The organism is Methyloglobulus morosus KoM1 (assembly GCF_000496735.2).
In the GTDB taxonomy this organism is placed as follows: Bacteria; Pseudomonadota; Gammaproteobacteria; order Methylococcales; family Methylomonadaceae; genus Methyloglobulus; species Methyloglobulus morosus.
In genome coordinates, this window is record NZ_AYLO01000034.1 from 1 (window position 1) to 57,671 (window position 57,671).

Consider the following 57,671-nt stretch of genomic DNA (forward strand, 5'->3'; position numbering starts at 1 on the left):
CGCCGTGTCGCCACCCGATACGAACGGCTGGCGGTCAACTATATGACTATGCTGAGCTTGGCCAGCGTGTTGATTTGGCTTAAATGAGAACAGCCCCTAGTAAAAACGCAATAAATCTATAGGTAGGATAACTTTATTTTATTGGATTAAGTGGTGACGATGAAAATTTTAAATACTTGCAGATTAAGGATATTAGCCGATTTATTTATCCATAATCCTGAAAAAGGAATCAAGAAAGGTGATTTTTCAACGAAAGGCCAGCTAACTTCAGTTGCCCCTTATCGTAGGGATTTTAGCGATGGGGGACATGACTTTTACGATTTTCAACTTAAGGAAATCGAATGCTGCGAGGGAGAAAACCTGAGAGCTTTGCTGTATGAGATGAGTACAGACCCTAATCCTAGTGCTTAGGCTAAAAGTTATACTTGATCTGGCAGTTGATAGGTTCAAAAAGGCCCGCAGCCCCGACAAGGGAAAATGGCTTTCCATCATCAAGGCTAGTAAAAAATCTTGAACAAGCTCCAAAAGCATTAAATTCCGTGGTTAACCACCTCGGTCCGGTAGCACAATTCTATCCCTCACCAAGCAATCGTCATTACCGTTTGCGCGTTTTGAGTCGGATTGTAAACGTAACCTGGCGCAGAAATTCTGTTGATGGTATATGTGCCTGATGCGCCTTTACGTAAATGTGTTGCCTTAGATGTTTGTAAGGCTATACCGTTTTTGGCGGTTTTACTGCTTAAACTACCGGCAAAAGCCCCTGACCAAGTGCCTGTAACAATGGCGTTGGGTATTGCAACACCTAGAGAGTTGACTACTTTGATTGACACTCGCGCATTGACACGGCTGGTCTTCTTAAGTTTCATCGTTGCTGTCGCAATATGCACCGTAGGTTGAGGTGCTGTCACCGTTATTGGTATCGTTTTAGTGCTCGTCAGTAGATATTGGTTTGTGACTGTCAACGATGCCGTAAAGCTGCCAACCGTTGCGTAAGTATGTACGGGGTCTGCGCTAGTTGAGGATGTGCCGTCACCGAATGACCACTGATATCCGATTATGCTGCCGTTGCCCACTGAGGCGCTGCCTAAAAAATTGACGGTCAGCGCGGCTGGGCCTGTCACGGTTGAAGCGCCCAAAACCGCTGTCGGCGAAACTGCATTGTTGGCTGCTGGATATGCCCCTGTGATTTGGTATTGTCCCAGGCTGCCATAGGTTGAATAACCGTAGTCGGAACCAGATGGCGCATGACCCGACCCGCTCACTGCCAGGAAATAGGTCCCAGCGGATAAAGTCATATTGATATTTGCCGACAGTGCAGTCTCGGGCGCGATGGTGGTCACAACCGCTCCATCGGGCTTGTACAGGGCCAATTGGATGTCGAGATTTGGGCCTTTCGTAGCGGGGCTAACGGTTAAATTAACTACACCGTCCGCAGTGTTTAACATATACATATCAACATCGGTTGAAGTTTCAATCACCCCAAATGTTTGAACGATTCCGGTGGGGTTTGTATTGGTAGATTCTAAAGAACTTGCATTTGCAATGGTATTGCCCACCGTATCCGTTCTTGGCAGAATGCCTTTCGATGCAAACACAGCGATATCGTCTTGCTGGTTATTGGCCCCTGGGTACGTTCCGTTGCTCCATTGAGTGACATTTTTGTAATAACCCACCCCCATTATCGGTGCCCAGCCTGTCGTTCCAGTGCCATGTCCCGCATAGTAGCCGTTAACCGTCGTGCCTACCGTTTGCCCGTCATGAAATAAACCTAGGGTATGTCCCGCTTCGTGCGATGCCGCTTCGGCAATATATTTCTCGTTGTTCGCCAATGATTGCTGGAAAACCCAAGCTGGTTGATAAAACGTATTGTTGATCATGGAGACCACGCCAACATAGGCAATACCGCCGCAATTGCAGCTCACCGTACCCGTTTTTGTGATGACGACACGGGTGCCGTAAGTGCTGTCGGCCACACTGGTACGAAGTAATGCATCCGTTGAAGGCGGTTCTGTAGTGACATCAATGTCAAATGGGATATAGTCTTCAGACACCCTGTTCCAAATGCTGATGATATTGCTAAGTTCGTTGTCATCAAAAACCGCTGTGTTGCCACCTAAATCAAACGGAGGTGCTTCAATAGACGACGTCGACCATGCCGTGCCTGTGGCAGTGTGGCCATCGAAATCAAGGTAGATAGTCTTGCTTGCGCCAGGTTTGCTGTGTAGCTTAAAGGCATTGGCTAATGAAGCTGGCGATGCAATAGGCACGGGAGGTTCATTTATTGCCGATCCCGTCAGTGTCGCTTCGGTGCCGTCGGGTGCGAAGCTCGTTTGTTGCGCTACAGAATCGTCAACATAAAAAATACGGCTGTTGTTGTCGATACGAATAGTATTGTCATTTAGCAATAATTCTTCCAACTTGTCAGGCGTAAAACCGTAGTTGGCGGCGATTTCAGGTAAATCCTCACCCAGGAAATCAATTGCATCTTGGCCTTGATGGCTTTCTGGCAATTCAACCGAAGAAGTCGTTGAAGATACGGTAGCGGCATAAGTGCCATTAACTGTTTGTTGCGGGTCTACGCCATTTCCATTGGCACCTGTATCAACTATTTGTTTGATTTTGCCTTGTTGGTCAACCTCGACCACATAGTTTCGGCCTCGCATAACCGAAGTGAGCAAATCTTGATTTTGATCGAGGTCTTTGCCAAGTAATTGCGATGGATCGCCTGCAAAAGCAAATGGAGAGCAAATAAGGTCAGTGGCAATCAGTATTGCCATAAAACCAGATCGAATATTGTTTCGTGCTTTCATTTCGGTCACCTTGATAAGGTAAACTTCAGTAAGCACACCAACCGAACCAACTTACTGAAGGGCGACCACTTTTCGGGGGTCTATTGTAAAAGTAAGTGCGCCAATCGGACACACTACGGCTTAAAAGTTTTAATATAGAGAAACTATAGCTAACCCGCAAAACAATTTCTGTGAGACATATCGCAGTTTTATCAATGTGGAAAGAGATACTTTTTTATTTGTCGCTAAACAAAGGATGCCAGTTCAACACCCTTCACAAGGCATTCTGCCGCTATCCGTTAATGTTATTTGTATCGACGGTTATTGCCCATGAACTGGCCTTTATCAATCAGCCATGCAATCGGCAACCGTTTTATTTGTGAGCGGAATTACAATTAAGTGGCTGAAAAATAAATGTAAAGCGCGGAATCTATCCGGGGCCGCTTTTTAATCCGATATTCCATGTATTGCACTGGGATGTCGTATCAGCATAGACCATCCTCCACGATTTTTATTGAGCCAACCGCGCACCTCAATCGTCCGCCCCCGGTAGCTGTTGATTTCTGGGAATAATGACAGCCACTGTTTTTCAATCCGTGCTTGGAACACATCAGAAAAATCAAGATAAACAAATTTTCGGCTGCTTCTGATATTCGACACTTTCCCTTTTAACCGTGTCCAGCCTGAATGTCCGTCATTGCCCAGTTGGTCGACGGGGATGACGGTATATTGGGCTTGCTGCCAAATGCCTCGTTTAGCTTGCTGTGCGCGGTTTCCTGCCGCCACTAACTCATCAACATAGAGCAAGTTCGGGGGATAAATATTGACTGCTGCCAGGCCGAGTTCCACCAATTGCACATTGATGTTTTCCTTGTTTTCAGTGATTAAGTAGGCGAGGGTGCGTTTATATTTATCAGTTTGCTCAACATCCGTCATTAAGCGCACTTTCTGGTCTTTTAGCTTATTCGTCAACCATTGTTTGGCTATTTCGCCCCCAGCTTCGGCATCCTGGTTTCGGTGCTTTACTTCCGGTGTATTGATGTCCAACAAGCGGATCTTGCGGCCATCTGACAGTTTTACCGTATCGCCGTCATAAACCTGTTCTACCTTGTAATAGGAGTATCCCGGGTTTAAGTCGATTTTCTTGCTGTTGTCGTGTACCCGATCCGAAAAATGTTTATTGCCGTCCTTATCTTGCCACTCATAGACATCGGCACAGGCTGAAATATTGAAAATTAACAGCAGTATTTTTATCAGTCGAAGATCTTGTCTTGATTTCATCACCTGCATATATAATCCTTTGCATATCCTATTTTAAGACCAACACATGATTACTGTTATACAACGGGTAGCATCCGCTAATGTTAGGGTAAACGGCCGCATTATAGGAGAAATTGGTGTTGGCATTATGGCATTGGTTGCGATTGAGCGAGAAGACAATAAAAGATCGGCGCAACGCCTTTTGGAACGCATCCTCAATTACCGCATTTTCGCAGACGAGAACGGTCGTATGAATTTAAGCTTGCGGGATATTCAAGGAGGTTTGTTGTTGGTGCCGCAATTTACCTTGGCAGCGGAAACTGACAAGGGTAATCGTCCAGGCTTTGCATCCGCAGCCGCGCCAGAAAAAGGATTGCAGTTATTTGGCTATCTACAAACGCTAGCCGGGTCTACCTATCCTGACGTTCAATTTGGCGAATTTGGCGCTGACATGAAAGTCTCGCTGGTCAATGATGGGCCGGTTACTTTTACGCTGAAGACACAGGGGCAATAGGTATCCTTAAAAACCAAGCGCTTTTTAAAAGTCAGGTTGCCACTGTGGAATTAGGTTGATGAATTTTGAAAAGCCAGCTTGAGGGGTGATTAATTTTCAATCGAGTATTTTCAGTTTAACCAAATGCACACGTCGAGTGTCCGCTCGTATCACTTCAAAACACATTTTATCCACTTCAAAAATTTCGCCTTTTTTGGGCATGTGTTCCAACTGGCTGACGATAAAACCACCCACGGTATCATATTCATCCGTCGTTAATTCCGTCGAAAAATACTCGTCAAACTCCTCAATCGGAGTCAAAGCTTTAACCATAAACTCCTTGTCATTACGGCGTAGGATATAGGCTTCATCTTCATGTTCGTCATGTTCGTCTTCTATGTCGCCAACGATCTGTTCCAGGACATCTTCAATGGACACCAAACCAGCGGTTTGTCCGTATTCATCGACGACGATCGTCATGTGATTGCCATTAGTGCGCAATTCTTTCAGTAGGACATTTAAGCGTTTGCTTTCAGGCACAACGTAAGCGGGCCGCATGATGTCCTTGACCAACAACTTGGTGTTTTTAGCCAAATGCGCCAATAAATCTTTAGCCAGTAAAATTCCGATTACCTTGCTGCGGTCCCCATCAATGACGGGATAACGGGAGTGATTAAACTCTGTCACCAATGGCAAAATAGTGTCCAGTTCGGCATCATTCGGTACGACAACCATTTGCACGCGCGGAATCATAATGTCCCTGACCTGCATTTGGTTGACTTGTAAAACGCCTTCGATCATGGAGAGGGTATCGGTATCCAATAAACGGTTTGTTTTTGCTTCCCTTAATATTTCCAGCAAATCTTCCAGATCTCGCGGTTCATCGGAAAAGAATTGGCTGATTTTTTCTACCCAACTGCTCCGATTGGAGCCGCTACTGGGAGGTTTGTCGTCGCTCATGGCTGGGTTACCTCTAAGTAAGGATTGCTGATATTTAATGCCTGTAAAATTTTTATTTCTATATCCTCCATAATGTCTGCATCCTCTTCTTTGACGTGGTCGTAGCCCAACAGATGCAGCACACCGTGGATGACAATATGTGCCCAGTGATGGTTTAGTTGCTTTTGTTGTTCCATCGCCTCCCTTTCGATAACGGGGGCACATATCACTAAGTCGCCTAATAGGTTCAACCCCAAACCTTCTGGGATATCTGCCGGGAAACTCAGGATATTGGTCGGGCCTTGTTTGTGCCGATATTGTTTATTCAATTCGGCACTTTCATGGATGCCTACGATACGTACCACGATTTCCGCATCCTTCCCATAACCCTGCAATGCCGCATCAATCCATTGCTGTATGTGCGTTTTGTCTGGTTGGCCTGGCGAAGAAAAAACAATTTGCAACTCGACTAGGTTCATTGCTCGGTTTTGGCCTTAAGTTCGTAGGCTTCGTATGCTTTGACGATGCGCTGCACTAAAGGGTGCCGCACGACATCCCGCGCATTAAAAAAGGTAAAGCTGATGCCTTCAACCTCTTTTAATACGTCCAGCACATGCCGTAAGCCGGACATTTTTTCGCTCGGCAAATCTATTTGGGTAACATCGCCCGTGACAACGGCGGTTGAACCAAATCCAACACGGGTCAAGAACATTTTGATCTGTTCTATGGTAGTATTTTGCGCTTCATCCAAGATAATAAACGCATCATTCAAGGTCCTGCCGCGCATGAAAGCCAATGGGGCAACTTCTATAATGCCCTTGTCGATCATTTTCTCAACTCGTTCCAAGCCTAACATATCATATAAGGCATCGTACAAGGGGCGAAGATAAGGGTCGACTTTTTGAGCCATATCGCCAGGCAAGAAGCCCAGCTTTTCCCCGGCCTCAACCGCCGGGCGCACCAGGATGATTTTCCTGACTTTTTCAGATTGAAGCGCCTCAACCGCACAGGCTACCGCCAAAAAAGTTTTGCCCGTACCGGCAGGGCCCACGCCAAAATTGATGTCATGCGAGACGATTTTCTTAAGGTAATCCTGTTGATTTGTTCCTCTGCCCCTGATTAAGCCGTATTTTGTTTTTATAGTAATAGGCTGTTGCACGACCTCTTTTGACCCGTCCAACAAATCATCAATGGTGGCGTCTTGCATGGCCAAATGGATAAGCTCGGAGGTCAGTTCTTCCTTTTCGGTGCTTTCAAATAATTTCTGCATGACAACACAGGCAGCTTTAACGGAGTTTTCCAGGCCGGTCACCTTGAATAAGTTGCCACGATTGGCGATTTCGACCTGAAGGCGATGTTCTATCTGCCGTAAGTGTGCATCGAAGTGTCCGCAAAAGTTAGATAGTCTGGCATTATCTGCCGGGATCAGGGAAATTTCTTCGGATATCATGAATTACGCATAAGCGATTTGCTGGTTAATGGGAGCCTCTACCAGTCGACCCCGTAAAGAATTAGGCAAGGCCTCGGCAATCAGCACATCCACGAATTGCCCCACCAATCGAGGGTGACCGATAAAGTTCACGACTCGGTTATTTTCGGTCCTACCCTGCATTTGCAAAGGGTTCTTTTTGGAAGGCCCTTCGACTAATACCGTTTGCACAGTACCGATCATGCTTTGCGATATGGCTGCCGCCATTTCGTTAATGCGGTTTTGGAAGCGTTCTAGCCGTTGCTTTTTAACGTCAAGCGATATGTCATCCGGCAAATCGGCAGCAGGCGTGCCGGGGCGGGCGCTATAAATAAAACTGAATGACAGGTCAAAGCCAACTTCATTGATAAAAGCCATCGTTTCTTCAAATTCCTGGTCTGTTTCACCTGGAAAGCCGATGATGAAATCCGAAGAAAGGCAAATATTCGGCCTAACTACCCTTAATTTACGGATGGTTTCAATATAATCGGCACGGGTATGGCCGCGCTTCATCATCTTCAAAATGTGATCGCTACCGCTTTGCACGGGTAAATGCAGATGATTGACCAATTGGGGAATTTCCGCAAACGCTTCAATCAAATTGTCGGTGAATTCGACGGGATGTGAGGTGGTGAACCGAATCCGGTCTATGCCCTTTACAGCAGCCACATAATGAAGGAGCAAGGCAAAATCGGCGATCTCGCCGTCTTCCATTTCCCCGCGATAAGCATTAACATTTTGACCTAACAGATTGATTTCCCTGACACCTTGTTTTGCCAACGCCGAAACTTCTGCAATTACGTCATTTAAGGGGCGACTAATTTCCTCTCCACGGGTATAAGGCACGACACAAAAAGTACAATATTTGCTGCATCCTTCCATCACCGACACAAAAGCTTTCGGGCCTTCCGCCCTGGGTGCAGGCAAGTTATCGAATTTTTCGATTTCAGGGAAGGAAATATCGACGACAGGCTTGTGCTTACCCCGAACTTGATCCAATAATTGCGGCAAGCGGTGCAAGGTTTGCGGGCCGAAAACCATGTCCACATAAGGTGCGCGTTTTTGAATGTCGGCACCTTCCTGGCTGGCAACACAACCACCCACGCCAATGATAACATTAGGGCGAACCGCTTTAATTTTGCGCCACTGTCCCAGTGCGGAAAACACTTTTTCCTGAGCTTTTTCCCTGATTGAACAGGTGTTTAACAGCAGTACGTCGGCTTGCTCTGGGTTATCGATCAATTCAAAACCATGCGAAGCATGAAGGACATCGCGCATTTTGTCAGAGTCGTACTCATTCATCTGACAGCCATTCGTCTGGATATACAGTTTTTGCGTCATATTTTGTTTGGCTTGATCCTCTTGTGTAGCTTTACGTTATTCATAGTGGGGCGACTTGGCTTTATTATAACCCGAATATGTGACAGGCAATAAACAGACTGCAATACAAGCAAAGGAAATACTGAACTGGTGGGTTGCGTTCGTGGTTCGACCGTTTAAATCCGGCTGTCACTACAAACGGAATCAATCTGTTGGGTTCCGTCCCGGGATTCGAATGGAGCTTGCCCCGGAACTTAGTTGGTTAAACCTCAAACCGTTTAATTCTCCGAATAGCTAGGCATTTTTTTCGAAATTGCGAGTAAACGCAACCATAAAACCGAAAGTATGCCCTTAAGATCGTCTAAAACGGTGTACGCGACCGGAATAACTAATAGACTGAGGAGTGTCGAAGTGACCAAACCGCCGATAACGGCAACCGCCATAGGGCTGCGGAACGAAGTATCCGCCGAGCTCATGCCGATGGCAATCGGCAACATGCCTGCACCCATGGCGATTGTTGTCATAATGATTGGGCGAGCGCGTTTATGGCAAGAATCAAGTAGGGCATCGATTCGGTTCATGCCGTGATCGCGTCGGGCAACAATAGCGTACTCTACCAACAGGATGGAGTTTTTGGTGGCAATGCCCATCAACATAATAAGCCCGATCAAGGAAGGCATGGAAAAGCTTTTTTGCGCCAATAAGAGGGCAACAAAGCCGCCGCCGAAAGATAAGGGCAGCGCCATAAGTATGGTTATAGGTTGCAAAAAATCTTTAAATAGCAAGACCAGGACCACAAAGATACAGAGAACACCAATCAGCATGGCCAAGCCGAAACTTCCAAAAAGCTCGGCCATCATTTCGGCATCGCCGATATTAATTTGTTTTACACCGGGAGGTAGTGATTGAATACTGGCCAATTTTTGTACGGCCGCGGTGACATCCCCCAGCGGCAGGTTGGCTAGTTCGATTTCAAAATTGATGTTTCTTGAGCGGTCATAGCGGTCAATGACGGCCGGTCCGCTGGACAAATCAAGGTTTGCGACTTGACTAACCATGACCGGACCTATACCCGCCTTAGTTGAAGGCACGGCCAGTCGTTCGAGTAAGCTCAGGTCGTTCCGTCCGTTTTCCGTTAGTTTGACCATGATGGGTACTTGCCGTTGCGCCAAATTAAACTTCGGCAAGGACTCGTAATAATCACCGACGGTGGCGATACGTAAAGTCTCGGCGATGGCGGCGGATGTGACACCCAGGTCGGCAGCACGGGCAAAATCAGGACGAACGGCAATTTCCGGCCTGACTAATGAGGCGCTGGAGGCGATATTGCCAAGGCCTTGAATTGTCCTTAAGTCCTTTTCCACGGCACGGGCCGCCGCGTTCAGTGCTTGAGGGTCGTCGCCACTCAACACTAACACATATTTTTCACCGGAACCGCCAAGGCCAACTTTGGTGCGGACGCCTGGCAAGGTCTCCAGTGCCGTCCTAATGTTTTGCTCGATAACTTGCTTACGCACGGGCCTTTCATTGCGATCGGCCAATAAAACGGTTAGCGTTGCCTTGCGTACTTCGCTGCTGCCTTGCGAGCCGGCCATAGGATCGCTGCCAACTGAGCCGCTGCCGATTGTCGTATATACACTTTGCACATAAGGAACGTCAGCAATCAACTTTCTGGCCGCTTCAGCGGAGGCGCGAGTTTGTCCTAATGTGGCGCCCGGCGCCAGTTCGACAAAAACTTGGGTTTGGGGATTGTCGTCCGGCGGTATGAAGCCCTGCGGTAATAAGGGAATCAAGAACAAGGAGCCGATGAAAAACGCCAAGGCACCGCCGATTGTGATGAGGCGATGTCGAAGGCACCATTTCGCCAACTTCAGGTAGTCGCGCATGATGCGTCCGTCAGGAGGTTCCGGGGCGTTGTTGGGTTTCAGTAGGTAGGCGGACATCATTGGCGTTAGCATTCTTGCAACCACAAGCGAAGCAAGGATGGCCAACGAGGCCGTCCAGCCGAATTGTTTAAAAAAACGTCCGGCGATCCCGCTCATAAACGCGGTCGGCAGAAATACGGCCACCAGGGAAAATGTGGTGGCCACAACCGCCAGTCCAATTTCATCAGCCGCTTCCATAGCCGCCTGAAAAGGCGATTTACCCATGCGTTGGTGGCGGACAATGTTTTCAACTTCGACGATCGCATCGTCAACCAGGATTCCTATGACTAACGATAAGGCCAACAAGGTGACAACATTGAGGGAGAATCCGAAGTAGTGCATACCTAAAAAGGCCGGTATGGCGGACAGCGGCAAGGCGACGGCCGAGATAAAGGTGGCACGCCAGTCGCGCAAGAACAGCCATACCACCAAGACGGCCAACAAAGCGCCTTCGTAAAGTAACGCCATAGAACCGTCAAATTCTTCTTGGACAGGGATCACAAAATTGAAGGCTTCGGTGAATTCGATGTCAGGATTTGTAGACTGCAAGTCCTTCAATGCTTTTTCTACGCCATTACCGACTCCCACTTCGCTGGCGCCGCGGCTACGCGTGACTTCAAAACCGACGACGGGCTTGCCATTAAGCATCGCCAAGGAACGCCGTTCTGCGACGGCATCGTGAATGGTGGCGACTTGATTAAGCCGAATATGGCGACCGTCGCTCAATGACAATTCAATCCGTTCCAGTTCTTCTGCCGAAGCCACGTTAGCGAGGGTACGGACAGGTTGCTCGCCATTACCCAAATCGGTTCGTCCGCCCGAACTTTCACGCTGCATTTGATGTAATTGCCTTGAAATGTCGGCGGTTGTGGCACCCATGGATTGGAGTTTGATGGGGTCAAGTGCGATACTTATTTCTCGGCTGACCCCGCCGACGCGCTTTACCTCACCAACACCGGGAACGGCGAGCAATCGTTTTGCGATGGTGTCTTCCACAAACCAGGATAGGGCTTCATCGTCACGCTGGGTTGAAGCGACTGCATAGGCAAGTATCGGGGCGCTTGCCATATCGATTTTAGAGACAACCGGGTCACGCAAGTCGGCGGGCATATCGGCACGGACTTTAGATACGGCTGAACGCACGTCGTCCAAGGCTTCCTGTACCGACTTTTCGAGGCGGAACTGGGCGGTGATGCTGGCGTTCCCGTCTTGCACTTTGGTTGTGATATGTTTCAAGCCCTGTAGGGTGGATATCGAGTTTTCAATTTTCCTTGCCACGTCCGTTTCCATCTGCGCGGGCGATGCCCCCGGCAAGCTTGCCGAAACGGTCACGGTCGGAAAATCCAGGTCAGGAAAATTCTGAATCTGCATGGCCTTAAAGCTGTAGATGCCGCCAAACGACAACATGACAAACAGCATCAAAGCCGGAATCGGATTGTGTATACACCATGTGGAAATATTCATTCCTGCACCACGCGGACGCTGTCGCCATCAGCCAAAAAAGCAGCTCCGCTGGCGACGACCTTATCCTCAGGGTTAAGGCCTGAAAGGACTTCATAATTGTCGCCTGAGCGTCGACCTAATTGCACTTTGGCTTGGGTAACCTTAGCTTGGTCTCTCGATTGTTCGGTTAAACGAAAAACGTAACTAAAGCCTTCCCGCAGGGATAATGCACCTTGCGGTATCGTCCAAGCTGGCTTGTTACCTAGATGGAACTCGCCTTGGGCAAACATTCCGGCCCGCAAACCAGAGGCCGCTGCATTTGGCAAGTCAACATAAATTAAACCGTTGCGGCTTTGCGCATCCAGAGTGGGTGCCAAAAACCGCACTTTACCGTTAACATGCCCTACGTTGGGTACGGCAATCGATACGTCAGTATCGGGTTTGATTTGCGCCATTTCAGCGGCAGTAACTTCCGCACGCCATTCCAAGCGGTTTTGCCGAATTAACCGGAACAACTCCTGTCCTGGTGTGGCAACCGCGCCCAAGGTGGCGGTGCGCGACGAAATAACCCCGTCATCGATTGCGATGACATGGGTGTGACTTAAACGCAAAAGCTGGCTGTCCAGTTGTGCCTTGGCTGATCCGACCTTGGCTTTTGCCGTTTTTTCCGCAGTCAAGTATTGCATGACTTGTTGCTTGCTGAGGGCGCCCGATGAGGCAACTTCATTGGCTCGGTCAGCGTTCAAGCGAGCTTCCGCTAAATTTGCTTCGGCTTCCGCTAAGTTTGCCTTGCTTTGGGCCACTTCCGCCAATACGCTTTCTTTAGCGAATGCGGCCAATACTTGGCCTTTTCTGACCTTTTCACCCACTTGGACGTGAACCTCATCTAGACGCAGGTCGCTTACCTGGGCGCCTATAATCGCTTCCTGCCAAGCAGCCACCGAGCCGTTTACCGTTAATGCAAGCGGCATATCAAGATGGGTTGGTTGGATAACGCCTACACTCAGCGCTGGCCGGGTGACCGACTTGGCATTTCCAACCGGTTCCTGCGCTTCCTTGCTTGACATTAGATTTGTACCTAAACCAATAAGCACGATTGCGGCAATCCAAATGCTTAATGACTTTCCATGGGTCATGATTTTTCTCCAGATAAAAGGCTGGGGTACTGAGAAGTTGTATTTAAATTATTTTTGTCGCTTTTGACTGGAAGTTCTTCCATTATGGTCGCCGATTCTTGGGTTTGACGATCTTCCCAACTTCCGCCGACGGCACGGTAAAGGGCGATCCAGGCGCTGATTCTTTCCTGTTCAAGTTCTTTTACCGCTAATGCGGCTGTTACCGCGGTGCGCCGGGCAGTTTCGGCATCAATCAAGTTTCCCATGCCGACTTCGTAGAGTTTTTGTGCGGACAAAAAACTGGTTTGATAATCAGCAGCGGCTGACCGGGCTAAGGGTAAGCGTTGATCTGCGCTCGTTAAGCGCACCAAAGCTTCTTCAACTTCTTTTACTGCCGTCCTAACTGCCGCTCGATATTGGACGACAGACGATTCATATTTGGCTTTGGCCGTTTCCACATTGGCGGCACGCTTGCCCGCATCAAACAGCGGTAAGCTTAGCGTCGGCCCATACGACCATGTTTCCGCTAGCGTCAAAGCCGCACCGTTTATATTTTGGAATATGGGGGTAATATTCCCAGAAAGGCTTAATTTGGGAAACCGGTTGGCTTGTTCCACGCCGATTTTAGCGCTAGCTTCCGCCATGTTACGTTCGGCGGCGGCGATATCGGGACGCTGCCTTATCACATCGGCAGGGACGGAGTTTACCTGGAAAGACGGCGGATTGGGCAATTGCGCCAATCGTTCCTGTGTATTGCCCAGTAATGTTTGGATTTGCGATTCGTCCAGTCCCGTTAGTGCCACTAAACTTTTGACCGAACGCTCGCATTGCGCTTGCTGTTTCAACAGGATATTGTTGCCGTCAGCGGCACTGGCATTGGCAAGGGCGACATCTGCCGGACTGCGAAAGCCAGCGTTACCGGCGATTGTCATAAGTTTTGCCGAAGCTTGCCTAGAGTCGGCATCAGTTTTTTTTAATTGGACTTGCGCTTCGCAATAGCGATAGGCAAGGTATTCGTTAGCAAGTTCAGCAGCCACCGCCACGCGGGCATCATGCCAGGATGCCACACGGGATTCCAGTTGGCTTGCGGAGGCTTCCCGTTGCCTTGCTAAGCCCCCAAAAAGGTCAATTTCCCAACTGGATTGCACACTGAGTTGATGTTGGTTTCGTAAGAAAGGCGTACCACCAAAAGAAAAAGACGAACGGGAGCTGCTTAGGCTGGAATCCAAGCTCGGTAGAAATACAGACTCTGAGCTAATCAGGTTGCCCCTGGCTTCTGCTATCTGAGCTTTTGCTTTGGCGAGGGAAGCGCTTTCTTTTTGCGCGGCGGCGAGCAATCGGTTAAGCACAGGGTCGCCGAAGCGTTCCCACCATTTGCCCAAGTCGGACAACTTGCCTTGATGTGCAATGGGCAGTCCATCGGTAGCCGGTTGCTTTGCCTGCCAGTGGCGTGCTGTCGATGGTTCTGGGTTTTGGTAGTCAGGGCCGACCGTCATTAGCAAACCGCCGTCTAGGCCGCAGCCTGCCGAGAGCAAGAGTATGAAACTCAAACCCAGGTTTTGCAGGTTGATTTTCTTCATTACTTTTCCCTTGTAATTCTACGTTTAGTTTCACCTTCAATCATCGCCACAGAGTACCCAGCCAAACGATCGGCCAAGGTGTCAATAGCTTTAGGCGTATTCAATAGCTGAGGACAAATAGCAGAAACGACTTCGTGGCCAACATAATAATGCACTGCCATGCCAATAATGGCGAAAGTAAGCCTGTGGACATCGATATCGGCACGCTTAAGCCTTAAATGTTGTTTCAATAAAGACACCATGGCTTCGTGTTGCGGCTTGATTTCAGCATCGATCTCTTCTCGCCACGCGCCGGTCGGTTCGATCATTTCCCGAAAATGCAGTTTCATGACTAACCGAAATTCCTCACCGCGTTTTAACGGGTCAAGAAACTCCACAAAAAATAATTTAAGCGCTTCCGGTAAAGTTAGCATCGTGAAAGCTTCAGCATTGATTCGACAAGGTGCGTCACACATAGGTTCTGTAAATGCCGCCCGATAGAGCCCCGCCTTATCGCCAAAGTAGTAGCGGATAGACGATATATTCACTTCCGCCAGCTCGCATATTTCCCGGGKGGAAGCGCCTTCATATCCTTTTTCGGCAAAAACACGCAATGCCGCCGTTACTAATCGGCTACGGGCACTGTTTGCTTCAGTTCCAATGCTTTTTGTTTGGGTCATATCGATAATCTCCATTAGCTGCCAAGAGAGGCAATCAATCGTTTGATTGGTTCATTATACATTTAATCAAACGATTGAATATAAAATTACTGTCCATGGCCCATAAACCTTAAGGGCCCTGTTAGAAGATGGTCAAAGTGTGGGCGTCCATTGTGTTGGCTTAATGGGCGTATGGCCGAATCCTTGCGACAACAAGATCAAAGAATGCTCTGATTTTGTTCGACGGATAGTAGACTTTATGACGGTCATAAAAAAAATGAAAAATATTTAACCATCATTGTCGAATTGGCTAAATGCCATTCGACTATTTAAGTGTAAGTAAATAAATATCGTCCATATTTTTATAGGTTTCACCGCTATTCCAACAACATTGAGGAGAAATACATGATGACACTACTTATCGCATTGGCCGTTCTTGTTGCCGCTGTTTTGGTTTTCGTGGCAGCTAAGCCCAACGAATTCCAAATCCAGCGCAACATAATTATCAAAGCCCCGTCTGATAAGATATTTCCTCTCATCAATGACTTGCACCTTATGCAAACCTGGTCGGCCTGGGAAAAGGTCGATCCAGATATGCAACGCAGTTATAGCGGCGAAGCCAGCGGTAAAGGTGCAAAATACGCCTGGGAAGGTAACAAGGAAATCGGTCAGGGAACTATGGAGATTATCGAATCCACACCCAATACTAAAATCGGATTGCACATGCACTTCATTAAGCCCTTTGAAGGGCGTAGTTCAATCGACTTTACGTTGGCGGCAAACAGCGACGAAACCGTTGTTGCCCAAACCATGCGCGGCACCAGCACCTTCCTTCCAAAACTGATGTGCACTTTATTCTTCAATCAGGACAAAATGATCGGCGGCAAGTTTGAGGAAGGGCTGGCAAACCTGAAGGCGATTGCAGAAAAATAGACACAGGGAGTTTTATTGATTCCCACGCATCCCGAAAACTTGAAAAGGAAAAAACATGCAAAAAATAACCCCATTTTTATGGTTTGATAACCAAGCCGAAGAAGCGATGAATTTTTATGTCTCTATTTTTAAGAATTCTAGAGTATTGGGTGTCAATCGTTATGGTGAGGGCGCGCCCATGCCGAAAGGGACGGTAATGACCGCCAGTTTCGAGCTTGACGGACAAGCTTTCACAGCACTCAATGGTGGCCCGATATTCAAGTTTTCGCCCGCCATCTCGTTCGTTGTGCATTGCGAAACGCAAGCCGAAGTCGATCACTATTGGGACAAGCTATCTGCGGGCGGCAAGGAAGGCCAATGCGCCTGGTTGGAAGACAAATTCGGCGTGTCCTGGCAGGTTGTCCCCAATGCCCTGATCGAATTATTGGGCAACCCAGACCCTGCAAAAGCTGGACAGGTGATGCAGGCTATGCTGCAAATGAAGAAAATCGACATTGCTGCCTTGCAACGCGCTTATGAGGCAGAAAACTAAGGGGAAAGCCATGAAATACATGTTGTTAATTTACCAAGACGAAATCGCTTTGACTGAAACGGAGCGGGAAGAGTGCTATAAGGAATCTATCCAGCTCGCGCATGACCTCAAGGCAAACGGCCAATATTTGGCAGCCAGCCCATTGCAACCTACCGCTTTGGCGACCCGTGTTCGAGTAAGGGAAGGCAAGCAGTTAATCACCGACGGCCCGTTCGCCGAAACTCGCGAACAACTGGGCGGATATTATTTGGTTGATGTAAACGACCTTGACGAAGCTATTCGCATCGCAGTCAGAATCCCAATGGCACGAAAAGGTACTGTTGAGATTCGTCCCGTGATAGAGATACAGGGTTTACCGACAGCGTAGTTCGGCAACTCCCATTTTCGTTAGAAATGCCGACGTTTTTGATCAAGGTAGAGCCGCTGCAAAATTGCCATCTGTTTGCACACAAAATGCGCCAGAAATTGCACACATGTGGCGATTTCTTTTGCGTACCCACTGCGTTTAAATGCACACCAGTTATGTCCGGCAGGAAACGATCTCGAACCTTCAGAATAGTGGGTTGCTTGTTTAACTTAATTACACAATTGGCCAAAGCAGACCATCAGACCGGGTGAGTCTTAACGTTCCTTTAACCTCGTTGGGCATAAGTACTTCAAATTTGAGTCGCATCAGGAACATCGTACACATTACTTGTGATTTCACTCATCAAACGATGATCCAACAGCACTTGCAAAATTGTCTTTGCCGTATGGTCGCATGCAATAATTTTATTGGTATGTGGATCGAAGTTTATTCCCCAATTCCGGTTGGCGCTAACTTGACTTAAAGTAGTTAGAAAATTTGGCCTAGAGTAGATTCCTTTTTGTTCTACAATTGCCATGCGCCTAAGCTGAATTGAATTACTTCCAACATAACCGATTAGCGGTTGAAGGTCAGTGAATAGAGAGCAAAATGCAGGATCAGCCTGTAGGTCTGCGAAATTTTGAATATAGGCGGCCCTGTGTTCTAGTGCAGACTCAAATCCCCGTTTATTTGCAATGAACAATAATGCTCCCTTGCAGTAGAAATCAAAGTTTTTTTCTATGGAAAAAGCATTGTCATTTGTTGCTGCAAGTTCTCCATCTCGAAATACTATGTTTATGAATTTCTTTGGATAAGATGTCTTCCAGGTGGAGGTCGAGCGTTTAACTGCATAGATAGTTTCATTGTTAACTGTGAACTTTACTAAATAGCCCTCTGCACCTTTTAAGTTTTTGATTCCTCGAACTTCACATTCTGGTTCAGGACGATCAACTTGGACTTTTAAGTAATCAAAATCCGTTTCATCGGTAGGTGCAGCTAAACAACTATTTTCATTTGTTTCTGCAAGATATGTATACGCAGAAAACTCAATTATTCTATTAAGCTCATTTATGACAAGGTTTTTTAATAATTCAATTAACTGCTGATCTGTCCGAACAAAATGAGCTGTGTACTTTCTGGCTGACGAACTTTTTTTAAACACCCAAAGATGAACATTGGCATTTTGAAAATCAAATGAACGAAATGAGTCGAATTCTGCCTGCATTCTAGTCTCGCGCAACATAGAAATCTTGAATTGTCTGAACGTCTAGCGAACCTCGAGTAATCGAACCTTGTTTTAATATTTGAATATGCCTTGTAACCCCATTTATCAGCACCGTTGCTTCATATAACTTCCAGCCAAACATCAAGAGGAGTGGATTCATGATTATTTGACCGGATTTATAGGTAATGGCGAACATCCACAATAGGAAAACACCAAATCCAAAGAGTTTTTCGGTTTCGTCATAGCTAATTCCCATAAACGAAACAACGTAGGGAAATGTATAGTTAATTATGTCATTAGGTATCGCTTTAAATTCTTGGACATCGACAACAAACGGAAAAGATATTTTTCTAAAAAGAAAGCTTGAAACAACAACAGACAAGGTACAAGTACAAACAAAAATTAACGATGGCTTTGGATTCTTAAATGGAATGAACGAGCAATTAGCAATATCTAAATTTATAAAGTTACAGAATGGTAAAGACCACCACGTACTTGGAATATCCTGAACAGCCAGGATTATTGCAAGTGGTAGGTATGATCCAATAAATACCAAGAAAGCGGATACTGTTCGAAATTGCATTTTATTAGCCTTGAAAACTTAGTATCCGTATGTTTAAGAATATTTCAACCCAACGTTGAAGCTGTGCGGAGCAAACGAGGCGTAACGAAGTTTGCGTCCGAACGAGCGACTTGTTATGAGTTTTCGTTGCTATCATCGTAGCTAATTGATAGCACATCTACTGTTCTTTCCAGCTCTGACAACAAGCCATTCACTCTATGAACATTGATACGAGTTCCCATGTTACACATACAAACCGACTCTATTAGATCATCGACTTGATAAATTGTTGATTTATCATGCATGTCTATCAACTCAGAATCCGTCCATGCCGCATACCTATTTGAGCGACTCAAATCATCATAGTTAAAGGCTTCATCGTGAGTAATACATGAAGAAACAAAATCTAGAAAAGGTGCTGGTTGCTTTTTAAATTCGTTATCGCAGTAAAACATTTCCCAGATTGCAAAACAAGACTTATACCTTTTTTGTCGTTGCAATTGACTTGAGAAATGAGACTGGCTTGTCGATTTTTGGATGCTATCCCAAGCATTAACTTTTGTGGATAATCTTGGTAGTTTTGCTTCAAACAAACACATTTTTGCTTCAGAATGATTCGATAGAATGATGCATGCATCAGCTCCTGTTTTTCTTTCTATGCTTCCATTTACTTTATACGATATTGCAGTAAGACCACTTATGGCTTTTGCATTTATTTGTCGCCTAAACTCTGCCGTAAAATTTGAAGTGTAGTCATTCTCATCGGCAATCAACCCTATTGAGAGTTCAGATCTTATAGATCTATCAGCCCAATAAGCACTTTTTTTGATTAAATCGATGATTGTGTGGCAGAAAAGATTCATACATTCACATACTCATAACGTTTAGCTCAGGCGCGGAGCGTTAGCGGAGTCGCCTGGAGCGTTGTGTTGTGCCTATTATTAAAGAGTCTTTTTCGACACCAAGCGACATGCATACTTTTTCTCGCCCCAGCTAAACGCGAACGTATCAGATATTTCATGCCACGATCCGCCTGGATGTCCAGACCCATGATTTGCTCCCATGCACGAGCACTCGCAATGAAAGCCCTCTGCATTCCAACATGCTGGCGCACACTTTTGTTGCTCCTTATACAACTGAACAACGAAGACCTTCCCATATTTTTGCAATGCGAGATTGATGTCGTAATCAAACCAAGCTTGCGGGGTTTCCCAGCATTTGAATTTTTCATTCCACTCTGGCTTGCGACGCTGGTCTCCTCGAAGCCAGTCGCGATTATTGGGTGCGTATGGAAGACGGACTAAGACCGGGAACGAACGAGCCTGCTTATAAACGACAGGGATTCGCTTTTGGCTCCAGATGTCCAGTAATCTTTGATCTTGAACCTCGTCCATACCTGCTCGACTCAGAAGGCTAAACGTGAAGTATGCACCTATTTAGGTGTTTAACAAAAATCAAAATAGGTGTATATCACTTTGCTTCCTGTCTATATTTCAAAGGATTATCATAGCCTAAAACTTGTTTTTTTACAGTTTTACCAGACTTAAACCACACCTGTTGAACGCCTGTCGATACTACTGGATCAGGCGCGAGATTGCGAGTGTCCGCTGTTGGCGAGGATTCGGTTGTATTTGTCCTAAGTTATCAGTACCGTGACAGTCAGCAAAGACACCCAAGAAGACTCTCCACATCGTTTAAGGTCTAATGCAATTAGCTGTGCAAATCAAATGCAATTGAGTGTACGTCGCGAAATTAAGCCGTGATCTTCCCTATAGCAGAAAAGCGATTCAGGATGGCATCGACAAAAGTTAATCCAAGAGGTCTTGACCCGCACGCTTATCGTTTTTCTTCGCTAGGGAGCAAGGAAGGGCTTCTGTCAGTATTTATTTCTGTACAATAAGGCGTAACGATGAGTTGAGTTGCAGTATTTATCCGGCTAAAGATTTCCATGTCTACCGTCCTAAGCGCTTTTCACCCCGTGGTAGCTGACTGGTTCCTAAGCCACTTTAAGTCACCCACAGAAGCCCAAAACAAGGCGTGGCCCGTCATCCAGGCAGGACAATCAGCACTGATCGCCGCACCCACCGGTTCGGGTAAGACATTGGCGGCATTTTTGGCCGTTATCGACCAATTGGTCAAGCAGGGCTTATCGTCTTCCCTGCCTAATCAAACCCAAGTGCTTTACGTCTCACCGCTAAAAGCACTATCCAACGACATCAATAAAAACCTGGAACAACCGTTATTGGGTATCGGTATGGCGCTGCTCGAAGCTTCGCTGCCCGGTATTGCCATTCGGGCACAGACGCGCACCGGCGATACCAGTCAAATTGAACGGGCAGCGATGAAACGGTTCCCTCCGCATATCCTGGTTACCACGCCGGAATCATTGTTCATCCTACTGACGTCGGAATCTGGGCGTGAAATGCTAAAAACGGTCCGTACCGTGATCGTGGATGAAATCCATGCTCTGGCGGGTAACAAACGCGGTGCCCACTTGATGTTGTCGCTGGAACGGCTTGCGCAATTAACCGGACAGTCGCCGGTACGCATTGGCTTGTCGGCCACGCAAAAGCCGCTGACCACCATCGCGCAGTATTTGATCGGCGACCGTGATATGCCGTGTACGATAATTGACATCGGTCATATCCGAAAGCGCGATTTATTGGTGGAAGTCACCAGTTCGCCATTGGAAGCCATAATGGCCAACGAAGTCTGGACAGAAATTTACGACCGACTGGAAACGCTGGTCAATGAACACCGTACCACCCTGATTTTCGTCAATACCCGGCGGTTGGCGGAACGTGCCGCCGCCGCTTTGGCTGATCGATTGGGCGAGGCAGCGGTCACGGCGCATCACGGCAGTCTCGCCAAAGAGCATCGGTTGTCGGCGGAACACCGGCTCAAACAAGGGCAGCTTAAGGCATTGGTGGCAACGGCATCGTTAGAACTCGGCATTGACATTGGTGATGTCGATTTGGTTTGCCAATTGGGTTCGCCCCATTCAATTGCGGCTTTTTTGCAGCGGGTCGGCCGTTCCGGCCATAGCTTGGAAGCTATTCCCAAAGGTCGGTTATTCCCGTTGTCGCGTAACGATTTACTGGAATGCGCCGCCTTGTTGAATGCGATTGCCAAAGACCAGCTTGACAGCATCAAAATCCCTGATTACCCCTTGGATGTGCTGTCGCAACAAATCGTCGCGGAAGTGGCCTGCCGGGAATGGAATGAACGCGAGCTTTTCCAAGCCTTGACGTTAGCATGGCCTTATCGCACATTGACGGTAGGGCAATATACAGCGGTCGTCAAAATGCTGAGCGACGGCTATCACACGCGGCGTGGGCGGCGCAGCGCCTATTTGCACCGCGATGCCGTCCAGGGTGTCCTGCGTCCTCGTAAAGGCGCACGGTTGACCGCTATCATGAATGGCGGAGCCATCCCAGACCAGTTCGACTACAATGTCATCTTGCAACCAGAAGGCTTGTTCATTGGTACGTTAAATGAAGATTTTGCCTTTGAGAGCATGCCGGGCGATATTTTTCAGTTGGGCAATACCTCTTACCGAATGCTCAAAATTGAACAAGGCAAAGTGTATGTCGAAGATGCCCACGGACAACCCCCCAATATTCCGTTCTGGCTTGGCGAAGCGCCGGGGCGTAGCGACGAATTATCGGCTGCGGTTTCGGAATTGACGGCAACCATCGATCGCCTATTAGAACGTGGGGAGGATGCCGCCCGACAATACATTTACCAGCAATTAGCGTTACCTCTTGCAGCAGCAGAACAGTTATTTAGCTATTTGGCTGCCGCTAAAGCGGCACTGACGGTGCTGCCGACATTTAACAACATTATTTTCGAGCGGTTTTTTGATGAAACTGCCGATATGCATTTCGTTATCCATTCGGTTTATGGGTCACGAATTAACAAAGCCTGGGGATTGGCGCTACGTAAGCGGTTTTGCCGACGCTTTAATTTCGAGCTACAGGCCGCCGCTGATGAGAATAATATCGTCCTATCGTTAGGCCCTACGCATAGCTTTCCACTGAACGAGCCATCCGGTTACCTTAAGGCCGAAACCGTCCAAACTGTCTTGACGCAAGCGCTGCTGGATGCGCCGATGTTTCCGACGCGCTGGCGTTGGGTGGCGAATACCGCCTTGGCTGTACCGCGAAACAGGGCAGGCAAAAAAATTCCGGCAATATTTCAACGGAACGACGCCGAAGACCTGGTCGCTGTCATATTCCCGGATCAGTTGGCTTGTATTGAAAATATCGCGGGTGACCGTGAAATACCCGATCATCCGTTAGTCAACCAAACGCTCTGGGACTGCCTGCATGAACTAATGGATATTGACGGTTTAAAGCAGGTGCTGACGGGCATTGAGAACGGTAGCATCCAGATCATTACTCGTGATTTGACCGGCCCGTCGCCAATGGCCCAGGAAATTATCAATGCCAAGGCTTATGCTTTTCTCGATGATGCGCCAGCAGAGGAACGGCGTACCTTGGCGATACAGCAACGTCGCCTCAACAGTCCGCAGGATGCCGCAGAGATCGGGCGATTAAACCCAGAAGCCATTGATCGCGTCCGGCTCGAAGCTTGGCCGGAATTCAATAATGCAGATGAATTGCACGATGCCTTAGTGGTTCTCGGCTTTATGACGGAACAGGAAGGCCAACATGGCCCGTTACCCAAGCCGCCAAATACCCTAGCCCAAAATGCGACAAGCCTGCTTGGCATCCTGCAATCTACGCATCGGGCAACCGTCCTGACATTAGCCAACGGACAGCGTCTTTGGGTGTCCGCCGAGCGGTTACACGAATGCCTTATACTTTTTCCCGATATAAGTTTGTCGCCGGATATCGCCGCAGTAACCGTCGATAGGGCTTTATCCCTAGAAGACAGCTTGCGGGGGCTGGTCCACAGCCGCATGGAATACCTTGGCCCTATCACCGTTGTGGAACTTGCCCAGCCGTTAGGGATGGCCATTTCAAAAATCGAGCAAACCTTACTGGCTTTGGAACAACAAGGCATTGTGTTGCAAGGACAATTCACACCCGGCACACAGGCGACTGAATGGTGTGAGCGGGGTTTATTGGCACGGATACATCGCTATACCCAAAAACAATTACGCAGTGAAATAGAACCCGTTGCACCGGCAGACTTTATGCGGTTTTTGTTCAAGTGGCATGGCTTGCACGATCCGGTAAGCGGAGAATCCGGATTGTCAAAGGTATTGCAGCAGCTAGAAGGCTGCCATATAGCGGCAGCCAGTTGGGAGCCGGAAATACTGGCCAAACGGGTTAAACCTTATTTCGCCTCAGAACTCGACCAATTATGCACGGCAGGGCGGTTTGTCTGGTTACGATTGAAATCGACTGGCGAAAATTCGCCCAAATCGGCTAGGAAATCCACCCCCATTGCGCTGATTGCTCGCACGAATATCGATTTCTGGCGGCAGATGATACCGTTACCTGTTGCGGAGACAATGCACTTAACAGGCAACGCCCAGAAAGTGTTTGGCGTGTTAAAGGAATGGGGGGCCAGCTTCTTTCAGGAAATTGTCCGTGAGACGGGCCTGCTAAAAACGCAACTTGAAGAAGCGTTGGGAGAGTTGGCGGCGGCGGGTTTGATTACTTCCGACAGTTTTCATGGCCTACGGACCTTAGTGATGCCGCAAACTATCCTGCATCGGCGCAGCAAACGCTATCCCAGCCATGACCCGATGGCCAGTGCAGGCAGATGGTCTTTATTGCGTCCACCCCGATTGAAGCCTACCGACAGTTATGAACACGTCGAGCATATCGCCCGAAACTTACTGCTGCGTTATGGTGTGGTGTTTCGCAAAGTTCTGGAGCGGGAAGAAAGCATCCCAAGTTGGCGGGAACTGATCTATATTTATCGGCGGCTTGAAGCCCGTGGCGAACTGCGCGGCGGTCGTTTTGTGGAAGGTTTTTCTGGCGAACAGTTCGCCTTGCCCGAAGCCGTCAATGCACTCAATGCGATCCGAAAGCAAGAAAAAACCGCCGAATTGACCGTGCTTAGCACTGCCGATCCGCTAAATCTAAGCGGGCTTATCACGCCCGGCGAACGGATAGCATCCTTATCTGGCAATCGGTTGGTTTATCGGGACGGCGTGCCCGTTGCGCATGGTTCACACCGGAAAATTAATTTTTTACAAACTTTCGACGCAGAGAACCAACGGCTTTTGCAAGCCGCGTTGTTGGGCAAGTAGGCTGTTGATAGGTCAAAGGGTGGGCAACGCTTTTTTGCCCACCGTTTACGTCACGGATTTGTCCCGCGTGGGCAAAAAAGCGTTGCCCAACCTTGTGACTGATGGTCTTGCTTATTGATTTTGCTCAGAAAGCGGTTCATTTAACCAGGCTGACGATGTTTTAGGAACTCGTGCTGTAGTTTTTGTGTCCACTAACGGAAATGGGCAGGAGCACATCGGTTGCCACTATAATGTTGATGCCTAGTCTATTGCGTACACTGATCATAATTGGAGCTAAACATGATACACCAAGCACGTTACTACTTTCGTCATGTCAAAGAGGATATACCTGCCGGGATAGTCGTGTTCCTGGTCGCATTGCCACTTTGTTTGGGAATTGCGCTAGCATCGGGCGTACCTTTGTTTTCTGGCCTGATTGCGGGTTTGGTGGGTGGTTTGGTGGTGGCTTGGCTAAGCGGTTCACAACTGAGTGTGAGCGGCCCCGCTGCCGGCCTTACCGTTATTGTTTTCAATGCGTTGCAAACTTTGGGTGATTTTCAGGCTTTTTTGCTCGCCTGTGTCCTGGCGGGCATGATGCAACTGGCGTTGGGTTTTTTGAAGGCAGGGATTATAGGTTCCTTTTTCCCTTCCGCCGTCATTAAGGGTATGTTGGCGGCTATCGGCTTGATCCTCATTATAAAACAGGTACCCCATGCGGTCGGTTATGATGCCAGTTTCGAGGGTGACGAAAGTTATATGAAGGAAACGGCGGAATCGAGCTTTTTTGAACTGTTTGATTCCTTACAGGCTATCTCGCCTGGGGCGGTAGTAATCAGTGCAGTCGGTTTGTTGATCTTGATCGTGTGGGAATTGCCTTGGTTCAAACGGCAAGCGCTGTTGAACCTGATCCCCGGCCCTTTGGTTACAGTCGTGTGGGGCGTTTGCTTCAACCAGTTTGCCGTCCAGTTCGCGCCAGACTGGCAAGTCAAGCCGGAACATCTTGTTAACCTTCCCGTATCGGAACATCCCGGCGATTTTTTGAATCACCTGGTGTTCCCAGATTTCAGTTATTTAAATAATCCGCAAGTGTATGTTGTGGCTGTCACGATAGCCATAATCGCCAGCTTGGAAACCTTGTTAAGCCTGGAAGCCACCGATAAGCTTGATCCCTTAAAACGCTTGACACCAACCAACCGTGAGCTTAAGGCGCAAGGCATGGGCAATATCATCAGCGGGCTGTTGGGTGGGTTGCCTATGACGGCGGTTATTGTGCGTAGCTCGGCCAACATTAATGCGGGCGGCAAAACTAGCTTGTCTTGTTTTGTCCATGGTGTTTGTTTGCTAATCAGCATCTTGTTTTTTGCACGCTATCTTAACGCCATCCCTTTGGCTTGTTTGGCGGCAATCCTGTTATATACGGGCTATAAGCTGGCAAAACCTTCCATGTTCATGGAGTTTTACCGTAAAGGGATGAGCCAGTTGTTGCCATTCGTCATCACTGTCGGCGCCATTTTGGCAACGGATTTGCTGAAAGGCATGGCAATTGGCATGGCAATCGGCTTGTTTTTCGTGATTCGCGCGAATTATAACGCGGCAATTTCTATGACGAGGACAAATAATCATTACCAAATAACGCTGAATAAGGACGTTTCCTTTCTGAATAAGGCGCTGCTTAGGAAATTTATTTTACTCGTTGAAGAGAATGAGAATAGCAAAGTTACCATAGATGCCCATAAGGCGCAGTTTATTGACCACGACATCCTGGAAACGATTGATGATTTTATGGCATCGGCGCAAGACAGCAATATAACTGTAGAGGTGATCGATGTGTACGGTAAGGAAAAAATAAGGAAAACCCAAGAATTGACCCTATTTGATGGATTTTCTCCCATTCCTCAACCCCATGAAAAAAACTATCACGGCGGAGTTGACGGCCTGTAGATGGGGTTGTGGCTTAGCGGCAATGCTGCCTACGGGCTTATCGTATAGTTCCGATAAGCCCCCTCTTACCCTAACTGAGCGCGTAGTTTTGATTGGTAAACCCAGACAATCCAGTATTGCTGGGTTTCATTTCTCAACCCAGCCCACCCTGGGTGATATTTCATGCACTGCCTTATTTAACCCTTAACTAAGCCAAGCTCACTGGTGACAAAGGTTATCGCATCTGCCAATTCCTGCTCCGCATAAGGGGTTGCCGTAAACTTGCCCCACACTGGGGAAGGCCAGGCTTTGTCGGAACGATAACGAACCACATGATGAATATGGAGTTGCTGCACGAGGTTGCCAATCGCGGCAATGTTGATTTTGTCTGCTTTGTAAAGCACATTTAGCCGTTCGGCGAGCCCACTGGATTCTTCGATCAATACGCTGCGTTGCTGTTTGCTGAGTTGGTAAATCTCGGTAATGCCTTCTATTTCTGGCACCAGGATGAACCAGGGGAATTGGCTGTCGTTCATGAGCAGCACGCGGGATAGCCCTAATTTCCCAAGGGGGATGCAATCTTTTTCCAGTTGCGGATGCAGGTGAAATGTCATTAATTTTTCACTTGAAAAAGCTTAAAAAGGCACTTAAAATTTGCCGCCTTTGATTAAATTTATAGCCAATCATACTATAACCAGAAGCAGAGAAAAGTTCCATGTCCGCGTCGTCCGTTTCCATTCACGATTCTTTATGTGATCAAAAACAGGCGGTCTCGTTTCGCCTGTTGTTAGGCCTTTATGGCATTATCCCCGTGTGTTTGATCTTGCAATGCCTCGACCATTGGCTTTGGCAGGATTATCTGCGGAACAACCTTCCCAGCAGCCCTTATCATTTTGTGTTGTTCCAAATTTTGTTTGGTACGCCCCACATTATCGCCAGCAATATCTTGTTGGTAAGCAACAAGGATTATCTGGTGCATTACCGTAAGCATATTGCCTTGATGACAGTTGCCATTGTGATCGGCTATGTTTTGGGCAATATGTTGTTGCCGTATCGGCTGCTGTATGTTTTTGTGGCAGCCTGGACGGTTTACCATGTGCTTAAGCAGCAGTATGGCATAGCGCGGGGTGTTTGCCAATTGCCTGAGTCGGCGTTTAAGCTGCTGTTAGCGCTCAGTGTGGCGGCGGGTGTTGCAATTTATCTCAGTATTTTTTTGAGGAGCAGCCTGACGGCAGAGCAAGTATATTGGATTAAACACATTGCTGCCCTGGGGTGTTTGCTGCTGGTGTCTGCCGCATTTGTTTGTCAGCATTTTGTTGTTACGTCGTTTGGGCTATGGTTTTATTGGTCTAATGTGTTTTTGGTGTTGGCCAGTTTTTATTTATTTCTCCAGCAGCATTATTTCATGGCGATCCTGGTGCCGCGCTTTGTGCATGATGCGACCGCGTATGTTTTTTATGTGACGCATGATTACAATAAGCATCAACATAACCCGCAGAATATTATTTACCGATATGCAGGCCGGTGCGGCATCCACCTATTTTTGGTGTTGCCTTGCCTGTCGTTTTCGCTGGCTTTTTTGTTGCAGGCTTACGGCGATTACCTTGCGAATTTAATAACTCAGTATTTATTGGGTACGGAGTTTTATAAGGTGGTTACGCTAGGTTTTCTGGGTTATTTAGCGTTAATGCACTACTACATGGAAGGCTTGACTTGGCAGAAGGATTCGCCGTATCGCAAATTTATTGCTTTTAGTAAGTAAGGGCGGGTTATGCCGTGTCCAAGGGTATCAAAACGGATATGGTTTGGAGTGCAAATCAAGGTTTGTGCTCCAAATTTATCGGCACTACGGTTCCACACTCAAGCCCGAACTTTTAGGAAAGTAAAGTGTTTAGCACGGCGTAATCCGCCAAATCGACTAATCGGTTAAGCTTCCCGTAAATGCCGGTCTAACTCATCCAATCTTTCGGGTGTGCCAATATCCATCCAAAATCCTGAGTAATGTTGCCCTGTCGCTTTCTTTGCGGCAATGGCTTCAAGCAGTAAAGGTAATAATTTACGTTTACCTGGCAGGGTATTGATGAAAAGGTCGGGATGATATACTCCAATCCCACTAAAAGTATATCGTTGAGCATCGTTATCTGTGAGTTGACCTGAACTACGCAAACCAAAATCCCCTTTTGCATGATGAGTGGGATTATCAACCATGACTAAATGGATTAAGTCCAGGCTGGCTTTTTTCAATTCCGCAAACGGAAAATCCGTCGCAATATCGCCGTTGACGACGAGAAACGGGTCGTTGCCTAATAAGGGCAGGGCGTTGATGATGCCGCCAGCGGTTTCCAATGGTTCGTCGCCTTCTGGGGAATACGCAATATTCGCACCGAAGGCTTTTCCGTCATCCAGTTTATCTTCTATTTGCTGGCCAAAACGGGCATGGTTGATCACTATTTCGGTAAATCCTGCCGACACGAGTTGGCTGATGGTATGTAAAATCAACGGCTTGCCAGCGACGGGGAGCAAGGGTTTGGGGGTGCTGTCGGTTAAAGGCCGCATCCGTTCGCCGCGACCAGCGGCCAGTATCATGGCTTTCATAATGCTTCGGGGAAGTTTGGCAAAACGTGTTGCTGTAAAAAGTTATGGAAGCCGTCCAGTTCTGGGTAGGCCTGGGCTTGAGCCATGACATAATTCAAGGTTCGGGGTATGTCTTTAAGATAGCCGGATTTGCCGTCCCGCAGATTGAGCCTGGAAAAAATACCGATGGCCTTCAAATGGCGTTGCATCCCCATTAAATCAAACCAGCGCGTAAATTGGGGCAGCTCACAGGCAATAACCCCCGCTTGTTTGAGCATTTGATAATATTGTGACGCCCAGAGGGCAACTTGATTTTGCGGCCAAGCGATATAGCAATCACGAAGCAAAGACACTAAATCGTAGGTGACAGGGCCAATGACCGCATCCTGAAAATCAATGATACCCATTGAGTTGTCACCCAAAACCATAAGATTACGGCAATGGTAATCACGGTGAACGCAGGTGACGGGCTGCTCAAGGGCGGACTCGACCAAAATGCAGCGTACGTTATCCCAGATTGTTGTAGGCATTTTTAAGCCTAATGCTTGTTCGATAAACCAGTCTTCAAAAATGCCGAGTTCCCTTTGTAACAAGGCTTCGTCGTAGCGGGGCAGGGCGGCTTTATCATGGCCAGTATTGACTTGAAGCTTCAGTAAGCTGGCCAATGCATTGCCATAGAGTCCATTTGCATTGTCTGCGTTGACTTTATCGAGAAAAGACTGTGAGCCAAAATCCTCCAACACCAGGAAACCGTCATCTAGGTTTTGATGGTAAATAACCGGAATCTGCACATCGGAAAGCTTAAATAATTCTGCTACTTTTATGAATTGTTTGATATTTTCCCTGTCCGGCGGCGCATCCATCACGACCAATTGTTGGTCGGGCAAAGTGATCCTGAAATAACGTCGAAAACTGGCGTCGCTGGAGGCGGGTTCGCAGCGTTCAACAGGCAACCTCAAGTCATTTTTCAGCCAATCCAGCATCGATATTTTACGTAAGTCGTTACTTGTCATGTCTTGAAGCGGTCAGATTAGTTATAACGCTGGTTCAAATTGAGGTAGAATTCGCGCTGGCATTCTATTCGATTTTTGATTCGTTAAGCTACTAATCCTTCCACTGCCCATGCTCGCCCGATTGTATCTGGTTTATTTATTATTATTCTTTGCATCGATAAGTTTCGCCAATGAAGCAAATTGGAATTGCCAACAGGACAAAAACACCAAAGAATGGGTTTGTGTCGGTTCGGCTGGCAGTGCAGCAAAATCAATGCCTAATACACAGGGTAAGCCCGACACTGTCGAACAAGGAAACTTAGCTAAACCTGCCCCAAACGTACCGATACCGGTCGCGCCGCCTAAAAATGCCGAACCCAGGGCGGTTGAAGCTTTGAAAAACGATCAATTGACCCAGCCAAAATTGGACGATAAGCCTGTGGATTCTGTATTAAAAGAAGAGGCTGCAGAGAACCCCGATGCGCAGCGTGCCAATCCCATTGCGATACGCCCTTTGAATCCTCCAGACGTTTCAGAAGCACCACCACCCGTGTTACCGGCCAGCCAAAAGCCTAACTCAGTTACCACTAAAGAGGTGGCGGTATTGGACGAGGGCGGAAATCCGCGTGCACACGGTTGGAACTGCGACACCAAAGGCAAAGATGGCAATTGGAATTGTCAGTTGGTGGGAGCGGACCCCAGGGGTGAAGCCCGTGTGGTTGAAACCGAAGATCGAGGGTTCCATTTGCTCGATCCTGCTTTTAACAATAAACAGGAACACATTTTCAACACCTTGCGCGATCGTTTTAAACACAATCCTTGGGGTAATTGCACCATCCAGTTGGGCAGCAAAAAGTATTATATTTCCGATAAAAAACTGCGGGCAAAGGCAAATGTCGACATGAATTCCAATGCCGCTGAAATTTACGACAATGAAATTGGTAATTATCAAGGCAGGGTCGAGATGCAGCGTGCGGATCAACGGGCTTCATCCAATTCGGCAAATTATGATTCGGTTTCAGAAGCGTTGGATTTGCACGGTAATGTTTTTTATAGCGAAGACGATGTGTCGCTGTTTACCGAAACGGCGACACTCAAGCTGGCCAGTGACGAAGCGCGGATGCGGGACACCCTGTTTATATCGCCAGAGACACCCATACGGGGTAAGGCGAGTGCGGTTTACCGTGACAGCAAAACCTTGTCACGTTATAAAGATGCCGCTTACACCTCCTGCGAACCGGGCAATCAGGACTGGGTCGTCCATGCAGGAGATTTGAAGTTGAACAAAGAAACCAATACTGGGTCAGCTAAAAATGCCTGGATTGAATTTAAAGGATTGCCGATTTTTTATTCACCCTATCTCACTTTCCCAATGGATAGTAGAAGAAAAAGTGGATTTCTAGCGCCGAGTTTTGGTAATACCCAAAAAGCTGGCTTTCATTTTTCAGCCCCATTTTACTGGAATATAGCCCCCGACTATGATGCGGTGATACGGCCACGGTATTATTCTACAAGGGGCGGGTTGCTGGCGGGCGATTTCCGTTACTTGGCTAAAAAATCAAGTGGCCGAATCAGTGCCGAATATATGCCAGATGACGCGATTTCTCAGAAGCCCAGGTACTTGGCAACCATTAAAAACAATGCCCAGTTTACCCCCAATATCAGATCTAACCTTGATTTGAACATCGTCTCAGATAAAGAGTATTATTCCCAGTTGGGGAATGCGCTGAGTTTTCCGGTTTTCAGTAACATTAGAAGTTTTGCGGATGCCTCGTATGTCGATAAAGGCATTTCTCTTACAGGCATTGTGGAAAACTACCAAACCATTGACCCTATCTTGGGGGGAAGGTTAACGCCCTACCGTCGACTGCCACAGCTTAATTTGAACCTTGATCATTCATTTAAATCATTGATGACAGATGTAGGCATACAAAATGAGTATGTGTATTTCCAGCATGATGACAGTGAGTTGCCCGACGCGTTCCGGTTTAATGTCAAGCCTTACGTCAGCTTTCCGTTAAAGACCGCCAGCGTCTATTTGACGCCAAAATTTTCCGTGCAATATACCCAGTATGTATTAAATAAAGAGCATTCTGAATTCAAAGATTCAAACATCAGCAGAACCTTACCCATTGCATCGGTAGACGGTGGTTTATTCCTCGAAAAAGATGTCGATCTGTTCGGGAATTCGATGCTGCATACCTTGGAGCCCAGGTTGTTCTACTTGTATATCCCAAAAGTCAATCAAGACAATATCCCTATTTTCGATACCTCCTTATACGATTTTAACTACGACAGCCTATTCAGGGAAAACCGCTACAGCGGTACCGACAGAATACAGGACGCCAACCAAATTACCGCCGCCTTAACGACGCGCTTGATCGATTCAAAAACCGGATTGGAAAAGTTGAAATTAAATCTTGGTCAAATCTTCTATTTTCAAAATCGTGAGGTTACAGGCAAAATTGTCCGTGCTGGAACGGACTTTTTGTTTAATCCGGTGCAAACCAGTAGCACTTCGCCTTTGGTGGCAGAACTGAGTAGCCAAATAAACAAGCATGTTGGCGTTCAATTGGGTACACAGTGGGATCCGCATAGCAATGAGTTTGTCCGGGGTAACGCCGCAATTCACTTCGAGAACAATCCAGGTGAACTTATCAACCTTGGCTTTACCTATCGGAAAAACACCTTGCTTAGAGATTCGCTGGATCTCGCATTGGCGGATAATACGTTCACTAAAGAAGAAAGGGATCGTTTCAAAATCTACAGGGATAGCTTTTTAACCATTCGTAGTAACGATATTATTACGAGTGATATATCCATGCGCTGGCCCATTTATGATAATTGGTTTGGAGTTGCACGCTGGCAATATTCGTGGCTGTTTAATCAATCCCAAGATGCTTTTGTCGGCCTTGAAAAAGAAACCTGTTGTTGGCGGTTTAGGATCATTGGCAGGCGTTATGTGAATAATCTGCTCGCCACAGTTGGTAATGCAAACAATCTCGCAAACCCACAGTACAATAGCCAAACCGGCATTTTTTTTCAAATTGAATTTAAAGGACTGACGGGCACGGGGTTAGACTTGGGCAACTTCTTCGCAAAAACTATCTATGGTTACCGTAAGAAAGGTTATTGATGTCTCTTAAAATGCTAAACAAACTGGTCATTTATCCTGCCGTATTGTGCAGCCTGCTGGCGTTCAGCCATGCTGCGCATCCAGAGCCGCTGGAAAGAATTGTTGCCGTCGTCGAAGATGATGTGATTCTGGAGCATGAGTTCCAAAATGAAGTGGTGGCGATTGTCCAAAAATTGCAAAGCAGTAACACGCCAATGCCACCCGATTACGTCATAAAAAAACAAGTGCTGGAAAAAATGATTATCGAAAGACTGCAACGGCACCTGGCTGAGAAAGCGGGAATCAATATGAGTGAGGAAATGCTCACTAATTCGGCGACCGAAATTGCCCAGCGGAATAACATGACACTCGAGCAATTCAAGGATGAATTACAGCGTCAGGGCATGTCCTACCAGGCCTTTTTGGAAAACATGCGGAATGAAATTGTCATCAACCAACTTAGGGGCAAGGAAATAGGCGAGAGAATCAAGGTTACCGACAGGGAGGTTGAGCATTTTATAGAAACTGAAGACAAAGCCGGTGACGGGATGGGGCAATACCATCTGGGGCATATCCTGATTGCGGTTAAAGAGGGAGCCTCGGCTGAAGTCATAAAAAAAGCCATCAACAAAGCCGAGCAATTGGTGAGCGATTTGCGTTCAGGCCAGGATTTCACTAAAGCCGCAATGAGCGTTTCCGACGATGACAACGCGTTGAAAGGCGGCGATTTAGGGTGGCGCAGCAAAAATGACGTGCCTAGCCTGTTTGTTGACGTGATCAACAAAATGAAGGCAGGCGACATCTCCGATCCTATCCGTAGCCCCAGCGGTTTTCACATCATTAAAATGCTGGAAATGAAAGGGGTAGGCACGCAAATGATCACTAAATCCAAGGTAAGGCATATCTTAATCAAGACCAATGAGTTGGTGGACGATGCCGAAGCCCAAAAACGGCTATTTGCCCTAAAGCAGCGGATTGCTGACGGCGATGACTTTGCCACGTTAGCCCGTGCGCATTCCGATGACAAAGGTTCAGCATTAAAAGGCGGTTCTTTGGATTGGGTGGGGCCTGACGACTTGGTCAAACCGTTTCAGGCCGCGATGGATAAGCTTGCGATCAAAGAGGTCAGCGATCCAGTGCAGACCCAATTCGGATGGCACATAATCCAGGTTTTGGAACGGGAAAATAAAGACAACACCAGCGATTTCAAGAAAAACCAGATTAAGGACATTATCCGTAAACGAAAAATTGAAGAAGAAACCGAACTTTGGTTGCGCAGGTTGCGTGACGAGTCTTATGTCGAAATCTTTCAAGATAGGCTCTGATTTGATTTGCCTGATGGTCGATCATCTTGTATAACAGAATGAGGATGAACAATAACGATTCAACAATTCTATTAATTTCGCATGACGAAAAAGACAAGCTGCTGAAGGATGCCATGCATAAAATCCTTGCCCAGCAGAATCTCGTTAACGAACGTCGACTGCTAAATGTAATGGCCGCAGAATTAGGGGTCACAGTGCTGGATTGTGCGGCAGCCCTCCTATACCTCAATCAAAATAGTCTGGGCAAGCTGAACTCGGGTATCGCAATTACAGACAAGCCAGGGCAAGCCCAACATGAAAGGCAAAAAATTCAACAGTCATGCCAGCCAAGTATCAGGTCAGTACGGTATCGTCTTGATCTTGGAAATCAGCACAGCGTAACTCAGGATGAAATTAAAAAAGTATTGGTCGAAGAATCCGGTGTTGACATCAAAAACATTACCAATGTCCGTATTCTGGATAGCTTTACCTTGATCGACCTACCCGATGAAATGCCGCAGGAAATTTTTCATCATCTAAAACTAGTCGAAATAAACGGGCAGAAACTGGATATTCGCCGCGTTAAATCGCGTAACAAAAAACATGGCAGCCGCAAATATCGACGTGATCGCTTTGCCGGTTCGCTATCCGCTAAGGAAGCCGGCCAATAACCAGAATCTTCGTCATAAAGAAACCGGCGGTGTTTGCTGCGGATCATAAATAGAGCAAAGCGCATTAATTGCGTGCTTAAGGATTAAATGACAACCATTCAATACATCAACACTGCCGACCAATTACGTGGGCTTTGTGAACACATCCAAAAGGCATCCTGGTTGGCGTTGGATACCGAATTCTTAAGGGAGAAGACCTATTACCCCAAGTTCTGCCTCTTGCAAATAGCAACACCCGATTGGGTAGCCTGTGTGGACCCGATTGCTTTGCCTGATTTAAGCGACCTTTTTGATGCCATCTATAATCCTAATATCGTCAAAGTCTTCCATTCTTGCCATCAGGATTTAGAGATTTTTTTCCAAATGACAAGCAAGGTGCCTGGCCCCATCTTCGATACCCAAGTTGCTGCGCCGCTGCTTGGTTACCAAGACAACCCGGGTTACGCCATGTTGGTATCCAGTCTCTTGAATATCAATCTCAACAAGGCCCATACGCGCGCCGACTGGAGCAAACGCCCATTAACTGAAGCGGAGATACAGTATGCAGCTGATGATGTGATTTATTTGTGCCAAATCTACCAAATTATGCTGAAAAAATTGGAGACGTTAGGCAGGGCAGGCTGGTTAAAAAACGATTTTATAGAGCTAGAAAACCCCAATAATTACCAAGTGATACCGGAAAAAGCGTGGCTTAAACTCAGGGGTAAAAATAAGCTGACGAGTAAGCAGCTGTCCGTCGTCCAAGCCTTGACGGAATGGCGGGAAAAAACAGCCCAAGCCGAAAATCGCCCAAAAACCTGGTTGTTGCGTGACGAACTAATCTTCGATATGGCCAAGTTGCAGCCGGAAACCATGGCTGATTTAGCTAATATTCGTAACATAAATGAAAGAACCGTTCATCGTTATGGCCGAAAACTGTGCGAATTAATCGCCATTGCCAAAAGCAACGAACCACAACCCCTTAAGGAAAAAGACAAGGCCATAAAAAAAAATCAACAACATGAAGCCATATTGGATATTTTGACGGCATTAGTCCGTATACGGGCCGAAGAAAATTCGCTGAATCCGACCATATTGGCGACTCGGAAAGACCTCGAAGCGTTACTGTTTAGTGAAGAGGAAGGCTGCCCCTTACTGCACGGCTGGCGGTATTCCATGGCGGGAAAAGAACTGGTTGGTTTATTGAAAGGCGATCTCCTCTTGGGCATCCAGTCTGATAGACTAAGCGTAATTGAAAAGCGATAGTGATTTTAAGATAGATAAAATTTTTCTTATTGCCGCCACATACGCGGCGAAGGGCTAGGTTTTCTGGTAGTGGCTAAACATTAAACCAATGGATCACGCCGTCATGCCACGTTGCGTCCTTGGAAAACGAAAGCGTTTTCCGCACCATGCGGCCGACCCGCTGGCGCAGGGTATTGTTCCAGCGCTCCATGTGGGCGGTCTCGCCGGTCTCCTTGCCGACGCTCCGGTGCAGCCTTCGGAAAACACGCTGGCGTAGGCTTTCCAGAAGTCGCTGAAGGTGCGACAACTGCGGTAGGCCGTGTAACCATATTACGAGCACAATATTATTTAACATAATATGCATTATGCGAAGCGGTGTTAACTTCCATGTCTTTGTAACCAATGTTCCTACTATAGATTCGGCCTTTTAATGTCTGAACCGTTCGTGCTGAGCTTGTCGCAGCACACACCGCCTTTCGACAGGCTTGTATGGTAATACTCAAGAGAATCGGGGAGACTTTAGGGGTCGGGATGGAGGGACATCGACAGGTATCTGCTTTGACAGACCTCACTGAGAACACATCCCCATCACGTCTTGCAGGGTCGATGAAGAATCTAGCGGCCAACCGCCGATTTGTGCACAAGCTTACCCGTAAGGCGCGCCACCCCGACTTCTCTTCATTGTTTTCCATCGGAGGGCTTATGGCAAGTGAAATGTTTGTCGGGATTGATGTGGCGAGCCGGGAACTAGTAATCAGCAGCCCTCAAGGCTTAACGACGATCACCAATACCCAGGCGGCGATTGAAGCGTGGTTAATGGGCTTGCCTGCGGGCAGCCATATCGGTGTCGAGGCGACCAGCCATTACCACGAATTAGTCGCGGATCGGGCGGTTTTGGCGGGCATGGTGGTGTATGTACTGAATCCCCGTGACACGAGGCACTACATGCTAGGCCTAGGCCGGCGGAGCAAGACCGACCGGGTGGATGCCGGGATGATACAGCGTTTGATTCTGGCCGAACATGCCCAATTGCGGCCTTACCAGCCTGCCGCCGCCGTGCATCGGCAGTTGGCCTTGTTGCAGCGACGCCGGGGCAGCGTGGTCGGGCACCGCCAAGCCTTACACAAAGCCTTACGCCAGATCGGCATCCTGGCCACGGTGCTTGACCAGACCTTGGCAGCATTGGACACGTTAATAGCGCAGATTGACCAACAACTGGATACGCTGCTCAATAGCCAGGAGGGCTTGGCTAAAGAGGCGCGCCGACTGGAAACCGTCCCGGGCATCGGCAGGCAAACCTCCACCCAGTTAGTGACCTTGTTTAAACGAGTGGATTTGGCCAACAGCGATGCGGCGGTGGCGTTTGTGGGTCTTGACCCCAGGGCATGTGATTCCGGCCAAAAATCAGGGCGCAGGCGCTTATCCAAGCGCGGTTCCGCAGAATTGCGGCGCTTGCTGTACAACTGTGCCCAAGCCGCCGCCAGGACAGTGGCCTGGAAGCCTTACTATGCCCAACTGAAATCCGGTAAGTTTTCCACCACCCAAGCCTTGGTGATTATTGCCAGAAAGCTGTTGCGCATCGCATTTTCGCTTTGGCAACAACCGGGGATACTGTTTAATGCTCAAAAAGTCGCTTGCCTTGGATTGACCGGTTGACAAAAACCATAGAATCTCAAGACGAACGGAAACTTAATACTTCTCAAGGCCGAATCAATAAGGTGGTCATCGGGTTGACTATATTTCTCGACTTCCTGCATAATTTCGAGATTGTTCTATAATGACTCTTTAGAAGTATGGCTATCCATCCCTGATTGTTTCAACGAGGTATCTCCGTTTGTGCAGTATGGGTTTGGTTTCGGCTATCTTGGCTAGACAGCTTTCACTGCTTCGTGGAATGCCGGATGCTGTGAACGTGGCCTGTTAATTTCAATTACTCCCATCGATGGGTAGATTACGAAGATGTTTATTGAGATTGACCAAGGTCATCTATAATTATCGCGGAACTTTCATGCGACAACCTAACGGCTTTTGCTTTACCCATTTCCCTGTTATGGCCTGTCTTGTCGACAGGACGCTGCAATTATTCGTGCCCACCCTCTTCCGGTTACAGAGAGCATTACTGCTTTCCGTCTTCATTTTATTACCCAACACGACGCTCCAGGCAGGCGGTTTGAAACCCGTACTAGTGGATTCAAACGGACAAGCAAAACATTATTCATTGGAGACAGTGCGCGAAATTTTCTTTATGCGCCTGGGCTCTTGGCCTGACGGCTCGCCTATCCATGTGTTCGTCTTGCCCGACAACCATCCGCTGCACGTCCGGTTTGCGAAAGAAATATTGGGGGTCTATCCATTTCAATTGCGCTCCGCTTGGGATCGCATTGTTTATTCAGGTACCGGCGTGGCGCCTACAACCGTTGAAACACCAGAGGAAATGCAGATGCGCATCAAAGGAACGCCAGGCAGTATTGGCTATATGGGCGAATAAGGGGATTATCGATGAATCCAGTAAATAGGTTATTTAACCTAAGCAATACAGCCCCCAGGATAATGTTCGCCGCATTAACCTTGTTGCTGCCGTTTAATGCCTCGGCGCTGGAATGGCATAACGGCGACTGGCAAATGCATGGTTTTTTGGGCCAAGGCTTTACCTATACGGATCATAACCAAGTTTTCGGGACCAGCCGGGATGGCAGTCTGGATTTTCGTGAAATGGGCGTCAATGCTTCCGCCAAGCTGCTGCCCAATCTATTGGTTTCAGCACAAGGAATATATCGCGATACCGGTGGATCGGATACGCTGGGTACGCGGCTGGATTTTGCCCAGGTCGATTATAGCGCTCCCCTGTTCGACTCTGCCTTGGTGTTGGGTGTCCGCGGCGGTCGGGTAAAGGTACCGTTCGGCCTGTACAACGATACCCGCGACGTGCTTTGGACACGCCCGACCGTGCTATTGCCGCAGTCCATTTATTTCGACACCCTGGCCTTGCGACAGGCGATGATTTCGGCTGATGGCGGCTTATTGTACGGTCGTTATACCTACGGCGAGCACCGCCTCAACTTGGAATTCATGGTCGCCCAACCGCAGGACAACACGGGCGGAGGCCCTGCGTTCTTGACGAATATACCTAATGCACAAGGCGAATTGGGGGGGCGTCCCATGTTTATTGGGCGCGCCCTTTACGAATGGATGGGCGGACGCGGACGGCTAATGTTCTCCGTCGTAGACCTGGATCGGGATTTTCATTCTTCGTCGCCTACCACGCCTTCGGGCAACATCAAAGTGATGTATCCCTTGTTTTCCGGCCAGTACAACGCAGAGCGCTGGTCGTTGACCGCCGAATACGGCTGGATTGACAGCCAACGCAGTAATACTCTGCCGACTTTGACAAAAAATCCATCCGAGAACTTTTACGTGCAGGGCGAGTACCGGATTACGTCGGATATTTCAGGCGTGTTGCGTTATGATGTTTTTCATTTAGACCGCGATGATCGGGATGGCAAGGCACTTTCGCAACTTACCGGGCTACCTAGCCATCGTTTTTATGCCAGGGACTTGACCGTCGGTGCACGTTGGAAATTTGCCCGCAATTTTTTGCTCGCCGCAGACTATCACTACATTAACGGAACGGCTTGGCTTAACGATAAAGATAATCCGGATCTTATGAATGGGGGCGGCACTTCCGATTGGAGCCTATTCACCATGATGCTGTCTTTTCGCTTTTGAATCGTGAATGACGAATAAATTTAATAACAAAAGGGGTAAATACCGATTTGTCAGTTTACATAGAAAATGGTTATTAGCTCTTAGTTTACTGCTGCTTGTCATGAGCACAGCCTTTAGCAGCTTAAATTACTGGTATCTTAATGGACAGTACAAAATCCAGCTGGCGGCGAATCAGGCTGCTTGGCGGACGGACTTCAAAGGCCTTATCGAACATTCGGTCGACCGTTTGCAGCGTCTCAGTATCGTGATCGTGTCTCTGGGTAAATTGACCGAGCAACTTAATAATGGCGGTGCAGCCATCATAACGGCAGAATTGGAGAAACAGTTCACCAGTGTGAGTTATGAACTGGATGTCGGAAGGATCATGATTTTCGATAGGCAAGGAAACACGCAATGGAATTGGTCGTCGGGCAACAACAAGCCGGTTTCTGTACAACCCATGATAGACACTTACAAACGCGCACAGGTCTCTGAGCAACCAGAAACGGTGCTGGACTGTCAAGCCCAATGCGCACTGATTACCGTGATGCCCTTGTTAAAAGGCGGTAAAGATGCTGGGCATATCGGACTGAGCCAGAGAATTACCGATCTTGTGTTAGAGTTTTCGACGGCGACAGGCATCGATATCGGTATCTTGATTCCTACAGGGACCGTGGACGAAAAGATGATTCCGCGGTGGCATTTGTACACAGCGGCACTGACTCATGCAATAACGCTTAAACCTTTAATATCACACCTGTCCGAACGGTATGCCTCGCCTATGGATATCCCTAGTGACCTAGGGCAGCCTTGGAATGGCCAGTTTTACGCCGTCAATACCCTGCCTCTGAAGGATATTATCAAGGGTTCAAACGGCTACCTGGTTTTTATATCCAATGTTAGTGGGATGACTGCCATATTAAAACAGTCCAACCGAAACAGTATCCTGTTGATGGTGGTGTCTTTGTTTCTTGCGGAAGTTCTTTTGTTCCTGTTATTGCGGCGGCCATTACATCGACTTGGGCACTTGGCCAGGACCTTACCGATGGTTGCGCGGGGCGGTTATCACGACGCTTATGCACAGCTTGATGTGCAGGGGCGTTTATCGGGCACTCGCGATGAAATCGACATTCTTTACGAGTCATCTTTAAATTTGGCTCATCAGATCGAGGAAAGCCAACTTGCGTTGGCATCCGATAGGGATTTTATTCAAGGTCTTTTGGATAGTGCGCAAGTCATGATACTGACGCAAACCCATACCGGTAAAATTCATACAGCAAATCGATATATGTCGCAGTTATTAGGGCGGTCATCAGAAAATCTAAAAGGGGAACTATTCGTCGACCTCATGCAAAACGATGAAGGCAAGGAATATTATGAGAAAAACCGGTCCCGTCTTTTTTCGTCCGACCTGCATCGTCTCGGACATGAGGCTTCCATCATCGACGCTAAGGGCGAACTGCGTCAATTCATTTGGAACCATACTTATTTAGGCCAGACCAATGATGATGTTGCCGTATTGTCGGTTGGCCTGGATGCTACCGACCGAATTTTAGCCGAACATCGCAGCCGCTGGCTTGCGCATCATGATCCTTTAACCGGCTTGGCTAACCGGTTATGTTTTCAGGAAGACTTGGTTCGCAGTTTTGCCGATTCAGTCCGTAGCGGCATCACTAGCGCATTGATGCTGATCGATTTGGATTATTTTAAAACGGTCAATGATACCAGCGGCCATGCAGCAGGCGATGAATTGCTGAAAATTCTGGCGAATGAACTGCAAAGCCGCGCACGCGCGTCGGATTTAGTCGCCCGCCTAGGGGGTGATGAGTTTGCCGTGCTGATGCCTAATACTGGGCAAGCTGGTGCGGAGGCGTTTGCCGACTCCATCAACGAACTTTTTTCGAAGCAGGTGTTTAAGTTCGGCAATAAGGAATACCGTTTATCGGCCAGTATTGGCATAGCGCTCATGCCCCTGCATGGCAAAAATGTAGAAGAGTTGATGGTTAATGCGGATGCGGCGATGTACGCGGCGAAAAATGGCGGACGGGGACGTTATCACTTCTTTTCAGCATAACTATTGCTTAACCGAGTGCGGTGTCACCATAAAATGGTGCGTTCCGCGCAACACCGGAATTTGTTCGCTTAATTTATACAGCCAATATGGATAAGATCGAATTCCCAAAATTTTATTGCCCGTTTCCTAGCGCCGTTAACCCACATGTCGAGGCCGTCAACGACCACACTCTGGCTTGGGTTAAAAAATTCGATTTGGTGCCGGATGAAGGCCATTTCGAGCACTTGAAAAAATCAAAATTCGGATGGCTGGCAGCCCGTGCCTACCCGAATGCGCCGCTCGAAGAACTCAAAATTGTTTCTGACTGGAACACTTGGTTGTTTGTCTTCGACGACCATTGCGACGAGTCCGGCCTGGGCAGGAACCCGACCCTGCTGTCCGATATCCACGCCGATTTGCTTGATATTCTTAAGGGTCGTGCGCCTGAGCAAAACGATTCGGCTTTGGCGCATGCTTTGCATGATATCCGCTTGCGGCTACTGCATAAGGCGAGCCCCGCATGGATGTGCCGGTTCGTTTACAGCGTCATCGAGTATTTCGAGTCTTCCGTATGGGAAGCCCATAATCGCGCGGATGGCGTTATTCCCGATGCGGCAACCTATATCCTAATGCGTCCATACACCGGCGGTTTATATACGGATATTGAGCTGATCGACATCACGGAAGACATTTATATGCCGCTGCATGTCCGCAAAAACGACGTGGTGCAGCGCTTGGCGCTAATGACCAATAATGTCGTGTGCTGGTCGAACGATATTATTTCTTATGCGAAGGAATCCCGGTGTAACGATGTCCATAATCTGGTAGCTATACTGCGCCCTACGCAACCGAGCCTGCAGAAAACGGTCGATCTGGTGGCTGAACTGACCAATACGGAAATCAATGCATTTATTGAACTACAATTGCAGTTACCATCATACACACCGCAAATTGATGCGGATTTACAAAGATTCGTTGCAGTATTGCATTCGTGGATGCGCGGTAACCTGGACTGGGCCTATGATTCCGGTCGGTACGCCGCAGGGGCGGCTGACTGGAAAAAGGAAAACCTGGGCGTTTCCTTTTTTGCTGGACTTAACTGAGAGCAAGTTCTGCCTATTTGAGTAAAGGCATTTTGGTTACAACTTTAGTTAATTACCAGAAAGCCTTAAGTTAACAAATTCATTACGTTTTTCATTAGCTCGGGGTCATCGAGTTTGAGAATTTCCGAAAACCGCGCCTTTTCTTCCTCGTTAGCGACTGGATACTTAGTTTCAAGATAGTGCGTCAACAACATATCCAACTCGCGTGAGCCTCGGCGGCATTGCCATCTCAATTTAGTCTGCTTGTCCATGGAAACTGGCGCTTAATCCTTACGCGTGGCCAAGAGCTTTTTGGTCTCAGCAATGGCTTTGGCAGGGTTCAACCCCTTGGGGCAAGTATCGGTGCAGTTCATAATGGTGTGGCAACGGTACAGCTTGAAGGCATCATCAAGCTGGGCTAACCGCTCATCGGTGTTTTCGTCTCGGCTGTCGACAAGCCAGCGATAGGCTTGCAACAGAACCGCAGGACCTAAGTATTTATCGCTATTCCACCAATAGCTGGGGCAACTGGTGGAACAACAGGCACACAGCACACAATCATAAAGGCCATCCAACTTGTCGCGGTCTTCTTTACTTTGTAAGCGTTCTGTTGCTGGGGGCGTAGAATTGGACGTTAACCAGGGTTTTATTTCTGCATATTGGTCATAGAAATGACTCATATCCGGCACTAAATCTTTGACCACGTCTAAATGTGGCAAGGGGTAGATTTTGATAGTTCCTGAATACTCGCTAATCGCCTTGGTGCATGCCAGCGAGTTCTTGCCATTGATGTTCATGGCACACGAGCCGCACACGCCTTCCCGGCAAGAACGCCTGAACGTCAAGGTGCTGTCAACTTCATTTTTGATATGGATAATGGCATCTAGAATTTTGGTCCCACACAGGTCGGCATCCAGTTCGTAGGTGTCGATGCGCGGATTTTCCCCGGTGTCCGGATCCCAACGGTAAACTTCAAAACGACGAATGTTCTTTGTGCCTTCTGGCGCTTTATAGATTTTACCTTTAGCTACAACGGAATTTTTTGGTAAGGTGAATTCGGCCATCAGTAGACCCTCTCTTTTGGCATGACGACTTCGACTTCATCGGTTAAGGTATATAAATGTACGGGCCGATAGCCGATAGTCACCTTATCTTTATCTAACCAGGTCAAGGTATGTTTCATCCAATGGGCATCATCGCGCTTAGGGTAGTCTTCCCGCGCATGACCTCCCCTGCTCTCTTGGCGATTGCTGGCCGCAGAAATGGACACCATCGCTTGAGCCAACAAATTGTCCAGTTCCAGGGTTTCGACCAAATCGGTGTTCCAGGTCAATGACCTATCCATAACCTTAACATCATTCATCGATTGCATGACATCTTTCATCATCGTTATGCCTTCGTCCATCGTCTTTTGCGTTCGGAATACCGCTGCTTTGCTCTGCATAGTCTTTTGCATGTTCAAGCGGATTTGCGCGGTGGGAAGGCTGCCATTGGCATGGCGAAATTTATCGAAGCGGGTTAAGGCTTGGTCGCAGGCATCTTTTGCCAAAGGTTTATGCGGGCTTTTCGGCTTGATAATCTCGGCAGCGCGGATCGCGGCGGAGCGTCCGAACACGATCAAATCCAGCAAGGAATTCGACCCTAAGCGGTTAGCGCCGTGTACTGAAACGCAGGCAGCCTCTCCTATTGCCATCAAGCCTGGGACAACCTTATCGGGATTGTCGTCCGCCAGGGTGACCACTTCAGCCTTATAGTTAGTTGGGATACCCCCCATGTTGTAATGCACGGTCGGCAATACCGGGATAGGTTCTTTGGCGACATCCACACCGGCAAATATCCTTGCCAAGTCGGCGATGCCCGGCAGTCGTTCGTGTATGATCTCGGGCGCGAGATGCTCTACATGTAAATGTACATGATCTTTATGTTCACCTAACCCACGGCCTTCGTTAATCTCAACCTGAATGGCGCGGCTGACCACGTCCCGTGAGGCCAAATCTTTCGCAGAAGGCGCATATCTCGCCATAAATTGTTCGCCTTCCGAATTGGTCAAGTAACCGCCCTCGCCTCTCGCCCCTTCGGTAATTAAACAACCTGATCCGTAAATGCCAGTAGGGTGGAATTGGATGAATTCCATATCCTGCAAGGGCAATCCTGCCCGCAATACCATCGCGTTGCCGTCGCCCGTAACCGTATGTGCGGACGTGCAGGAAAAATAGGTACGGCCATAGCCGCCCGTTGCCAATACCGTCATGTGGGCTTTAAATAAATGTATCGAACCATCTTCCAAACACCAAGCCAACACACCACGACATTCGCCGTCCTGCATAACCAAGTCCAACACAATGTATTCAATGAAAAATAACGCGTTGTGCTTTAAGGATTGTTGGTACAAGGTATGCAATATGGCATGGCCGGTCTTATCTGCGGCTGCACACGTCCGTTGGGCTTGGCCTTTGCCGTAATGGGTAGTCATACCGCCAAAGGCACGTTGATAAATCTTGCCATCCTCACGCCTGGAAAACGGGACACCGTAATGTTCGAGTTCGATGACGGCAGGAATGGCTTCTTTGCACATGTACTCGATGGCATCCTGGTCACCCAACCAGTCCGATCCTTTAATGGTATCGTACATGTGGAAACGCCAGTCGTCTTCGCCCATATTACCGAGCGCGGCACTAATTCCGCCTTGTGCGGCAACCGTATGGCTACGGGTTGGAAAAACTTTAGTGAGGCAAGCTGTGCTTAAACCTTTTTCCGCCATTCCTAAGGTCGCACGCAAACCTGCGCCCCCTGCCCCGACCACAATCACATCGTATTCATGTTCGGTAATGTTATATGCTCCAGCCATGCGTGTTCCTAATCCTGATATGCAGTTACATGAGTCGAAAAATAAAAAACAATGCCATGACCGCCAAGAACAAGAAGCCCATGTTGACAATCTTGATTAGCAGGGCTTGAAGTTCCTGATTGGCAACATAATCTTCAATCACCACTTGTAACCCCAGCGCGGCATGGTAACAGGTAACAATTAGCCATGCCTCGATACATACCGTATTCAAAGGCGATTTCAGCCAATCCACGGTTTGCTGATAAGGTGCATTGATGCACAAGTTGAGGAAAACGATGAGACGGAAGGTTAAAGGAATCAGGATTACCGCCGTAACGCGCTGCATCAACCAATGTTTGGTTGCTGATTTTGCAGCACTACTTCCAAATATTGCTAATTTATCGATCATGGGTGTAATTAAATGAAAATCCACGTAGCTAAAGTGAGCGCAAAGGCTGCCGCCAGTTCAAGTTTGGCATACTGATTCAGTTTGTCTGGTTCGAACCCTTCACCCACATCCCAGACCAAATGCCGAAGACCGTGACACAAATGAAAGAACAGTGCGTAGATGAAACCCCAATAAACCAATTTTATCAACCAGAAATTTGCCAGGCTTTGCATGGCGGCATAACTGTCAGCGCCTTGTGAAAGCGCATAAAACAGTGCAACCACTAGTAGCAATCCTGCGGATAGCAGGACTCCTGTAATACGATGTGAAATGGAAATAAGGCCGGTGAGTGGCAATTTATAGACTTGTAGGTGCGGCGATGTAGGTCTTGAGTTTTTAGCTGTCATAATATCCCGTACAGATTTGGTATAACCACCAAAGTTTTCATCCTTTTTCCCGCATCAATGCTGCGTAGATTCGGCATACTTTATGTGAGGCTTACTGTGGATTTTGCTGTATTCAGTATACCAAATTAAACTGATTTTAGGGCAACAAACGTCAATTAGGAATGTACGTCGGAAAGGAACTAAAAACAATCAAGCAGAATGTTTCTTTTTATGAAACTATATATTGATTGAAGAGCATATTGTTAATCAATTGCAATCATATTACACTGTGCACCAAATTGCTTATTTTTCTGTTTTTACCTCCTAACTATTTACCTTAGATTAAGCAATTTCTGCTGAATGGTTATCGATTCGGTACTTATGATTTATCATTAAGGCCACCCGTTCCAGCTTCCCAGCAAACATTGAATCCTCCTGATGTGTTTGATCTCACACTCCCAGCGTTTTTTTGTGCTGGGAGTTTTTTTTCGCGTCCTTCGCTAATAAGGCTAATTAACTTGTTTGATTGAGACAGCCTTGTTGCCTGTGTTTTCTCTCATAGATAATACCTTATCATCAAGGCGGGTGGAACGCCGATGCAAGGCTAGCCGTTCCGGTGTTTCCGTTGCTGGTGTTTTGTAAACAAATTGCTTACGGGAAGGATGATACGGTGAATTCGGCTTGTAGAAATCTTCCCGCATGTGCCTTAATTCTTCTTGGCGGTAATACTTTAACGGTTTGATAAACTCATCGTGACTGCGTCTTTTTTCTTTGCTTTCGAGTATTTTGTCGTAATTATTGCTCTGCACAAGGCTTTCGACCATCATTTCTACCTTGTGGTCAAAAGCCGTAAACAGTTCAGGAATGATGAAATCAACTAAACCGATTTGTTTGGCTTCTTGCATACCTATTGGCATACAGGCCTCGGTAATGTCCAATGCCTTGTCGTAACCTACCCGTCTTGGGAGGGTATACGTCCAGTATTCGGAACCGTACAAGCCCATCAGCTTGTAGTGCATGTTGAATACCACGCCTGATCGTACGCAGACCTTATCGCAAGCCAGCGCTAATGGGACGCCCCCTGCACCCGCATTGCCGTGTACGGCGGCAACCGTTATTTTGTTGGTGGTCGTCAGTATCGCGTAGATTAGGTCGTCGATGGCATTGATGTTATGCCAGGATTCTTCAGCCGGGTTATCGGCCGCTTCGATGACATTCAGATGGACGCCATTAGACCAAGTAGAACGTCCACCCATCAGCACCAGTACTTGAGTTGGCCGATTCCGCACTTCCATCACCGCATCACGCAAACGTCTGCATTGGTCGGTACTCATCGCACCATTATGGAATTCAAAATGCAAATACCCGACTGCATTTTTTTCTTCATACCAGATTTCCCTAAAGGTATTGACGGGACTGTGGTACATGCTGATAGGGATTTCCGGCAAGGCATCACTCTTGTCGCCCAGGATTTGCACTGCTGGCAGCTTAAAATAAGCTTTTTCGCCATTAATGCCCTTGGGCTTTAGATGCGATATCCAGATTGCGCCGTCAACCGTCGCGCGACAAACAGCACCTAAGCGTTTGGCAATCAATTCCCCTGGTTGTCCGAGAAGGCCGCCTTCGCCCAACTTGTCTTCCTTAGTTGCGCCGTATAAATAGTACTCAGTGCCAAAAATATTATCCAACACCCCAGGGCAACCATCGGCGGCATTGATTTTGTCCAAAATCGTATCGGTAGTGTCCACTTTCCAATCTATCCTACGCTCGGCTTGTTGCATAGTCGGACGCAGTTGTCCACGTACGTCGGGCTTGCTGTAATCCAAAGGTTCTGGCTTAAAACTGGCATCCTGAAAGCGTTCCAAGGTTTGTAGAACAACTTTAACCGCCGCTTCGATAACCTCCACCGTGTAAATGCCGCTTTTGGTGCCAGGGCGCATCTTGAACGTCGCCATTGCCCAAATATCGCCGGCATCTATTTCCTCGGCGGCTTGTAAAGCCGTCACACCCCATTCGGCCTCCTTGTTTTGGATGGCCCAATCCAGCGAGGATGCGCCCCGGTCACCTTTGATTCCAGGGTGAACTACGATGCAAACAGTATGCCGCCAAATATTTTCTGGGATACGATGGCGCAAAAATGGGCAGATAATGATGTCGGGTTGAAACAATTGCACACCTTCTAACATGGTGTGTTCATTGATGGCAACTTCAATTGAAACAGTATGACCACGTTGCAATAGCTCAACGTGAACCCGTTGCGTCATGCCATTATAGGCTGATGATAAGAGTAAAATTTTCATGGCTAATTGCTTCCTTTTGATTTTTTATATGCGTTTTCCAAGAAACCATCTAAAGTGGATTTTTATGAAGCTACCCCTAAAGCGAATTTATCTATGATATTGTCACCTTATCCTCTTAAGAATCTCCTTATGAGTAAGTTGAATTCAGCGGCGTATATACCGCCTTACCTGTAATTCCGGTTACCTTTCGCGTTTGTTCAAATTATTTTTCGAAAATCGCGTAAGGCGTTGTCAATGCACCGAAAAACAATAGCTATGCCACCTGCCCTTCTTTACACTCCTTTACTAAATAGTCTTGGTTTTGCAATCTAACTTCAAAACTAAGTTCATCCGGCCATTTTAAATAAGGATCTATGTTCTTGCGGTGTCGTTTTCAGTAGTCGTTGAAATGTCCGCCGCATCTGTTCGGCACTACCGAAACCACACTGGACAGCAATAGCTTCCATCGGCAGGTCGGTTTGCAACATCATATTTCGGGCGGCCTCCATACGGATGCCTTCGACAAATTTTGCAGGCGTTACCCCAATTTCCTGACAAAATAACCTGGAGAAGTTGCGCGGGCTCATGGACATGCGTTCAGCCAACTGTTCGACGCCTAAGTCCCTATGCGGATTGCTGATGATCCAAGCCTGGAGCTCACGGAAATCCTTACGGGTTTTTGCCTCGTTAAAGACATAACTGCTAAACTGGGACTGGCCGCCTGGACGGCGCATAAAAATTAGCATCCCACGGGCTACATTTGCCGCCACCTCCCAACCCCAATCTTCTTCTACAAGGTTTAAGGCCAGGTCAATGCCGGCGGTTACGCCGCCCGACGAATACATATTGCCATCCCTGACAAATATTTTATCGGGTTCAACCCGTATACTTTTGTGTTGGAGGGCAAGTTGATCGCAATAAAGCCAATGGGTCGTCGCTTTTCGTCCATTCAGTAGCCCAGCTTCCGCAAGTATTAAGGCTCCGGTGCAGATAGAAACCATCCGCCTTACCTTGGGCATCATTTGGATCAACCAGTCTCGCAGCTTGGCATCCTGCGTGGCCGCATCGAGATATGCCTGATGTGTCGCTCCAGCCACCATCAACGTATCAATATCATCATTAGCATCTTCGTAGCCTCTGTCGGCAACCAGGCTAACCCCGGACGACGTTTTCACCGAGCCACTCTGTTCAGCAACAATAGACAAGGTATAGACTGACTCGGCTAGTGAAATCCTGCCCATGAGTTGCAATGCACAATTGGCAAAATTAAACACTTCCATTGGCCCAATTGCATCTATTAGTAAACAATCTGGGTACACCAACATCGCAACATGCCGATGTTGGGGATTAACCTTAGACTTAACGAGTTCCATAACCGTCTCCTGTGGGCTTGGTTGTGATTGTGCGCTTTTTATTTGCAGTTACAATGACAACAATCCGACTTTTTCGGACAAATTTTCGGGTAGTTTTGTCGGTCGTGATGACCCTTTATTTTTTCTGCTCCAAATTCGCCATGAGTTCGACGACTTCATGCTCGGGCACATCCAGGTCGACCAAGGTTTCCTTAAGGTGGACGAGCGCCAAATCCAAAAGCGTATCATTCATGCGTGGGTTACTTTGTTGCCTGTAAAATTCGCGCAAGTTTTCCGGCGGGTCATTTTCCGTATTGAAAGCGCCGAATGCAATTTTTAGGAAATGTCGTTGCTTGTCCAGCAAGGTTTGCAAGCCGATCTCATCCAAAATAGGACGCAGCCGCTGATCCAGCAATAGCCTCAAGGTGAGCGCTTCGGTAATCGCCTGGACTGCGGGTTCACCCCCAATTCTTCGGTAAAGTGGAATGTCGTCCAAAGCAAAAAAATCGCTGCGCTTTAGGCTATCATCGTCCGTACCCCAGGTGATTTCTTTTTCTGCTTTCTTGAGCAAGGGAATATGTTTGGAGCAATGGATATAAGCCTCCTCGATTTCAACCATAACCCAGCGTTCGGGGCGGTTTTTGCCTTCAGCCTTCATTTCATCCATGATACCTTTGGGCAGGTTTTTCCGGAAATCTCGTAAGTCTTCGTTTTCGACAATCTTGGCTTTGCCGTTCACGTGCAGCCCCACGGTGCTGGCAAAAAAATCGACGAAAATCATGCCGATATGAGGGTTTTCAATGATATTGCCCTGGCTCGCCAACACGCCATTGCCACGATATTCGGGATATACCAGGTAATTGTCGTTGAGAGCCCTGACGAAACCCGGCCTGCCAAAACGAAATGAACAATCGCATTCGCCATGCTTATCCGAGGTTGCTATAAACAAGACTTCCTGCCGTGCAATGAATTCTTTCATGACCGGCGATAGGAAATTTAAAACTTGTTTGTCGTAAAACCTCAATGCACGCTGGGTAGTGCCGTATTTACCTTGTAAAAAATGTTCACCTTCAGACCCTGGCAGTAAGGTAAGCGGAGCTACAGACGGGTGCATTTTTTCTGGTTTGGCTTTAAATAATCGGAACATATTAACTCGCCCTCCTTATTCTTATAAGGTCTTGAAAAGCCTTGTTAAACATCCAGTTCGAGATTGGAAGCCGGATAAGCGCAACAAGCATACGCCCAGCCTTTTTTTCTGTCGAGATCGTCGATTTCCGACTGTGCGGTCATTTCAACATTCCCTTTCAAGCACTTGATCATACACTCACTGCAATTACCAGAACGGCATTCATGGCCAATGTAAATGCCGGATTTTTCCGCAAGTTCCAGTAATGTTAACGTACCGTCGGCAGCAATCGTTTTGCCTGATTTAGCAAAGCGGACTTGATAACTTCCAGTTTGTTTTCGTATCGATTGGGTACTAAGATATTTGGGAATAACAGGTTGATTTATCATAGCGCCGGTTTCTAATACAACCGGACTATTGACAGAAAAACTTTCACAAAATATGTGTTTGTCTGGGAGTTTCAGCTTTTGCAGGCTTTGTTTGCACTCAATCATGAAGGTATCTGGTCCACATAGGTAAACCACCCTGTCAGATAAATCGGGCGCTGTGCTAGCGATCATTTCTGTTGTTATTCGCCCTGTTTTACCTGGCCAAGGGCTGTAACCAATCGGTTCTTTTGTTAAGGTAATAACGAGTTTGATGTTTTTATGGCGAGCTGCAATCAAGTTAAGCTCATCATGGTAAATGATGTCATACAAAGTACGAAACGAAAGGATTAGCAGCACATCAGCGGAAGATTCAGTATCGGCAAGCCAGCGTAACATCGACATAATCGGTACGATACCGCTGCCCGCCGCCAAAAATAGGATTTTTGGGGGGGTGTCTGTTGCGCAACTGAATTTTCCGTAAGGCCCTTTTACGGTGATGGTGTCGCCGATATTTAGCTGATCGTTAAGCCAGTTGGAAACTATGCCGCCATTCGGGTCTCTTTTTACGGTAATTTCCAGGATTTCTCGATGGGAAGGCGATGAGGCCAGGCTGTATGAACGCTTATACTCTTGTCCAGCAATCACTACAGAAAGCGTAATGTATTGTCCCGGCAAATAATCAAGAATTTGCCGGTCGGCTTTGCCCAGCCGGAAAGTCTTCGTGTCTACTGTTTCATCATAACAATTCAAAACAGTATATTGGGTACTTAAGCTTGCTCCCCTAATAAGGTTAAAGTAGTCCTCATCTTCAGTCGTTTGCAGGCTATTAATATCACTGGCTTGCCGGGGTTCAACAATTTCTTGCCTGCTTCCCAATGACGAAAGCCCATGCTCGAAAAAGTGCTGAAAATCCATGTTGCCTGAGTTTCGCCCTGGCTCAAATTTGTCCGCATCAGCGAACAAAACATCAAAGCTGGCTATTCCAGGTTTGACGTGATTATGATGATAGCGATGGGCAAAATAGGTTTTAGCTTGAGCTGCTTTTATGGTGGCATTAGATTGCCTAAACAATTTCCGCACCCATTGGTTTGGTGATTTTTTATTATCATTCTTAGTCATAGTCAATCACCCATTAATAGAGTTGCAAACTAATCAGGTATTTTCTTTCTAGAATGAAGTTTATCTATGTCCAAGCGGTTAAGATATGAAGTGATTCACATTACTTTAGCGCAATAAGTACGTTTAAATACAACTTTCTCTGTATCAGCGTAGCAACAAAATGTGCCGATTTCACCCTACTTAAGGAGGGTATTTAATGCCAATTACTAACTGCTATTTTGTGCCTTTGTTTAGCAGACACAATGACAATAATCCCACTTTTTCGGACAATAGAAGATTCCCTGGAGTGTCAATATATTGAAAACTTCCTGCGGATTTGTAACCCGGATAAGGAAAGGCACTGTACGTGACTTTACTGAGTTTTGGGGGGAATTGCTGTACAACAATCTAAAAAAACCGCGAGGATTGTAGGGCTTAGGCCATGTCACACAAAGCTCTCGACGAGTTCTATAAGGGATAAATCGAAAGCACAACAATATGGCTGAGGCAGATTCTATCCTTATAGGACAGCAGAATCTGGCGAAGAATTATGAAGAGCTATAAGGATCGGTGATATAAGGACAAAACCTGTCTAACGTAGTTTTGTGTTTCGGGATAAGGTGGAATGGAGTTATTGTATCTTATGACGGCATTTTCGCCTGCGTTGTAGGCCGCAACGGCAAGTTTCAGGTTGTAGTTGAACATGCCTAACAAATCCCTCAAATACCGCGTCCCACCGTCGACATTTTGGACGGGGTCGGTACGGTTTAGCACACCGTAGCGTCTTGCCGTATCTGGCATCAGTTGCATCAAACCGACCGCTCCGGCATGGGATACGGCGTTGGCATTATAGGCGGATTCAGTTTGGATGACCGCATGGACGAGTTTTTCTTCAACCCCGTGCCTGTAAGCCGCATTGGCAATTAAATTAGAGAACCTGCTTTTATTAATATTTCTTGGAGAAAATCGGTCGCTGAAACTATGGAAAAAGGTGGGATAAATATTGTTTTCCCTGAATTTGTAGTGGTTCTCGGGGGTCTTGATAATAAGTTTTGCCAGGCTATTCCTCGTGCCGCCAGAATTGTGGATACGCAAATTAGTGTAGGTGACACGACCATTGGAATCGACATACTTATAGATGTCAGCAAGCGCTAGATTTGAAGTCAATGAGATCAATAAAAAAATTGTTTTTTTTATCATTTGTTACCCGCTATTCACTATGGATACCCATTAGGGCAGCAGCCTTCGTTGCCCTATTTCTCGCCTTTTCGACTGTTTCAGCCGATGCCAAAGCCACTCCCATTCTCCTGTTAACCAATGCTTCCGGCTTTCCAAACAACCTGATTTCGCTATCAGGAACACTCAACGCTTGATTTAATCCGGTATAATAAAACTCCTTCGACTTGATATCTGAAAGAATTACAGCACTAGCTCCGTGTTTTTGCAAGCTAGGATCAATCGGCAACCCTAAAATGGCACGCACATGTAATTCAAATTCATTCTGGCGCTGCGTGACCATTGTAACCATGCCCGTGTCGTGAGGTCTGGGACTTAGTTCACAAAACCAAACATTATCGCCCTGAATAAACAGCTCAACACCAAATAAACCGACCCCACCTAACGCATCGGTTACTTTTTTTGCAATTTCCTGCGCCGTTTGCAATGCGGATTGGGTCATTGCTTGCGGTTGCCAGCTTTCGCGGTAATCGCCATTTTCTTGGACATGACCTATAGGCTCACAGAAATAGGTCTGGATTTGCCCCGTAACATCTAGCGCCCGTATCGTTAACAAGGTGATTTCAAAGTCAAAATCGACTTTGGATTCAACAATCACTTTTCCGGTGTCGACCCTACCGCTAAATCTAGCATAATTCCATGCTTCTTCAAGTTGTTCCGGCTTTTTCACCCTTGTTTGGCCTTTGCCGGAAGATGACATGGTGGGTTTAACAAAGCAAGGATAGCCGATTCCATCGTCAACCGCTTTTTTTAATTGCCCATAGTTTTCGGCAAAGGCATATTTTGAGGTCGGTATTTGTAGCGTTTCGGCAACTAACGTGCGAATGCCTTCGCGGTTCATGGTCAATTGGATTGCCCTGGCATTAGGTATGACACGACACAGGCCATTAGCCTCAATCTCAGCGAGCACATTGGTTGCAATCGCCTCGATTTCAGGGATGATAATATCGGGCATCTCCAAGTCTATGATTTTTCTTAATTCTTCCGCATCAGTCATCGTAATGACATGACAGCGATGGGCAATTTGTTGGGCGGGCGCATTCGGGTAACGGTCTACCGCGATGACTTCCACCCCGTAGCGTTGTAAGCAGATGGTGATTTCCTTGCCCAGTTCACCGGAACCAAGCAACATGGCTTTAGTTGCGCTGTGGGTTAGTGCGCTGCCTAATTTCATTTGGAATTGGCCAAATAATTGTCGATGTCTTCTTTGGAAAAACCGATCTTTTTGGCAACGCGATCCGCATGACTGACCCTGGAAATGCCGGGAACCAAATGATAAGTCGGCGCATCCTTGGCAAATTCGACTTGCATGGGCACACCTGTACCCGCTTTTGCAAATTGATCGACCAACTGATGGTTATGAGTAATCAAGATCGTGCTGTTGCCTTTGCGGTAAAATCCGTTGAGGACGTTGGAGGATGCTTCCATTTTTTCCTCAAATGTCGTACCTTCGGAAAGTTCGTCTAACACAACTAAACTTTTGGCTGTCGTTGCCAAGAAGATGTCTTTGGTGCGTTTTAATTCGGTACCAAACCGCCCTTCCCCATCGTCCAAATGACTGATTTCGGGCACTTGGTAAAATATTCTGTCCGCCACTGTCAAAGTTGCCGCTTTGGCCGGAACATAGCCGCCAATTTGCGCCATAACCTGAATTTGCGTCACAGTCTTGCAGAATGCCGTCTTACCGCCGCTGTTGGGTCCGGTCAGCAACACTAGCTTGTCGTCGTCCAAAACAAAATCATTGCCGACATACTTGGGATTTTCCTTTCCTAACACGGGGTTTACCGCCGAAACCAAATGAATGCGGTGGTGTTTGGCATCCTCAAATTTAGGCAATACGGTATTGTGCCCAAAATTATCGGCAAATTTCATGAACGACAACAATTCATCCAACTGTCCTAAAACATCCAACAATTCAGCAACCGGCTTAGCTTTTTTATATTCGTCCCTTAAGGGAATGATGCAGTTATCTCGGTCATATCCACCAACAATAGGAAAATACAGCAACAATAACGGACCAAAAAAAACGGCGACCGTACGCAGGGAAGGTGCGATATTGACAGGCGAAAATATTGAAATCAGCCATAGCAGTCCAAATATCAAGGCCAGCAATAAGGGCTTGAATAGTTGCGGCTTAAAAATGACCGGAACTGGAAAATAAGAATCCCCCCGTTCTTCCTTAGACGTTATCTTGCCCTCCACAAAGTAAACGGGACCTTCCATCAACGACCAATAACGGGTTTCAGTGAAAGATTTCACCTTATTGAAAAGGTCGTTCAGGTATTTTGACTTCGACTTTTCGACAGCTTGAACATTGCACACAAATTCCTGAATAAATTGGACACCGTTTTTGTATTGCCTATATCCATAGCCTTCAATTTCATTTTTTGACCGGGATTGGTTAAAAGCCCCAATAAACTCGCCAAACAATAACAGGTGCAGGTTCTTTTCAGTGGCTGCGGCATTTTCAACTAATTGCTCAATTTGTCCTTTGAGTTTTTGGTTTTTTCTGAGTTCGGAGACGGCATCCTGTTTTGCCTTGATTGCCTTAATGTCCGTCAAAGGTTGGCATAGGGAACGGTATAAGGTCGCCTGCCCAACCGTGGTTGCGGCATAGTCAGTTGCCTCAAATACCTTATCAATTTCAATGGTGTTAAATGCGGTTTGGTCAATCACACCCTCTCCCATCGGCAATGATTGGCTGGATTTTATGGTGGGCCAGGTTTCATCCTGCCAACCATGTAAGATTGTTTCTTGCATTTAACCGCCTTAAATCAATAGGAATGGCTTTAAATAAGTTAGTTATAGTCTCTCAAATCCATTTATCAAGCAAGTTTACGATAGCATCGACATGGTTTCCTGAATCATTCAGTGCAGGAATGTAACGATAATCCGTGCCTCCTGCGTCGATAAAGACTGCCTTATTCTCCATCGCCATTTCCTCCAAGGTTTCCAAACAATCGACGGCAAAGCCGGGACAGATGACATCGACCGTTTTTATGCCTTCCCCAGGTAATTTTTGTAAGGTATCGGCGCAGTAGGGCTTCAGCCATTCCGCCTTACCAAAACGGGACTGGAACACCAACAACCATTGTTTCTCATTCAAACCTAATTTTTCTGCAATCAATCTAGCGGTATCTTGGCATTGGCGATAATAAGGGTCGCCCAGCTTAGTCAGCAACTCAGGCAAACCAT

Annotated in this window: 46 protein-coding genes and 1 pseudogene (1 of these 47 running past the window's edge); 17 read left to right on the forward strand and 30 right to left on the reverse strand. The window is 47.3% G+C overall.

Annotation, left to right across the window (positions count from 1 at the left end; translation table 11 throughout):
- The first annotated feature begins 159 nt into the window (after positions 1-159).
- Entirely contained in the window at positions 160-411 is a 252-nt protein-coding gene (locus tag MGMO_RS04505) for a hypothetical protein (protein ID WP_023493850.1), read from the forward strand.
- 167 nt (positions 412-578) lie between these two features.
- Here the strand turns inward: MGMO_RS04505 and MGMO_RS04510 are convergent, their stop codons facing one another.
- Together MGMO_RS04510 and MGMO_RS04515 are read right to left on the reverse strand one after the other, a co-directional pair.
- A complete protein-coding gene (locus MGMO_RS04510) occupies positions 579-2,810 on the reverse strand; it encodes a PKD domain-containing protein (protein WP_023493851.1) in 2,232 nt (743 codons plus the stop codon).
- A 426-nt stretch (positions 2,811-3,236) separates the two neighbouring features.
- Entirely contained in the window at positions 3,237-4,070 is an 834-nt protein-coding gene (locus MGMO_RS04515; RefSeq protein WP_036306895.1) for a thermonuclease family protein, read from the reverse strand.
- A 46-nt stretch (positions 4,071-4,116) separates the two neighbouring features.
- Between MGMO_RS04515 and dtd the strand changes: the two genes are divergently transcribed.
- Positions 4,117-4,563 carry a D-aminoacyl-tRNA deacylase gene (dtd, locus tag MGMO_RS04520; protein WP_023493853.1) on the forward strand — a complete coding sequence of 149 codons (447 nt, stop codon included), beginning with the start codon at positions 4,117-4,119 and terminating at the stop codon, positions 4,561-4,563.
- Positions 4,564-4,659: 96 nt separating this feature from the next.
- On the opposite strand, the gene MGMO_RS04525 is transcribed toward dtd, so the two are convergent.
- From MGMO_RS04525 to MGMO_RS04560, 8 genes are all read right to left on the reverse strand, one after another.
- On the reverse strand, positions 4,660-5,502 hold the full coding sequence (locus MGMO_RS04525; protein WP_023493854.1) for an HlyC/CorC family transporter: 843 nt from the start codon (positions 5,500-5,502) through the stop codon (positions 4,660-4,662).
- A complete protein-coding gene (gene ybeY / locus MGMO_RS04530; RefSeq protein ID WP_023493855.1) occupies positions 5,499-5,960 on the reverse strand; it encodes an rRNA maturation RNase YbeY in 462 nt (153 codons plus the stop codon). The genes MGMO_RS04525 and ybeY overlap by 4 nt, the downstream gene beginning before the upstream one ends.
- A complete protein-coding gene (locus MGMO_RS04535) occupies positions 5,957-6,931 on the reverse strand; it encodes a PhoH family protein (protein ID WP_023493856.1) in 975 nt (324 codons plus the stop codon). The genes ybeY and MGMO_RS04535 overlap by 4 nt, the downstream gene beginning before the upstream one ends.
- 3 nt (positions 6,932-6,934) lie before the next feature.
- Positions 6,935-8,290: a tRNA (N6-isopentenyl adenosine(37)-C2)-methylthiotransferase MiaB gene (miaB, locus tag MGMO_RS04540; protein WP_023493857.1), complete on the reverse strand. Its 1,356-nt coding sequence runs from the start codon at positions 8,288-8,290 to the stop codon at positions 6,935-6,937.
- 257 nt (positions 8,291-8,547) lie between these two features.
- A complete protein-coding gene (locus tag MGMO_RS04545) occupies positions 8,548-11,658 on the reverse strand; it encodes an efflux RND transporter permease subunit (protein WP_023493858.1) in 3,111 nt (1,036 codons plus the stop codon).
- Positions 11,655-12,773, reverse strand: a complete 1,119-nt coding sequence (locus tag MGMO_RS04550) for an efflux RND transporter periplasmic adaptor subunit (RefSeq protein WP_023493859.1) — start codon at positions 12,771-12,773, stop codon at positions 11,655-11,657. The genes MGMO_RS04545 and MGMO_RS04550 overlap by 4 nt, the downstream gene beginning before the upstream one ends.
- A complete protein-coding gene (locus tag MGMO_RS04555; RefSeq protein ID WP_023493860.1) occupies positions 12,770-14,332 on the reverse strand; it encodes an efflux transporter outer membrane subunit in 1,563 nt (520 codons plus the stop codon). The genes MGMO_RS04550 and MGMO_RS04555 overlap by 4 nt, the downstream gene beginning before the upstream one ends.
- A complete protein-coding gene (locus MGMO_RS04560; protein ID WP_023493861.1) occupies positions 14,332-14,991 on the reverse strand; it encodes a CerR family C-terminal domain-containing protein in 660 nt (219 codons plus the stop codon). Before MGMO_RS04560 ends, MGMO_RS04555 begins: the two co-directional genes overlap by 1 nt.
- Positions 14,992-15,375: 384 nt before the next feature.
- Here MGMO_RS04560 and MGMO_RS04565 point away from each other — a divergent pair, with 384 nt between their 5' ends.
- Genes MGMO_RS04565 through MGMO_RS04575 form a run of 3 tightly spaced genes read left to right on the forward strand, consistent with a single transcriptional unit; the run spans position 15,376 to position 16,802 of the window.
- Positions 15,376-15,903 (forward strand): SRPBCC family protein, encoded by a 528-nt coding sequence (locus MGMO_RS04565; RefSeq protein ID WP_023493862.1) that lies wholly within the window; start codon positions 15,376-15,378, stop codon positions 15,901-15,903.
- A 55-nt stretch (positions 15,904-15,958) separates the two neighbouring features.
- The gene (locus MGMO_RS04570) at positions 15,959-16,435 is read left to right on the forward strand and encodes a VOC family protein (protein WP_023493863.1); all 477 of its coding nucleotides are present in this window, start codon (positions 15,959-15,961) and stop codon (positions 16,433-16,435) included.
- Between the two features lie 10 nt (positions 16,436-16,445).
- Positions 16,446-16,802, forward strand: coding sequence for a YciI family protein (locus tag MGMO_RS04575; RefSeq protein ID WP_023493864.1), 357 nt, complete (start codon positions 16,446-16,448; stop codon positions 16,800-16,802).
- Positions 16,803-17,091: 289 nt separating this feature from the next.
- On the opposite strand, the gene MGMO_RS04580 is transcribed toward MGMO_RS04575, so the two are convergent.
- The 3 genes from MGMO_RS04580 to MGMO_RS04590 all read right to left on the reverse strand — a co-directional run bounded on the left by MGMO_RS04580 (position 17,092) and on the right by MGMO_RS04590 (position 19,431).
- Positions 17,092-18,006, reverse strand: a complete 915-nt coding sequence (locus MGMO_RS04580) for a DUF4868 domain-containing protein (RefSeq protein WP_023493865.1) — start codon at positions 18,004-18,006, stop codon at positions 17,092-17,094.
- Between the two features lies 1 nt (position 18,007).
- Positions 18,008-18,589, reverse strand: a complete 582-nt coding sequence (locus MGMO_RS04585) for a hypothetical protein (protein WP_023493866.1) — start codon at positions 18,587-18,589, stop codon at positions 18,008-18,010.
- A gap of 113 nt (positions 18,590-18,702) precedes the next feature.
- A complete protein-coding gene (locus tag MGMO_RS04590; protein WP_023493867.1) occupies positions 18,703-19,431 on the reverse strand; it encodes a hypothetical protein in 729 nt (242 codons plus the stop codon).
- Positions 19,432-20,516: 1,085 nt separating this feature from the next.
- Here MGMO_RS04590 and MGMO_RS04600 point away from each other — a divergent pair.
- Positions 20,517-24,797, forward strand: coding sequence for a DEAD/DEAH box helicase (locus MGMO_RS04600; protein WP_023493869.1), 4,281 nt, complete (start codon positions 20,517-20,519; stop codon positions 24,795-24,797).
- A 279-nt stretch (positions 24,798-25,076) separates the two neighbouring features.
- Positions 25,077-26,717, forward strand: coding sequence for a SulP family inorganic anion transporter (locus tag MGMO_RS04605; RefSeq protein WP_023493870.1), 1,641 nt, complete (start codon positions 25,077-25,079; stop codon positions 26,715-26,717).
- 176 nt (positions 26,718-26,893) lie between these two features.
- Here the strand turns inward: MGMO_RS04605 and MGMO_RS04610 are convergent, their stop codons facing one another.
- Complete coding sequence (locus tag MGMO_RS04610) at positions 26,894-27,310, reverse strand: HIT domain-containing protein (protein WP_023493871.1); 417 nt, start codon at positions 27,308-27,310, stop codon at positions 26,894-26,896.
- A gap of 101 nt (positions 27,311-27,411) precedes the next feature.
- Between MGMO_RS04610 and MGMO_RS04615 the strand changes: the two genes are divergently transcribed.
- Complete coding sequence (locus MGMO_RS04615; protein ID WP_023493872.1) at positions 27,412-28,458, forward strand: hypothetical protein; 1,047 nt, start codon at positions 27,412-27,414, stop codon at positions 28,456-28,458.
- A gap of 164 nt (positions 28,459-28,622) precedes the next feature.
- Here MGMO_RS04615 and murU read toward each other — a convergent pair whose 3' ends face one another.
- Both murU and MGMO_RS04625 read right to left on the reverse strand, forming a co-directional pair.
- Complete coding sequence (gene murU / locus MGMO_RS04620; RefSeq protein ID WP_023493873.1) at positions 28,623-29,291, reverse strand: N-acetylmuramate alpha-1-phosphate uridylyltransferase MurU; 669 nt, start codon at positions 29,289-29,291, stop codon at positions 28,623-28,625.
- Positions 29,288-30,283 (reverse strand): aminoglycoside phosphotransferase family protein, encoded by a 996-nt coding sequence (locus tag MGMO_RS04625; protein WP_023493874.1) that lies wholly within the window; start codon positions 30,281-30,283, stop codon positions 29,288-29,290. The genes murU and MGMO_RS04625 overlap by 4 nt, the downstream gene beginning before the upstream one ends.
- A 253-nt stretch (positions 30,284-30,536) precedes the next feature.
- On the opposite strand from MGMO_RS04625, the gene MGMO_RS04630 reads away from it, so the two are divergent.
- From MGMO_RS04630 to rnd, 4 genes are all read left to right on the forward strand, one after another.
- Positions 30,537-33,398, forward strand: coding sequence for an LPS-assembly protein LptD (locus MGMO_RS04630; RefSeq protein ID WP_235557229.1), 2,862 nt, complete (start codon positions 30,537-30,539; stop codon positions 33,396-33,398).
- A gap of 11 nt (positions 33,399-33,409) precedes the next feature.
- Positions 33,410-34,702 (forward strand): peptidylprolyl isomerase, encoded by a 1,293-nt coding sequence (locus tag MGMO_RS04635; RefSeq protein WP_082458283.1) that lies wholly within the window; start codon positions 33,410-33,412, stop codon positions 34,700-34,702.
- Between the two features lie 44 nt (positions 34,703-34,746).
- Entirely contained in the window at positions 34,747-35,352 is a 606-nt protein-coding gene (locus MGMO_RS04640; protein WP_023493877.1) for a DbpA RNA binding domain-containing protein, read from the forward strand.
- 87 nt (positions 35,353-35,439) lie between these two features.
- A complete protein-coding gene (gene rnd, locus MGMO_RS04645) occupies positions 35,440-36,597 on the forward strand; it encodes a ribonuclease D (protein ID WP_023493878.1) in 1,158 nt (385 codons plus the stop codon).
- A 73-nt stretch (positions 36,598-36,670) separates the two neighbouring features.
- On the opposite strand, the pseudogene MGMO_RS21065 reads toward rnd, so the two are convergent.
- Positions 36,671-36,802 (reverse strand): annotated as a pseudogene (locus MGMO_RS21065) (IS1 family transposase); the annotation flags it as partial.
- Positions 36,803-37,134: 332 nt separating this feature from the next.
- On the opposite strand from MGMO_RS21065, the gene MGMO_RS04655 reads away from it, so the two are divergent.
- The 5 genes from MGMO_RS04655 (at position 37,135) to MGMO_RS04675 (ending at position 43,437) form a co-directional block, all read left to right on the forward strand.
- A complete protein-coding gene (locus MGMO_RS04655; RefSeq protein WP_161808463.1) occupies positions 37,135-38,232 on the forward strand; it encodes a transposase in 1,098 nt (365 codons plus the stop codon).
- 352 nt (positions 38,233-38,584) lie between these two features.
- On the forward strand, positions 38,585-39,064 hold the full coding sequence (locus tag MGMO_RS04660) for a hypothetical protein (RefSeq protein WP_023493881.1): 480 nt from the start codon (positions 38,585-38,587) through the stop codon (positions 39,062-39,064).
- An 11-nt stretch (positions 39,065-39,075) separates the two neighbouring features.
- A complete protein-coding gene (locus MGMO_RS04665; RefSeq protein WP_036306888.1) occupies positions 39,076-40,302 on the forward strand; it encodes a hypothetical protein in 1,227 nt (408 codons plus the stop codon).
- A 100-nt stretch (positions 40,303-40,402) separates the two neighbouring features.
- Positions 40,403-42,355 (forward strand): diguanylate cyclase domain-containing protein, encoded by a 1,953-nt coding sequence (locus tag MGMO_RS04670; RefSeq protein WP_235557231.1) that lies wholly within the window; start codon positions 40,403-40,405, stop codon positions 42,353-42,355.
- A gap of 86 nt (positions 42,356-42,441) precedes the next feature.
- Positions 42,442-43,437, forward strand: a complete 996-nt coding sequence (locus tag MGMO_RS04675) for a terpene synthase family protein (protein WP_023493884.1) — start codon at positions 42,442-42,444, stop codon at positions 43,435-43,437.
- Positions 43,438-43,502: 65 nt separating this feature from the next.
- Here MGMO_RS04675 and MGMO_RS04680 read toward each other — a convergent pair whose 3' ends face one another.
- The 13 genes from MGMO_RS04680 to hemH all read right to left on the reverse strand — a co-directional run.
- Positions 43,503-43,688 (reverse strand): FAD assembly factor SdhE, encoded by a 186-nt coding sequence (locus tag MGMO_RS04680; RefSeq protein ID WP_023493885.1) that lies wholly within the window; start codon positions 43,686-43,688, stop codon positions 43,503-43,505.
- 12 nt (positions 43,689-43,700) lie between these two features.
- Complete coding sequence (locus MGMO_RS04685) at positions 43,701-44,480, reverse strand: succinate dehydrogenase iron-sulfur subunit (protein ID WP_023493886.1); 780 nt, start codon at positions 44,478-44,480, stop codon at positions 43,701-43,703.
- Positions 44,480-46,264: a succinate dehydrogenase flavoprotein subunit gene (gene sdhA, locus MGMO_RS04690; protein WP_023493887.1), complete on the reverse strand. Its 1,785-nt coding sequence runs from the start codon at positions 46,262-46,264 to the stop codon at positions 44,480-44,482. The genes MGMO_RS04685 and sdhA overlap by 1 nt, the downstream gene beginning before the upstream one ends.
- 25 nt (positions 46,265-46,289) lie before the next feature.
- A complete protein-coding gene (sdhD, locus tag MGMO_RS04695) occupies positions 46,290-46,652 on the reverse strand; it encodes a succinate dehydrogenase, hydrophobic membrane anchor protein (RefSeq protein ID WP_023493888.1) in 363 nt (120 codons plus the stop codon).
- An 8-nt stretch (positions 46,653-46,660) separates the two neighbouring features.
- Entirely contained in the window at positions 46,661-47,038 is a 378-nt protein-coding gene (sdhC, locus tag MGMO_RS04700; protein WP_023493889.1) for a succinate dehydrogenase, cytochrome b556 subunit, read from the reverse strand.
- A 488-nt stretch (positions 47,039-47,526) separates the two neighbouring features.
- Complete coding sequence (locus MGMO_RS04705; protein WP_023493890.1) at positions 47,527-49,317, reverse strand: hydrogenase maturation protein; 1,791 nt, start codon at positions 49,315-49,317, stop codon at positions 47,527-47,529.
- 326 nt (positions 49,318-49,643) lie between these two features.
- Positions 49,644-50,669 (reverse strand): GlxA family transcriptional regulator, encoded by a 1,026-nt coding sequence (locus MGMO_RS04710; RefSeq protein ID WP_023493891.1) that lies wholly within the window; start codon positions 50,667-50,669, stop codon positions 49,644-49,646.
- 115 nt (positions 50,670-50,784) lie between these two features.
- Positions 50,785-51,795 carry a pyridoxamine 5'-phosphate oxidase family protein gene (locus MGMO_RS04715; RefSeq protein WP_023493892.1) on the reverse strand — a complete coding sequence of 337 codons (1,011 nt, stop codon included), beginning with the start codon at positions 51,793-51,795 and terminating at the stop codon, positions 50,785-50,787.
- Between the two features lie 44 nt (positions 51,796-51,839).
- Positions 51,840-53,261, reverse strand: coding sequence for a hybrid-cluster NAD(P)-dependent oxidoreductase (locus tag MGMO_RS04720; RefSeq protein WP_023493893.1), 1,422 nt, complete (start codon positions 53,259-53,261; stop codon positions 51,840-51,842).
- Between the two features lie 537 nt (positions 53,262-53,798).
- A complete protein-coding gene (locus MGMO_RS04725) occupies positions 53,799-54,440 on the reverse strand; it encodes a lytic transglycosylase domain-containing protein (RefSeq protein ID WP_023493894.1) in 642 nt (213 codons plus the stop codon).
- Positions 54,441-54,450: 10 nt separating this feature from the next.
- Positions 54,451-55,650 carry a formate-dependent phosphoribosylglycinamide formyltransferase gene (purT, locus tag MGMO_RS04730; RefSeq protein ID WP_023493895.1) on the reverse strand — a complete coding sequence of 400 codons (1,200 nt, stop codon included), beginning with the start codon at positions 55,648-55,650 and terminating at the stop codon, positions 54,451-54,453.
- Positions 55,647-57,236 carry a MutS-related protein gene (locus MGMO_RS04735; RefSeq protein WP_023493896.1) on the reverse strand — a complete coding sequence of 530 codons (1,590 nt, stop codon included), beginning with the start codon at positions 57,234-57,236 and terminating at the stop codon, positions 55,647-55,649. Before MGMO_RS04735 ends, purT begins: the two co-directional genes overlap by 4 nt.
- A 52-nt stretch (positions 57,237-57,288) precedes the next feature.
- Positions 57,289-57,671: the 3' end of a ferrochelatase gene (hemH, locus tag MGMO_RS04740; protein WP_023493897.1), read on the reverse strand. 586 nt of this gene lie beyond the right edge of the window; 383 of the gene's 969 nt are visible here — the last part of the coding sequence; the start codon falls outside the window, past its right edge; the stop codon is at positions 57,289-57,291.

What these genes read in the sequence shown, in the direction of transcription:
- sdhA (WP_023493887.1), bottom strand. Translation starts at nt 46,264, where the DNA reads ATGGCTGGAGCATATAACATTACCGAACATGAATACGATGTGATTGTG.
- MGMO_RS04600 (WP_023493869.1), top strand. Translation starts at nt 20,517, where the DNA reads ATGTCTACCGTCCTAAGCGCTTTTCACCCCGTGGTAGCTGACTGGTTC.
- rnd (WP_023493878.1), top strand. Translation starts at nt 35,440, where the DNA reads ATGACAACCATTCAATACATCAACACTGCCGACCAATTACGTGGGCTT.
- MGMO_RS04610 (WP_023493871.1), bottom strand. Translation starts at nt 27,310, where the DNA reads ATGACATTTCACCTGCATCCGCAACTGGAAAAAGATTGCATCCCCCTT.
- MGMO_RS04590 (WP_023493867.1), bottom strand. Translation starts at nt 19,431, where the DNA reads ATGAATCTTTTCTGCCACACAATCATCGATTTAATCAAAAAAAGTGCT.
- MGMO_RS04565 (WP_023493862.1), top strand. Translation starts at nt 15,376, where the DNA reads ATGATGACACTACTTATCGCATTGGCCGTTCTTGTTGCCGCTGTTTTG.
- MGMO_RS04535 (WP_023493856.1), bottom strand. Translation starts at nt 6,931, where the DNA reads ATGATATCCGAAGAAATTTCCCTGATCCCGGCAGATAATGCCAGACTA.
- MGMO_RS04575 (WP_023493864.1), top strand. Translation starts at nt 16,446, where the DNA reads ATGAAATACATGTTGTTAATTTACCAAGACGAAATCGCTTTGACTGAA.
- dtd (WP_023493853.1), top strand. Translation starts at nt 4,117, where the DNA reads ATGATTACTGTTATACAACGGGTAGCATCCGCTAATGTTAGGGTAAAC.
- miaB (WP_023493857.1), bottom strand. Translation starts at nt 8,290, where the DNA reads ATGACGCAAAAACTGTATATCCAGACGAATGGCTGTCAGATGAATGAG.
- MGMO_RS04505 (WP_023493850.1), top strand. Translation starts at nt 160, where the DNA reads ATGAAAATTTTAAATACTTGCAGATTAAGGATATTAGCCGATTTATTT.
- MGMO_RS04635 (WP_082458283.1), top strand. Translation starts at nt 33,410, where the DNA reads ATGCTAAACAAACTGGTCATTTATCCTGCCGTATTGTGCAGCCTGCTG.
- murU (WP_023493873.1), bottom strand. Translation starts at nt 29,291, where the DNA reads ATGAAAGCCATGATACTGGCCGCTGGTCGCGGCGAACGGATGCGGCCT.
- MGMO_RS04615 (WP_023493872.1), top strand. Translation starts at nt 27,412, where the DNA reads ATGTCCGCGTCGTCCGTTTCCATTCACGATTCTTTATGTGATCAAAAA.
- MGMO_RS04580 (WP_023493865.1), bottom strand. Translation starts at nt 18,006, where the DNA reads ATGCAGGCAGAATTCGACTCATTTCGTTCATTTGATTTTCAAAATGCC.
- MGMO_RS04715 (WP_023493892.1), bottom strand. Translation starts at nt 51,795, where the DNA reads ATGTTCCGATTATTTAAAGCCAAACCAGAAAAAATGCACCCGTCTGTA.
- MGMO_RS04685 (WP_023493886.1), bottom strand. Translation starts at nt 44,480, where the DNA reads ATGGCCGAATTCACCTTACCAAAAAATTCCGTTGTAGCTAAAGGTAAA.
- MGMO_RS04550 (WP_023493859.1), bottom strand. Translation starts at nt 12,773, where the DNA reads ATGACCCATGGAAAGTCATTAAGCATTTGGATTGCCGCAATCGTGCTT.
- MGMO_RS04665 (WP_036306888.1), top strand. Translation starts at nt 39,076, where the DNA reads ATGAATCCAGTAAATAGGTTATTTAACCTAAGCAATACAGCCCCCAGG.
- MGMO_RS04545 (WP_023493858.1), bottom strand. Translation starts at nt 11,658, where the DNA reads ATGAATATTTCCACATGGTGTATACACAATCCGATTCCGGCTTTGATG.
- MGMO_RS04660 (WP_023493881.1), top strand. Translation starts at nt 38,585, where the DNA reads ATGCGACAACCTAACGGCTTTTGCTTTACCCATTTCCCTGTTATGGCC.
- MGMO_RS04515 (WP_036306895.1), bottom strand. Translation starts at nt 4,070, where the DNA reads ATGAAATCAAGACAAGATCTTCGACTGATAAAAATACTGCTGTTAATT.
- MGMO_RS04640 (WP_023493877.1), top strand. Translation starts at nt 34,747, where the DNA reads ATGAACAATAACGATTCAACAATTCTATTAATTTCGCATGACGAAAAA.
- MGMO_RS04510 (WP_023493851.1), bottom strand. Translation starts at nt 2,810, where the DNA reads ATGAAAGCACGAAACAATATTCGATCTGGTTTTATGGCAATACTGATT.
- ybeY (WP_023493855.1), bottom strand. Translation starts at nt 5,960, where the DNA reads ATGAACCTAGTCGAGTTGCAAATTGTTTTTTCTTCGCCAGGCCAACCA.
- MGMO_RS04735 (WP_023493896.1), bottom strand. Translation starts at nt 57,236, where the DNA reads ATGCAAGAAACAATCTTACATGGTTGGCAGGATGAAACCTGGCCCACC.
- MGMO_RS04605 (WP_023493870.1), top strand. Translation starts at nt 25,077, where the DNA reads ATGATACACCAAGCACGTTACTACTTTCGTCATGTCAAAGAGGATATA.
- MGMO_RS04555 (WP_023493860.1), bottom strand. Translation starts at nt 14,332, where the DNA reads ATGAAGAAAATCAACCTGCAAAACCTGGGTTTGAGTTTCATACTCTTG.
- MGMO_RS04625 (WP_023493874.1), bottom strand. Translation starts at nt 30,283, where the DNA reads ATGACAAGTAACGACTTACGTAAAATATCGATGCTGGATTGGCTGAAA.
- MGMO_RS04725 (WP_023493894.1), bottom strand. Translation starts at nt 54,440, where the DNA reads ATGATAAAAAAAACAATTTTTTTATTGATCTCATTGACTTCAAATCTA.
- MGMO_RS04525 (WP_023493854.1), bottom strand. Translation starts at nt 5,502, where the DNA reads ATGAGCGACGACAAACCTCCCAGTAGCGGCTCCAATCGGAGCAGTTGG.
- MGMO_RS04570 (WP_023493863.1), top strand. Translation starts at nt 15,959, where the DNA reads ATGCAAAAAATAACCCCATTTTTATGGTTTGATAACCAAGCCGAAGAA.
- MGMO_RS04710 (WP_023493891.1), bottom strand. Translation starts at nt 50,669, where the DNA reads ATGGAACTCGTTAAGTCTAAGGTTAATCCCCAACATCGGCATGTTGCG.
- purT (WP_023493895.1), bottom strand. Translation starts at nt 55,650, where the DNA reads ATGAAATTAGGCAGCGCACTAACCCACAGCGCAACTAAAGCCATGTTG.
- sdhD (WP_023493888.1), bottom strand. Translation starts at nt 46,652, where the DNA reads ATGATCGATAAATTAGCAATATTTGGAAGTAGTGCTGCAAAATCAGCA.
- MGMO_RS04720 (WP_023493893.1), bottom strand. Translation starts at nt 53,261, where the DNA reads ATGACTAAGAATGATAATAAAAAATCACCAAACCAATGGGTGCGGAAA.
- MGMO_RS04630 (WP_235557229.1), top strand. Translation starts at nt 30,537, where the DNA reads ATGCCTAATACACAGGGTAAGCCCGACACTGTCGAACAAGGAAACTTA.
- sdhC (WP_023493889.1), bottom strand. Translation starts at nt 47,038, where the DNA reads ATGACAGCTAAAAACTCAAGACCTACATCGCCGCACCTACAAGTCTAT.
- MGMO_RS04680 (WP_023493885.1), bottom strand. Translation starts at nt 43,688, where the DNA reads ATGGACAAGCAGACTAAATTGAGATGGCAATGCCGCCGAGGCTCACGC.
- MGMO_RS04705 (WP_023493890.1), bottom strand. Translation starts at nt 49,317, where the DNA reads ATGAAAATTTTACTCTTATCATCAGCCTATAATGGCATGACGCAACGG.
- MGMO_RS04675 (WP_023493884.1), top strand. Translation starts at nt 42,442, where the DNA reads ATGGATAAGATCGAATTCCCAAAATTTTATTGCCCGTTTCCTAGCGCC.
- MGMO_RS04670 (WP_235557231.1), top strand. Translation starts at nt 40,403, where the DNA reads ATGAGCACAGCCTTTAGCAGCTTAAATTACTGGTATCTTAATGGACAG.
- MGMO_RS04585 (WP_023493866.1), bottom strand. Translation starts at nt 18,589, where the DNA reads ATGCAATTTCGAACAGTATCCGCTTTCTTGGTATTTATTGGATCATAC.